Annotated in this window: 58 protein-coding genes (2 of these 58 cut by a window edge); 22 read left to right on the plus strand and 36 right to left on the minus strand. The window is 68.1% G+C overall.

The genetic code is table 11. From position 1 onward, the window contains the following. From EV651_RS16015 to EV651_RS16045, 7 genes are all read right to left on the minus strand, one after another. Positions 1-1,122, minus strand: partial view of a glycosyltransferase family 39 protein gene (locus tag EV651_RS16015; protein WP_133785975.1) — the 5' portion only. The gene continues 882 nt to the left of window position 1, outside the view; 1,122 of the gene's 2,004 nt are visible here — the first part of the coding sequence; the start codon lies at positions 1,120-1,122; the stop codon falls past the left edge of the window. A 1-nt stretch (position 1,123) separates the two neighbouring features. Next, positions 1,124-2,344, minus strand: a complete 1,221-nt coding sequence (locus EV651_RS16020; protein ID WP_133785976.1) for a bifunctional glycosyltransferase family 2/GtrA family protein — start codon at positions 2,342-2,344, stop codon at positions 1,124-1,126. 63 nt (positions 2,345-2,407) lie between these two features. After that, positions 2,408-2,800, minus strand: coding sequence for a hypothetical protein (locus EV651_RS16025; RefSeq protein ID WP_133785977.1), 393 nt, complete (start codon positions 2,798-2,800; stop codon positions 2,408-2,410). Between the two features lies 1 nt (position 2,801). Continuing rightward, a complete protein-coding gene (locus tag EV651_RS16030; RefSeq protein WP_133785978.1) occupies positions 2,802-3,158 on the minus strand; it encodes a hypothetical protein in 357 nt (118 codons plus the stop codon). 3 nt (positions 3,159-3,161) lie between these two features. Then, the gene (gene purB / locus EV651_RS16035; RefSeq protein ID WP_370352755.1) at positions 3,162-4,589 is read right to left on the minus strand and encodes an adenylosuccinate lyase; all 1,428 of its coding nucleotides are present in this window, start codon (positions 4,587-4,589) and stop codon (positions 3,162-3,164) included. A gap of 186 nt (positions 4,590-4,775) precedes the next feature. Continuing rightward, positions 4,776-5,405 carry a hypothetical protein gene (locus tag EV651_RS16040; protein ID WP_133785980.1) on the minus strand — a complete coding sequence of 210 codons (630 nt, stop codon included), beginning with the start codon at positions 5,403-5,405 and terminating at the stop codon, positions 4,776-4,778. Further along, positions 5,398-5,886 carry a SigE family RNA polymerase sigma factor gene (locus tag EV651_RS16045; RefSeq protein ID WP_133785981.1) on the minus strand — a complete coding sequence of 163 codons (489 nt, stop codon included), beginning with the start codon at positions 5,884-5,886 and terminating at the stop codon, positions 5,398-5,400. The genes EV651_RS16040 and EV651_RS16045 overlap by 8 nt, the downstream gene beginning before the upstream one ends. 72 nt (positions 5,887-5,958) lie before the next feature. Here EV651_RS16045 and EV651_RS16050 point away from each other — a divergent pair, with 72 nt between their 5' ends. Together EV651_RS16050 and EV651_RS16055 are read left to right on the plus strand one after the other, a co-directional pair. Further along, positions 5,959-6,468, plus strand: coding sequence for a hypothetical protein (locus EV651_RS16050; RefSeq protein ID WP_133785982.1), 510 nt, complete (start codon positions 5,959-5,961; stop codon positions 6,466-6,468). A 159-nt stretch (positions 6,469-6,627) separates the two neighbouring features. Further along, the gene (locus EV651_RS16055; RefSeq protein WP_133785983.1) at positions 6,628-7,212 is read left to right on the plus strand and encodes a hypothetical protein; all 585 of its coding nucleotides are present in this window, start codon (positions 6,628-6,630) and stop codon (positions 7,210-7,212) included. 73 nt (positions 7,213-7,285) lie between these two features. Here EV651_RS16055 and purD read toward each other — a convergent pair whose 3' ends face one another. After that, a complete protein-coding gene (purD, locus tag EV651_RS16060) occupies positions 7,286-8,563 on the minus strand; it encodes a phosphoribosylamine--glycine ligase (RefSeq protein WP_133785984.1) in 1,278 nt (425 codons plus the stop codon). 76 nt (positions 8,564-8,639) lie between these two features. Here purD and EV651_RS16065 point away from each other — a divergent pair, with 76 nt between their 5' ends. Genes EV651_RS16065 through EV651_RS16075 form a run of 3 tightly spaced genes read left to right on the plus strand, consistent with a single transcriptional unit; the run spans position 8,640 to position 11,814 of the window. Beyond that, on the plus strand, positions 8,640-9,557 hold the full coding sequence (locus EV651_RS16065; protein ID WP_238156916.1) for a carbohydrate ABC transporter permease: 918 nt from the start codon (positions 8,640-8,642) through the stop codon (positions 9,555-9,557). Further along, positions 9,554-10,396, plus strand: coding sequence for a carbohydrate ABC transporter permease (locus EV651_RS16070; RefSeq protein ID WP_133785985.1), 843 nt, complete (start codon positions 9,554-9,556; stop codon positions 10,394-10,396). Before EV651_RS16065 ends, EV651_RS16070 begins: the two co-directional genes overlap by 4 nt. 14 nt (positions 10,397-10,410) lie before the next feature. After that, positions 10,411-11,814, plus strand: coding sequence for an ABC transporter substrate-binding protein (locus EV651_RS16075; RefSeq protein ID WP_133785986.1), 1,404 nt, complete (start codon positions 10,411-10,413; stop codon positions 11,812-11,814). Positions 11,815-11,919: 105 nt separating this feature from the next. Here the strand turns inward: EV651_RS16075 and EV651_RS16080 are convergent, their stop codons facing one another. From EV651_RS16080 to EV651_RS16095, 4 genes are all read right to left on the minus strand, one after another. Next, positions 11,920-12,393 (minus strand): type II toxin-antitoxin system HicB family antitoxin, encoded by a 474-nt coding sequence (locus tag EV651_RS16080; protein ID WP_133785987.1) that lies wholly within the window; start codon positions 12,391-12,393, stop codon positions 11,920-11,922. Then, positions 12,326-12,646 carry a type II toxin-antitoxin system HicA family toxin gene (locus EV651_RS43265; protein WP_202870344.1) on the minus strand — a complete coding sequence of 107 codons (321 nt, stop codon included), beginning with the start codon at positions 12,644-12,646 and terminating at the stop codon, positions 12,326-12,328. The genes EV651_RS16080 and EV651_RS43265 overlap by 68 nt, the downstream gene beginning before the upstream one ends. Positions 12,647-12,749: 103 nt before the next feature. Then, positions 12,750-13,412: a hypothetical protein gene (locus EV651_RS16090; protein ID WP_370352759.1), complete on the minus strand. Its 663-nt coding sequence runs from the start codon at positions 13,410-13,412 to the stop codon at positions 12,750-12,752. A gap of 32 nt (positions 13,413-13,444) precedes the next feature. Next, on the minus strand, positions 13,445-14,305 hold the full coding sequence (locus EV651_RS16095) for an alpha/beta fold hydrolase (protein WP_133785988.1): 861 nt from the start codon (positions 14,303-14,305) through the stop codon (positions 13,445-13,447). 245 nt (positions 14,306-14,550) lie between these two features. Here EV651_RS16095 and EV651_RS16105 point away from each other — a divergent pair, with 245 nt between their 5' ends. From EV651_RS16105 to EV651_RS16115, 3 genes are all read left to right on the plus strand, one after another. Next, entirely contained in the window at positions 14,551-14,922 is a 372-nt protein-coding gene (locus tag EV651_RS16105; protein ID WP_133785989.1) for an FKBP-type peptidyl-prolyl cis-trans isomerase, read from the plus strand. A gap of 126 nt (positions 14,923-15,048) precedes the next feature. Beyond that, positions 15,049-15,627: a hypothetical protein gene (locus EV651_RS16110; protein ID WP_133785990.1), complete on the plus strand. Its 579-nt coding sequence runs from the start codon at positions 15,049-15,051 to the stop codon at positions 15,625-15,627. Positions 15,628-15,805: 178 nt separating this feature from the next. Then, entirely contained in the window at positions 15,806-16,969 is a 1,164-nt protein-coding gene (locus EV651_RS16115; RefSeq protein ID WP_238156918.1) for a glycosyltransferase, read from the plus strand. On the opposite strand, the gene EV651_RS16120 is transcribed toward EV651_RS16115, so the two are convergent. Together EV651_RS16120 and EV651_RS16125 are read right to left on the minus strand one after the other, a co-directional pair. Continuing rightward, positions 16,951-21,966, minus strand: a complete 5,016-nt coding sequence (locus EV651_RS16120) for an AAA domain-containing protein (RefSeq protein ID WP_133785992.1) — start codon at positions 21,964-21,966, stop codon at positions 16,951-16,953. The two genes, EV651_RS16115 and EV651_RS16120, sit on opposite strands and share 19 nt — an antisense overlap. Further along, on the minus strand, positions 21,963-23,129 hold the full coding sequence (locus EV651_RS16125; RefSeq protein WP_166658622.1) for a M48 family metalloprotease: 1,167 nt from the start codon (positions 23,127-23,129) through the stop codon (positions 21,963-21,965). The genes EV651_RS16120 and EV651_RS16125 overlap by 4 nt, the downstream gene beginning before the upstream one ends. A 63-nt stretch (positions 23,130-23,192) precedes the next feature. On the opposite strand from EV651_RS16125, the gene EV651_RS16130 reads away from it, so the two are divergent. Next, positions 23,193-23,903 (plus strand): MBL fold metallo-hydrolase, encoded by a 711-nt coding sequence (locus EV651_RS16130; protein ID WP_133785994.1) that lies wholly within the window; start codon positions 23,193-23,195, stop codon positions 23,901-23,903. On the opposite strand, the gene EV651_RS16135 is transcribed toward EV651_RS16130, so the two are convergent. The 3 genes from EV651_RS16135 to EV651_RS16145 all read right to left on the minus strand — a co-directional run bounded on the left by EV651_RS16135 (position 23,900) and on the right by EV651_RS16145 (position 27,030). Next, the gene (locus tag EV651_RS16135; RefSeq protein WP_133785995.1) at positions 23,900-24,805 is read right to left on the minus strand and encodes an ABC transporter ATP-binding protein; all 906 of its coding nucleotides are present in this window, start codon (positions 24,803-24,805) and stop codon (positions 23,900-23,902) included. The genes EV651_RS16130 and EV651_RS16135 overlap by 4 nt on opposite strands. Before the next feature lie 4 nt (positions 24,806-24,809). Beyond that, positions 24,810-25,847, minus strand: a complete 1,038-nt coding sequence (locus EV651_RS16140) for an iron chelate uptake ABC transporter family permease subunit (RefSeq protein WP_133785996.1) — start codon at positions 25,845-25,847, stop codon at positions 24,810-24,812. Positions 25,848-25,962: 115 nt separating this feature from the next. Next, positions 25,963-27,030: an iron ABC transporter permease gene (locus EV651_RS16145; protein WP_133785997.1), complete on the minus strand. Its 1,068-nt coding sequence runs from the start codon at positions 27,028-27,030 to the stop codon at positions 25,963-25,965. A 114-nt stretch (positions 27,031-27,144) separates the two neighbouring features. Here EV651_RS16145 and EV651_RS16150 point away from each other — a divergent pair, with 114 nt between their 5' ends. Continuing rightward, on the plus strand, positions 27,145-27,951 hold the full coding sequence (locus EV651_RS16150; RefSeq protein WP_133785998.1) for a siderophore-interacting protein: 807 nt from the start codon (positions 27,145-27,147) through the stop codon (positions 27,949-27,951). A gap of 46 nt (positions 27,952-27,997) precedes the next feature. Here EV651_RS16150 and EV651_RS16155 read toward each other — a convergent pair whose 3' ends face one another. The 3 genes from EV651_RS16155 to EV651_RS16165 all read right to left on the minus strand — a co-directional run bounded on the left by EV651_RS16155 (position 27,998) and on the right by EV651_RS16165 (position 30,341). Next, complete coding sequence (locus EV651_RS16155) at positions 27,998-29,185, minus strand: alginate lyase family protein (protein WP_133785999.1); 1,188 nt, start codon at positions 29,183-29,185, stop codon at positions 27,998-28,000. A gap of 159 nt (positions 29,186-29,344) precedes the next feature. Further along, positions 29,345-29,740, minus strand: coding sequence for a PPOX class F420-dependent oxidoreductase (locus tag EV651_RS16160; RefSeq protein ID WP_166658623.1), 396 nt, complete (start codon positions 29,738-29,740; stop codon positions 29,345-29,347). A 16-nt stretch (positions 29,741-29,756) separates the two neighbouring features. Next, positions 29,757-30,341 carry a TetR/AcrR family transcriptional regulator gene (locus tag EV651_RS16165; protein WP_133786001.1) on the minus strand — a complete coding sequence of 195 codons (585 nt, stop codon included), beginning with the start codon at positions 30,339-30,341 and terminating at the stop codon, positions 29,757-29,759. Between the two features lie 87 nt (positions 30,342-30,428). Here EV651_RS16165 and EV651_RS16170 point away from each other — a divergent pair, with 87 nt between their 5' ends. After that, entirely contained in the window at positions 30,429-31,130 is a 702-nt protein-coding gene (locus tag EV651_RS16170; RefSeq protein ID WP_133786002.1) for an SDR family oxidoreductase, read from the plus strand. Here EV651_RS16170 and EV651_RS16175 read toward each other — a convergent pair. Next, a complete protein-coding gene (locus EV651_RS16175; protein WP_133786003.1) occupies positions 31,119-31,715 on the minus strand; it encodes a DJ-1/PfpI family protein in 597 nt (198 codons plus the stop codon). The genes EV651_RS16170 and EV651_RS16175 overlap by 12 nt on opposite strands. 176 nt (positions 31,716-31,891) lie before the next feature. On the opposite strand from EV651_RS16175, the gene EV651_RS16180 reads away from it, so the two are divergent. Continuing rightward, a complete protein-coding gene (locus EV651_RS16180) occupies positions 31,892-33,889 on the plus strand; it encodes a sialate O-acetylesterase (protein ID WP_133786004.1) in 1,998 nt (665 codons plus the stop codon). Positions 33,890-33,954: 65 nt separating this feature from the next. After that, complete coding sequence (locus EV651_RS16185) at positions 33,955-35,790, plus strand: serine/threonine-protein kinase (protein WP_133786005.1); 1,836 nt, start codon at positions 33,955-33,957, stop codon at positions 35,788-35,790. A 17-nt stretch (positions 35,791-35,807) separates the two neighbouring features. Here the strand turns inward: EV651_RS16185 and EV651_RS16190 are convergent, their stop codons facing one another. The 4 genes from EV651_RS16190 to EV651_RS16205 form a co-directional block, all read right to left on the minus strand. After that, positions 35,808-36,215: a PIN domain-containing protein gene (locus tag EV651_RS16190; protein WP_133786006.1), complete on the minus strand. Its 408-nt coding sequence runs from the start codon at positions 36,213-36,215 to the stop codon at positions 35,808-35,810. Further along, positions 36,212-36,502, minus strand: coding sequence for a hypothetical protein (locus EV651_RS16195; protein ID WP_133786007.1), 291 nt, complete (start codon positions 36,500-36,502; stop codon positions 36,212-36,214). The genes EV651_RS16190 and EV651_RS16195 overlap by 4 nt, the downstream gene beginning before the upstream one ends. 77 nt (positions 36,503-36,579) lie before the next feature. Next, a complete protein-coding gene (locus tag EV651_RS16200) occupies positions 36,580-37,860 on the minus strand; it encodes an adenylosuccinate synthase (protein ID WP_133786008.1) in 1,281 nt (426 codons plus the stop codon). 270 nt (positions 37,861-38,130) lie between these two features. Further along, positions 38,131-38,616: a VOC family protein gene (locus tag EV651_RS16205; RefSeq protein WP_133786009.1), complete on the minus strand. Its 486-nt coding sequence runs from the start codon at positions 38,614-38,616 to the stop codon at positions 38,131-38,133. Positions 38,617-38,673: 57 nt separating this feature from the next. Here EV651_RS16205 and EV651_RS16210 point away from each other — a divergent pair, with 57 nt between their 5' ends. After that, positions 38,674-39,492 carry a helix-turn-helix transcriptional regulator gene (locus EV651_RS16210; RefSeq protein ID WP_133786010.1) on the plus strand — a complete coding sequence of 273 codons (819 nt, stop codon included), beginning with the start codon at positions 38,674-38,676 and terminating at the stop codon, positions 39,490-39,492. 24 nt (positions 39,493-39,516) lie between these two features. Here the strand turns inward: EV651_RS16210 and EV651_RS16215 are convergent, their stop codons facing one another. The 5 genes from EV651_RS16215 to EV651_RS16235 all read right to left on the minus strand — a co-directional run bounded on the left by EV651_RS16215 (position 39,517) and on the right by EV651_RS16235 (position 43,205). Beyond that, on the minus strand, positions 39,517-39,912 hold the full coding sequence (locus EV651_RS16215) for a hypothetical protein (RefSeq protein WP_133786011.1): 396 nt from the start codon (positions 39,910-39,912) through the stop codon (positions 39,517-39,519). Further along, complete coding sequence (locus tag EV651_RS16220) at positions 39,890-40,528, minus strand: DUF433 domain-containing protein (protein WP_202870346.1); 639 nt, start codon at positions 40,526-40,528, stop codon at positions 39,890-39,892. The genes EV651_RS16215 and EV651_RS16220 overlap by 23 nt, the downstream gene beginning before the upstream one ends. A 108-nt stretch (positions 40,529-40,636) precedes the next feature. Further along, positions 40,637-41,842 carry an MFS transporter gene (locus EV651_RS16225; RefSeq protein WP_133786012.1) on the minus strand — a complete coding sequence of 402 codons (1,206 nt, stop codon included), beginning with the start codon at positions 41,840-41,842 and terminating at the stop codon, positions 40,637-40,639. A gap of 154 nt (positions 41,843-41,996) precedes the next feature. After that, entirely contained in the window at positions 41,997-42,755 is a 759-nt protein-coding gene (locus EV651_RS16230) for a 2-phosphosulfolactate phosphatase (protein WP_202870347.1), read from the minus strand. 42 nt (positions 42,756-42,797) lie between these two features. Further along, positions 42,798-43,205: a DUF3151 domain-containing protein gene (locus EV651_RS16235; protein ID WP_133786014.1), complete on the minus strand. Its 408-nt coding sequence runs from the start codon at positions 43,203-43,205 to the stop codon at positions 42,798-42,800. 143 nt (positions 43,206-43,348) lie between these two features. Here EV651_RS16235 and EV651_RS16240 point away from each other — a divergent pair, with 143 nt between their 5' ends. Genes EV651_RS16240 through EV651_RS16250 form a run of 3 tightly spaced genes read left to right on the plus strand, consistent with a single transcriptional unit; the run spans position 43,349 to position 45,595 of the window. Next, positions 43,349-43,798, plus strand: coding sequence for an HNH endonuclease (locus EV651_RS16240; protein ID WP_131335989.1), 450 nt, complete (start codon positions 43,349-43,351; stop codon positions 43,796-43,798). A 12-nt stretch (positions 43,799-43,810) separates the two neighbouring features. Next, positions 43,811-44,575 carry a GNAT family N-acetyltransferase gene (locus tag EV651_RS16245; RefSeq protein WP_133786015.1) on the plus strand — a complete coding sequence of 255 codons (765 nt, stop codon included), beginning with the start codon at positions 43,811-43,813 and terminating at the stop codon, positions 44,573-44,575. Positions 44,576-44,620: 45 nt separating this feature from the next. After that, positions 44,621-45,595, plus strand: a complete 975-nt coding sequence (locus EV651_RS16250) for a type IV toxin-antitoxin system AbiEi family antitoxin domain-containing protein (protein WP_238156919.1) — start codon at positions 44,621-44,623, stop codon at positions 45,593-45,595. 227 nt (positions 45,596-45,822) lie between these two features. Here the strand turns inward: EV651_RS16250 and fbaA are convergent, their stop codons facing one another. After that, positions 45,823-46,848 (minus strand): class II fructose-bisphosphate aldolase, encoded by a 1,026-nt coding sequence (fbaA, locus tag EV651_RS16255; RefSeq protein WP_133786016.1) that lies wholly within the window; start codon positions 46,846-46,848, stop codon positions 45,823-45,825. A 192-nt stretch (positions 46,849-47,040) separates the two neighbouring features. Beyond that, positions 47,041-47,760, minus strand: a complete 720-nt coding sequence (locus tag EV651_RS16260) for a GntR family transcriptional regulator (RefSeq protein WP_130388014.1) — start codon at positions 47,758-47,760, stop codon at positions 47,041-47,043. Between the two features lie 139 nt (positions 47,761-47,899). Between EV651_RS16260 and EV651_RS16265 the strand changes: the two genes are divergently transcribed. Both EV651_RS16265 and EV651_RS16275 read left to right on the plus strand, forming a co-directional pair. Continuing rightward, positions 47,900-48,919, plus strand: coding sequence for an SIS domain-containing protein (locus tag EV651_RS16265; RefSeq protein WP_133786017.1), 1,020 nt, complete (start codon positions 47,900-47,902; stop codon positions 48,917-48,919). 247 nt (positions 48,920-49,166) lie between these two features. Next, a complete protein-coding gene (locus EV651_RS16275) occupies positions 49,167-49,586 on the plus strand; it encodes a VOC family protein (protein WP_133786018.1) in 420 nt (139 codons plus the stop codon). A gap of 6 nt (positions 49,587-49,592) precedes the next feature. Here the strand turns inward: EV651_RS16275 and EV651_RS16280 are convergent, their stop codons facing one another. After that, a complete protein-coding gene (locus tag EV651_RS16280; protein WP_202870348.1) occupies positions 49,593-50,528 on the minus strand; it encodes a DUF1905 domain-containing protein in 936 nt (311 codons plus the stop codon). A 64-nt stretch (positions 50,529-50,592) separates the two neighbouring features. Further along, entirely contained in the window at positions 50,593-51,375 is a 783-nt protein-coding gene (locus EV651_RS16290) for an IclR family transcriptional regulator C-terminal domain-containing protein (RefSeq protein WP_133786019.1), read from the minus strand. A 64-nt stretch (positions 51,376-51,439) separates the two neighbouring features. On the opposite strand from EV651_RS16290, the gene EV651_RS16295 reads away from it, so the two are divergent. From EV651_RS16295 to EV651_RS16305, 3 genes are read left to right on the plus strand one after another with little or no spacing between them, the layout of a single operon-like run. Further along, entirely contained in the window at positions 51,440-52,561 is a 1,122-nt protein-coding gene (locus EV651_RS16295) for a maleylacetate reductase (protein WP_133786020.1), read from the plus strand. 16 nt (positions 52,562-52,577) lie between these two features. Further along, positions 52,578-53,450, plus strand: a complete 873-nt coding sequence (locus EV651_RS16300) for an intradiol ring-cleavage dioxygenase (protein WP_133786021.1) — start codon at positions 52,578-52,580, stop codon at positions 53,448-53,450. Then, on the plus strand, positions 53,447-55,180 hold the full coding sequence (locus tag EV651_RS16305) for an FAD-dependent monooxygenase (RefSeq protein WP_133786022.1): 1,734 nt from the start codon (positions 53,447-53,449) through the stop codon (positions 55,178-55,180). Before EV651_RS16300 ends, EV651_RS16305 begins: the two co-directional genes overlap by 4 nt. Here the strand turns inward: EV651_RS16305 and EV651_RS16310 are convergent. Continuing rightward, positions 55,177-55,362, minus strand: a complete 186-nt coding sequence (locus tag EV651_RS16310; RefSeq protein WP_133786023.1) for a hypothetical protein — start codon at positions 55,360-55,362, stop codon at positions 55,177-55,179. The two genes, EV651_RS16305 and EV651_RS16310, sit on opposite strands and share 4 nt — an antisense overlap. Before the next feature lie 93 nt (positions 55,363-55,455). Beyond that, on the minus strand, positions 55,456-56,030 hold the 3' portion of the coding sequence (locus tag EV651_RS16315) for an alpha-amylase family protein (RefSeq protein ID WP_133786024.1). Its footprint extends 595 nt past the window's final position; the window shows 575 of its 1,170 coding nt (coding positions 596-1,170); its start codon lies off the right edge, out of view; it ends in the stop codon at positions 55,456-55,458.

Raw genomic sequence — 56,030 nt, forward strand, 5'->3', positions numbered from 1 at the left:
AGCCAGCGCGATCATGTAGTAGCTGTGGATGATGCCCTGCATGTAGCTGAACACCAACCCGGTGACGACCAGCCAGCCACCCCACAGCAACGCGAACGCCCGCTTCCGATCGGTCCGCGGCGCCTTGCCCGAGGCAACGACCAGCACGATCGTCGCGAGCAGAGCCGCCGGCAGTAGCCAAGCGATCTGCGAGGCGAACTCACCGTTGAACAGGCGCTGTACGCCGGCCGCACCACCCCAACCGGGATTGCCAGCCCCGCCACCGACCGAACCGGTTTCGTTGCCGTTCAATCGACCGAGGCCGTTGTAGCCGAGGGTCAACTCGAGAATGCTGTTCGTCGACGACCCGCCGATGTACGGTCGCGCCGAGGCCGGAATCAGCTCGACGATCGCGACCCACCAGCCGGCACTCACGATCAGCGAAACCGTCGCCAGCACCAGGTGCAGGAGACGCTTCCCCACCGCCGGCTTCCCCGCGACCAGGTACGCGATCCCGAACGCGGGCAGGATCAGGAACGCCTGCAGCATCTTCGTCAGGAACCCGAACCCGACCAGCGCACCGGCCAGGATCATCCATCGCGCCGAGTGCTTCACAGAGTCGATCGCCCGCGTCACCGCCCACGCACCGGCGCAGAGCAGCAGGATCAGCAGCGCGTCCGGGTTGTTGAACCGGAACATCAGGACGGCGACCGGCGTCATCGCGAGGATCGCTCCGGCCAGCAGGCCGGCGTTCGCGGAGAACCAGCGCCGTACGGCGACGTACACGAAGCCGACGCTCGCGACGCCCATCAGGGCCTCGGGTACCAGCATGCTCCAGGTGTTGAAGCCGAAGATCCGCCCCGACAGCCCCATCACCCACAGCGAGGCCGGCGTCTTGTCGACGGTGATGAAGCTGGAGGAGTCGAGCGACCCGAAGAACCAGGCCTTCCAGCTCGTCGACCCGGCCTGCACCGCGGCGGCGTAGTACTCGTTCGCGTAGCCGTTCTTGGACAGGCCCCACAGGTACGCGATCGCGGTCAACGCCAGCAGGCCGCCGTACAGGACCTTGTCCTTGCCCAGCGTGTACTGCGTTGTGATCGCGCGAGGTCTGGTCGCCTCGACGGGATCGGTGAGGGTTGCCATGTCAGTTGCTCCGGGTCTGGTCGAGAACCGCTGGGGGTTCGAAAGCGGGCAAAGTGGGGGCGTCGTCGTCGAAGACCCAGGCCTGGAAGAGGCTGAACCGGACGACGGTGGCGGCCAGGTTCGCGATGGTCAGGACCGTGATTTCGACCGCCTGGTGAGGCGCGGACACCGCGGTATGCAAGAGCCAGAGCGACGCTGCGGTCAGGCTCCAGCCGATCCCGAAGGTGACCAGGCCGCGCAGGTGATGCCGCCAGCGGCCTTCGATCCCGCGCACCCCGAACGTGATCCGTCGGTTGAGCGCGGTGTTGCCGACCGCGGTGATCAGCAGCGCCAGGAGGTTCGCGACCTGGGCCGGCAGGCCCTGGCGCAGCACGAGATACAGCAGCGCGTACGCCGCCGTACTCAGCACCCCGACCGCGCAGAACCGCAGGACCCGCGCGGCCAACGCCGTACGAGGATCGAGAATGCGCGGCCGGCCGTACTTCTGCCGGATGGCCTCCAGGTCGACGCGGTTGCGCATCAGCCGGGCGATCCCCCGCAGGTCCTCGCCCACCGTCTTCGCGATCGCGACCCGGGAGTCCAGGTCGTCGACCCAGTCCACCGGGACTTCGTGGATCCGCAGCCCGGCCTGCTCGGCGAGCACCAGCAGCTCGGTGTCGAAGAACCAACTGGTGTCCTCCACCAGCGGCAGCAGCTCGCGCGCCACGTCGGCGCGGATCGCCTTGAACCCGCACTGCGCGTCGGAGAAATGCGCATTCAAGGTTGCCCGTAGCAACAGGTTGTACGAGCGCGAGATGAACTCCCGCTTCGGCCGCCGGACCACCCGGGAGCTCTTCGCCAACCGGGTGCCGATGGCAACGTCACTGTGCCCGGCGAGCAGCGGCGCGACCAGCGGCAGCAACGCGTTCAGGTTGGTGGACAGGTCGACGTCCATGTAGGCGAGCACCTCGGCGGTGCTCGCGGACCAGACCTGCTTCAGCGCGCGGCCGCGCCCGGACTGCTCGAGCCGGACCACCCGGACCCCGGGCAGCTCGGCGGCGAGCAGCGTACCGATCTCATAGGTCGCGTCCGTACTTCCGTTGTCCGCGATGCAGACCTCGGCCGGAAACGGGAAGGCGGTGTCGAGAAACTCCCGCAACCGTCTGATGTTCGGTCCGAGGTCGTGTTCCTCGTTCTTGACGGGTACGACGATCTCGACCCGAGGATGACCTGGAATCTGCATGTCACCGATGCTGTCCGGTGAACCTGAGTCAGCCCCTGTGCGTGGCTGGCAGTTTCCTGGGACCTACCGGGTGCGACGGAGCCAGAGCAGACCAAGGACTGGCAGCACCAGCGGCACGAAGCCGTACCCCTGCCCGAAGTGCGACCACACGGTCGCGTCCGGGAAGTCGTCGGGTACGGCGTAGCTGAAGGCGCCGATCGCGATCACGCCGGCCAGCTCGACCGCGATCGCGGCCGTGGCGACCTTGCGCGACACCACGGTCGCCTTCGCCAGCGCGAACGTCGCGGCGCAATAGATGACCGCGGCAACGGCCGACAACAGGTACGCGATCGGGGCGTCGCCGAACTTGGTCGCGATCTGTACGCCGGCCCGCGCGGTCGCGGCCAGCGCGAACACGCCGTACACCGCGATCAGGATCCGTCCGGGCCCGTGCTTCGTGGCCCCTGGATCGGTCATGTCAGACCGCCCACAGGTCGTGCAGCCGCAGCTCGAGGATCGGAATCACCAGACACGCGATGGCCAGCGCGCCGGCTCCCCACCGGCTGCTCTCGGCCAGTGCCCAGAACGCCCCGATCGGCAGGATGATCAGCGACCCGATCAGGTACCCGATGAAGAACGGTCCGGACACGTCCCGGTCGGTCCCGGCGTACTGCACGATCCCGACGACCAGCTGCGCGACCAGCCCGACCTCGATAACCCCGACCGCGCCGAGCACGGTCCAGTCGATCCGCTTGTCCCGCGCCGCCAGCACAACGGCGTACACCATCGCAAGCAGCGCCAACGCGACAAGGAACCAGGTGAGCGGTGCGAACACGAGTTAGAGGATGTCACCCGGGGTGTAGGCGGCCGCTTCCGGGTAGCGCTTGGCGAGTTCGTCGATCTTGGCGACGACCGCGGCGACCTGGGCGACGGCCGCGCCGGTGAAGGACAGCGGCTCGCCGACGATGCCGACGATCTGCTCCTCGGTGAGGCCGAGGCGGCCGTCGGCGCCGAGGCGATGGAACAGGTCGTTCGCCGCGAGACCCTTGCGCAGGTCGAGCGCGGTGGCGACCGCGTGCTCCTTGATCACCTCGTGTGCGGTCTCCCGGCCGACGCCGTTCTTCACCGCGGCCATGAGCACCTTGGTCGTAGTCAGGAACGGCAGGTACCGCTCCAGCTCGCGGGCGACGACCGCCGGATACACCCCGAACTCGTCCAGCACGGTCAGGAACGTCTCGAACAACCCGTCCAGCGCGAAGAACGCGTCCGGCAACGCAACCCGCCGTACGACGGAACAGAAGACGTCGCCCTCGTTCCACTGGTTGCCGGCCAGCTCGCCCGCCATCGACGCGTACCCGCGGAGGATCACCGCGAGGCCGTTGACCCGCTCGCAGGACCGGGTGTTCATCTTGTGCGGCATCGCCGAGGAGCCGACCTGGCCCTCCTTGAAGCCTTCGGTGACCAGCTCGTGCCCGGCCATCAGCCGGATCGTGGTCGCCAGGCTCGACGGCCCCGCGGCCAATTGCACCAGAGCGGACACGACCTCGTAGTCGAGAGATCGCGGGTACACCTGGCCGACGCTCGTCAGTGTGTGGCTGAACCCGAGGTGCTGGGCGATGTCCTGCTCCAGCTCCTCCAGCTTGGCCGGGTCACCGCCGAACAGGTCCAGCATGTCCTGCGACGTACCCACCGGGCCCTTGATCCCGCGCAGCGGGTACCGCTCGATCAGCTCCTCGATCCGGGCGATCGCGACCAGCAGCTCGTCGGCGGCCGATGCGAACCGCTTGCCCAGCGTGGTCGCCTGCGCGGCCACGTTGTGGGAGCGCCCGGTCAGCACCAGCGCCGCGTGGTCGGCCGCCAGTTGGCCCAGCCGTACGGCGATCGCCACCGCACGGTCCCGGACCAGTTCCAGGCCGGCGCGGATCTGGAGCTGCTCCACGTTCTCGGTCAGGTCACGACTCGTCATCCCCTTGTGGATGTGTTCGTGCCCGGCGAGCGCGCTGAACTCCTCGATCCGCGCCTTCACGTCATGCCGCGTGACCCGCTCGCGGTCCGCGATCGACGCCAGGTCGACCTGGTCGATCACCCGCTCGTAGTCCTCGACGACCCCGTCCGGAACCTCGACCCCGAGCCGGCTCTGGGCCTTCAGTACGGCGACCCAGAGCTTCCGCTCGAGCACGATCTTGTGCTCCGGTGACCACAGCTCCGCCATCGACAGACTGGCGTAGCGCGCGGCGAGAACGTTGGGGATGCGGGGTTTGGTCACGAACCCCATTCTCCCAGACGGCTCAGAGGTCGCGCGGAGCGGTGGTGCCGTCGCGAGCGTCGTCCCGCGGAGTGCTGGGCAAGGCGGAGGAGGGAGGCAGGACGGAGTCCTGTCGACCGACGACAACGCCGCCCAGTGCCCGCGGGGCGGCGCGCAGCAGGCACCACCGCTCCGCGCGACCTCTTACTAGTCGACGGTGACCAGACCACACAGCAGCGGGCCGGACAGCGTGCACACTCGGTACGAGCCCGACGGCAGACCCTTCGGCATCGCCAGCGTGTACGGGCCGGTGCCCTGGTACGACGGGATGCTCATCCCCATCTCACCCGTCATCCGGATCGCGTACGGCGTGGTCGCGTCGCCCGGGACCTTCGCGACCAGCGTGTACAGCGCGACGTCCGGCTTGGACGCCGACGACAACGAGAACGTCACCGCGCGGACCTGCTTGTCCGGGAACGAGGCGACGAACTGGCCGCCTGCGCTCTTGGTCAGCGCGGTCACCGACTTCAGGCCCAGCGGGCCGGCCTTCTGGATCGCCGGCGCGGACGGCACCGACTCGACCGACGGCGGAACCACGGCGTTCGTGGGCACCGGGCTGTCGGCCACGGGCGTGTTCGAGGCCGGGCGGAGCGTCGGGACGATCGCGACAGCGCCGACCACAGCGGCCGCAGCGATCACGGTCAGACCGGCGGTCCGGCGGCGCTTGCGGGTCTTGGCCGTGGTCAGAACGGAGTCGAAGTCTCCTCCCGCCTCGGCGGCGCGGCGGTCGGCCAGCGCCTGCAGGTCCTCCCGCAGATCAGGCACCAGATCAGGCATGGTCGTCACTCCTCAACAGCAATGATTCGGACAGGGCGTCCCGGGCGCGGGACAGGCGCGACTTGACCGTGCCTTCCGCGATACCGAGCGTGTCCGCGACCTGAGCCACGCTCAGGTCACAGACGTAATGGAGGACGACGACCTGCCGGGTCGGCATCGGCAGGCCGGCGAGAGCCTGCTCGAGATCACCGGTGTACCGGTCGGCGGGGTCCGGGACGTGTTCGGCCGGCAGCCGGTGGAACAGCTGCGTGAACCGATTGCCGTCCCGGTGCCTGTTCGCGGCCAGCCGCACGGCCACCAGGCGGACCCAGGCCTCCGGCGCGTCGTACCGCGACACCTTCTCCCAGCGGGGCACGAGCCGGACGAACGCCTCCTGGACGATGTCCTCGGCCTCGGCACGTGACCCGGTCAGCAGCGAGATCACCCCCACCAGCCGCGGCTGGTGGGCGCTGTAGAACTCTCGCAGCCCCTCCGTCTCCATACCCACCAACACCCCCGACCCGGCGATCCGGTTCCCTGTTTTCGTGACCCTATCCAAAGTCACTCTGTGTACATGAACAAGTTGACCACGTATGAGGCCGCCTGGCTCCTCGGCGGCGCCGAACGAGCTGCACTGGTGATCTTCGTGGCGCTTGCCACCGATGGCCGACTGGAGGTCGCGGACAAGCGGCAGCGGGTCAAGCTCGTCCGCTCCGACGCGACCTACCCGGTGGAGGCGGCCGCGCTCGCGCTGGTCCCGGAGAGCGGTCTCGGCGTGGCGGACTTCCTCACGCAGATCGCGGCCACCGAGGCGGTCAAGGACCTCGAGGCGGCCGTCCGCGCGAAGGGACAGCTCCGGATGCTCCGCTGGTTCAGTCCGACGTACCGCGACCTGCTCCAGCACCCCGGCACCGGCGTACGGCGGGTTGCGGTGCTCGGCGTACCGGGAATCGAGGACGAGCGGCTCCGGGACATGCTGGAGCACCCGTTGCCGGCGATGCCGAGGATCGATCCGTTCAAGCCGGTGCGGGACAACACGATCGACGGCACGCTCGGCCCGACGACCGGCAGCGGCTACATCTGAGGTTCAGACGGGCGAAGAGACCCGCCGAATTCGGGTCCATGGGCCCCCGGCTACGGGCCCTTCGGTGCATGGCGGCGGCGCGGGCCGGTGGCGAACACTCGAAGTACAGAAGATCCACCTACCGCGGCGTCACAGTCCGCGGCCCGAAAGGAACCCGCCATGCGCCGCAAGACATTCGACGCGCTGCTCACCTCAGCCGGACTCGTGCTCGCGATCGTCCTGGTCGCCGCCGGCGGTCTGTTGCTGTGGGCACACTCCTTCGTCAACACGCAGGTCCACGACCAGCTCGCCGCCCAGCAGGTCTACTTCCCGAAGGCCGGCAGCGAGTCCCTGGAGGACCCGGCCGTCAAGCCGTACCTGTCCCAGTACGCCGGCCAGCAGCTGGTGAACGGCGCCCAGGCCGAGGCCTACGCCAACCACTACATCAAGGTCCACATCAACGAGCTGGCCGGCGGCAAGACCTACGCCCAGCTGTCCGAGGAGTCGCGGGCCAACCCGAACGACACCAAGCTCGCGGGCCAGGTGCAGACCGCCTTCCGCGGTGAGACCCTGCGGGGCCTGCTGCTCAACGCGTACGCCTTCTGGAAGATGGGGCAGATCGCCCTCATCGCCGGGATCGCCGCCTTCGCCGCGGCCGGGCTGCTGCTGATCCTCTCGATCCTCGGCTACGCCCACCTGCGGACGGCGCCCGCCAACGCCGAGGTGCTGCCGAAGCTGGCGGGTCCGACGCCACACACCGTCTGACCCCCACGACAGACAGAACCGCCGGCCACGCCTGGGCCGGCGGTTCTGTCGTGTCGAGGGGTCTCGCCGAAGCTCAGACGGTGATCTCGCCGCGCTCGGCCTTGAGGGCGATGTCGGTGCGGTGCTGGGAGCCCTTGATCCGGATCTGACCGACGGCGGCGTACGCGCGCTGGCGGGCCTCGGCGAGGTCCTTGCCGACGGCGCTCACCGCGAGGACGCGGCCGCCTGCCGTGACCAGTTCCTCGCCGTCGAGCGCCGTACCGGCGTGGAAGACGCGGACGTCGTCGTTCTCGGCCTGCTCGACACCCGTGATCGCGTCGCCCTTGCGCGGGCTGGCCGGGTACTTCTTCGCGGCGACCACCACGGTCACCGCCGAAGCGTTCCGCCAGCTCAGGGCACCGTGGTCGGCAAGCTTTCCGGTGGCGGCGGCGTACAGCAGGCCGCCCAGCGGGGTCTTCAGCATCGGCAGCAGCGCCTGCGTCTCGGGGTCGCCGAAGCGGCAGTTGAACTCGATCACGCGGACACCGCGCGACGTCAGCGCGAGACCGGCGTACAGCAGGCCGCTGAACGGCGTACCGCGGTGGCGGAGCTCGTCGATCGTCGGCTGCAGGACGTGCTCGGTGATGTCGGCGACGAGGTCGTCCGGCGCCCACGGCAGCGGTGTGTAGGCACCCATCCCGCCGGTGTTCGGGCCTTCGTCGTTGTCGCCGAGGCGCTTGAAGTCCTGCGCCGGCTGCATCGGCAGCACTGTCGTCCCGTCGGTGATCGCGAACAGCGACACCTCGGGGCCGTCCAAGAACTCCTCGATCAGCACCTGGTCGCACTCGGCCGCGTGGGCGAGCGCTGCCTCACGGTCCGAGGTGACGACCACACCCTTACCCGCGGCGAGCCCGTCGTCCTTCACGACGTACGGCGGCCCGAACGCGTCGATCGCCGTCGCGGCCTCCTCGGGCGTGGTACATACGTACGCCCGGCCGGTCGGCACGCTCGCGGCGGCCATCACGTCCTTGGCGAACGCCTTCGAGCCCTCGATCTGCGCGGCTTCCCGGGACGGTCCGAAGACCGCGAACCCGGCGTCCCGCAGCGGGTCGGCCAGGCCGGCCACCAGCGGCGCCTCGGGTCCGACGACCGCCAGGTCGACGTCCAGCTCCCGGGCCAGCGCGACGACCGCGTCGTGGTCCGAGATGTCCACCGGACGGCAAACGATCGTTTGCCCGTCGTACGCCGGACGCAACACGGCAATGCCAGGGTTGCCCGGGGCCGCGACGACCTGCTCGACCTCCGAATCCTGGGCCAGCGCCCAGGCCAGAGCATGCTCGCGGCCACCGGAGCCGATCACCAAGACCTTCACGGGCGCTCAGCCTAGCGTGCCCCGGGTACAGAGGCCTCAAGCGGTGCAAGACTGCGCTTTTACTGGAGGTGAGCGATTGACTACCAACTCAGTACCGGCGCGTGCCGGCCGCCGCCCGACACCGGTCTCGCTGGTGTCCTGGCTGATGCTCGTCCCCTGCCTGGTGGTGTTCGCGCTGTTCATCATCTGGCCGCTGGGCAAGTCCGTCTCGCTGTCTTTGCACGGCTCGGACCTGTTCGGCCGGCCGGACGCGTACGTCGGACTGCAGCACTACAAGGACATGCTCGGCTCGGCCGAGTTCCGGCACATCCTCTGGGTGACGTTCGCGTTCGTGCTGCTGACCGTGATCCCCGGCGTGCTCGGCGCGCTGGTCGTCGTACTGCTGCTCGAGCAGCACATCAAGGGCATCCGGATCTTCCGGACCGCCTTCGCGCTGCCGTTCGCGTTCTCGGTCGCCAGCGCCTCGGTCATCTTCGCCACCATCTACAACCCGGCGATCGGGCTCGCGAACGGCCTGCTCGGCCGATTCGGCGTCGACCGGATCGGGTGGCTGACCGATCCGTCCTGGGCGCTGATCAGCGTCGCCATCACCACGGTCTGGATGAGCATCGGCTACAACGTGCTGGTCCTGTCCGCGGGCATCGGCGCGATCCCGACCGAGATCAACGAGGCCGCCACGCTGGACGGCGCCGGCGGGTTCCGCGCGTCGCGGTACATCACGATCCCGCTGCTCGGCCCGCAGCTGTTCTTCCTGGTCGTGATCTCCACGATCCAGTCCCTGCAAGGCTTCGGGCAGATCAAGATCCTGACGCCGGAGGGCGGCCCGGAGCAGTCGACCAAGACGCTCGTCTACTCGATCTACCACACCGCCTTCGCGAACAACGCCAGCGACTTCGGCGCCGCGTCGGCCCAGGCGATCGTGCTGCTGCTGATCCTGCTCGCCTGTACGGCGATCCAGTTCGGCGTCCTGGAGAGGCGGGTGCACTACAAGTGAGAACAGGTCGTGTCGCCACCTACGTGGTGCTGATCGGGGCCGCGCTGCTGGTGATCTTCCCGGTGTACTACGTCATCGCCGGGTCGGTCATGTCCCCCGGCCAGATCTCGTCGTACCCGCCGGATCTCTTCCCGCACGGGCTCTTCACCGGCAACTACAAGGGCGCGACGTCGTCGGGTACGCCGATCGGGCAGCAGTACCTGAACTCGATCCTGCAGACGTCGATCATCACGCTGTCGCAGCTGCTCACCAGCGTGCTGGCGGCGTACGCGTTCGTCTTCATGAAGATGTGGGGACGCACCGTGCTGTTCGGGCTCTTCCTGGCCACGCTGATGGTGCCCTGGGAGTCGATCGTGCTGCCGAACTACCTGACGATCACGAGTTGGGAGTTCAACGGGCACGGACTGACCAAGACGTACGCCGGAACGATGATCGCGCTGGTGCTGCCGTTCCTGGCGAACGCGTTCGGGGTGTTCCTGCTCCGGCAGTCGTTCCTGCAGTTCCCGGTCGAACTGCGCGACGCGGCAACGATCGACGGCGCCGGGCACTGGCGGTTCCTCAGCCGGATCCTGCTGCCGCTGAACAAGCCCGCGCTGACGGCGGTCGGGCTGTACGTGTTCCTGTCCGCGTGGAACCAGTTCTTCTGGCCGTTGCTGATCGGCGACACGGCGTCCCGCCGTACCTTGCAGATCGGCATCAGCCAGCTCAACGACGCGGAGGCCGCCGACCCGGGACTCATCCTGGCCGGCGTCACGCTGTCGATCCTGCCCACGCTGGCCATCGTGATCTTCGGCCAGCGCTTCATCGTCCGCGGGCTGACCGCGGGTGCGATTCGCTAGAAAGGTTGGTTCCCATGAGATCCCTCCGACGTACGGCGGGTGCCGCCTCACTGCTGGCGGTGCTGGCTCTGGTCGCCGCCGGCTGTGGTGGCTCCTCGGATTCCAAGGACTCCGGCAGCGGCGGGCAGGACGTGCCCGACGCCAGCGCGCTCGACAAGGCCAGCGGGGTCACGAAGGTCACGTTCTGGCACGGCATGAAGGGCGCGAACGGCGCGGCCGTCGACAAGCTGGTGAAGGCGTTCAACACCGCGAACTCCGGCAAAATCGAGGTCACCGCGGTCTACCAGGGTGACTACGACGACACGATCACGAAGTACAAGACCTCGGTGCAGCAGGGCAACACGCCTTCGGTCGTACAGATCTACGACATCGGGTCGCGGTTCATGATCGACTCCAAGCAGACCGTGCCGGTGCAGAAGTTCGCCGACAAGGACGGCTACACGCTGGACTCGATCGAGCCGAACATCGCGAACTACTACTCGATCGACGGCGCACTGAACTCGATGCCGTTCAACTCGTCGATGCCGTTGCTGTACATCAACAAGGAAGCCTTCGTGAAGGCCGGCCTCGATCCGAACAAGCCGCCGACGAACCTCGACGAGATCATGGCGGCGGCGAAGAAGCTGACCGTCAAGCAGGGCGGGAAGACCGTCCAGTACGGCTTCAACGCGGCGATCTACGGGTGGTTCGTGGAGCAGCTGATCGCCCAGTCCGGTACGACGTACTGCGACAACGACAACGGCCGCAAGGACCTGGCGACGAAGGTGAACTTCGACGGCGAGCAGGGCGTGAAGATCGCGACCTGGTACCAGGAAATGGTCAAGCAGGGTCTGATGCCGAACACGGGCAAGAAGACCGACGACGCGCAGGCCGTCTTCAAGTCCGGTACGTCGGCGATGCACCTGGAGTCGACCGGTGCACTGCGGGGCTACATCGACGCCGCGAAGGGCAAGTTCACGGTCATGACCGCGCCGTTCCCGCACCTTTCGTCGTCTGACACCGGCGGTCCGATCATCGGCGGCGCGTCGCTGTGGATCGACGGCCCCGGCCACTCCGACGCCGAGAAGCGCGCCTCGTGGGAGTTCGTGAAGTTCGCCTCCTCCCCCGCCCAGCAAGCAGCCTGGCACACCGGAACGGGCTACTTCCCCATCAACAAGAAGGCGCTGGACGAGCCCGCCGACAAGGCGTGGGTGGCGCAGTACCCGCAGTTCACCACCGCGATCACCCAACTCCACAACACCAAACCGACCAACGCCTCCTCCGGCTGCATCCTCGGCGTCATGCCCCAAGCCCGCAAAGCCGCCGAAGACGGCCTGGAAAAAGCAGTCCTGGGCACCGACCCAGCCACCGCCATGAAAGCCGCCGCAGACTCCATCAAGCCCCAAATCGACCAGTACAACAAAACAGTCAAGAAGTAACTTCTGCGTCCGGCGGCCGCCCGAAGACAGAAGGTTTCTTCGGGCGGCCCCAGCACACCCACACGTGCTCCGCGGCCAGCGACTGGCCCATTCAACCAAGGAGAGCTACACGGCCTCAGGGCGGCGGGCAGCCAACTTCGAGGCCTTGGACCGCGAGTTCTTGGCGGGCACCGCGGACCTGCCGGACTGGTCTTTAGGCCTGAGCTGCGATACACGCTGGTGACTGATGCCGAGCAGCGGACCAGTATCTCGCATGCTGAGGCCAAGCTCGTGGGTCAGCTTCGCGGCGAGTTCACGCGTCGCCTGCTCCAACTGCGTCTCCTTGGCAGCCAACTCCGCCCGTTCGGCGCGGAGGGCGTTGGCCTGCTGGACGAGCTCATCGCCGACGTCGTACGACCACTCCAGGGAAAGTTCCGCCATTGCGGAGGAAGGAAAGTCAGCTGCGAGAACGATGATCTCGCGTACGTATCGGTCCAGGGCAGTGAGGTTCGAGGCGTAGGTCTGCGTGCCCTCAAGCTCCGGCACGTTGGCCAACCACTGATCGCCCTCCCGAGTGACATGCACCTCGTACGTCGTCATCCCCTGAGCCACCCCTTCCCGAGAGCTGGTTCCAGCGCCTTCTCGATCGACGCGAGAGTTCAGCATCCGGTCTACTTCGCCGGCGCTCGTCGATCGGTATGTCACCGCCATGGTCAGGAACCGTCGTGAACACCGTTCCTGGCGAACCGTCCGGCCTCGTGTAGTCCACGCGGAACCGTCTGTGCGATCCGACTTGCCGGGTTTGGGTGCCACCCGCCCTCTGGATCGCTCGGATCACCTCGCGCGCCTTCACAAGAGTAAGTCTAGTGACTAGACAACACAAGCGGCAAATCGCTAGACAGTCCGCTTGAGCGACCGCACTGACGCACGCCGACCTGGGCGGCGGGGCCGCGCGTTCAGTAGTGCCAGTAGTAGCGGGCGTCGGCGTTCCAGGTCAGCGGGTATGTGGTGTGGTTGGTGAAGGACGTGCCTAGGCCTCGGGCTAGTTCTACTGTGCGGGTTAGCTGGAGCGCGTAGGGGTGTTGGTTGTCGTCCCACCACTGTTCGTACTGGGTGATGCAGGTCTGGTTTGAGTAGTACGGGTTGCTGCACGGGTGGGGTGGGAGCCACTTCTGGAGGTGGCGGAAGTGGACCGTCGTCGAGCCGTTGGGAGCCTTGATGGTGCCGGTGGCGTCCAGGCAGTAGCCGGCGGCGGGGATGGTCCATTTGACGTAGTGCTGGCGGCCGGCGTTGGGCGGGATGGGTTGCTGGTTGGTGCAGTTCGCGTCGCCGATGGTTTCGGTGGTGACGCGCTGGATCTGCGTGAGCGGGCGGCCCGCGCCGTCGTTGTAGCCGTCGAGGAGGACCCAGTCACCGTCGTGAATGAAGTGTTCCGCGGACTGCGGCGGCCAGGCCTTCGGGTCACCCCAGGAGATGTCGGACTCCGTCGTACTCAACGGAGTCCACGCCCACTGCCCGGCCGCCGTCCCGCCGGCGAAGTACTGCCCGGCGGACTTCTCGAACATCAAGGAGTACTGCGCATACGTTTCCGGGGCAGGCGCAGTCAGCAAGCTGACCACTAAAACGAGCGCTTTGATCACAGAGCGCTACTCTAGCCGAGCACCTCGCGCAGCTTCGCGGCGAACTCGACCGGCTTGCCCGGCTGACCGTATTCGTTGCCGAGGAAGCCACCGTGCCCGCTCGGGAACACGACCGGCGTCAGCCCGAGCCTCTCGGCGACTGCCTTGCCGCCTCGACCCGCGAGCGCGTTGCCCGACTCCTCGCCGATCCCGATGACGATCCGGTCGGTCGCCTTGCCCAGGGCGTCGAAGTCCGGCTGGTACGACGTACAGCCACGAAGGTTCTGCCCCAGCAGAGCATCCGTCCGTGTCCCGTCGTCCTCCGACGGCAGGCCGAACATCGCCGGATCCGGCGCGGGCTGCTGCGTGTAGTCGGCCGGGATCTCGCCGTCGTACGACACGAGCGTGATGAACTTCGCCATCCCGGGCCCCATGCCGTCACGCTGGTAGGTCTCGTACATGTCCGCGACCGCGGCCAATGCGGCCTCGCTGTCCGGGAGGATCCCGGCGAGCGGCGGCTCGTGCGCGACCAGCGTGTTGATCAGGTCAGGGCGACGCACCGTCAGCGCCAGCGCGTTCACAGCACCGCCACTGCTGGCGAAGATGTCCACGGGCCCCGCGTCCAGGTGCTCGATGAGCGCGGCCAGGTCACCGGCGTGGTCGTCAGGAGAGAGCTCACCCAGCTCACCGCTGCGGGCACTGCGCTCCACACCCCGCGGGTCGTACGTCACCACGGTGCGGTCCTCGAAATGCGAGGCCAGCGTCGGGAATCCGCTGGCGCCCATCGGCGAGCCGATCATCAACAACACCGGCCGTTGCGCCAGGTCACCGCGAACGTCGTACGTCAGCGTCGCCCCCGGTACGTCGAGCGTCTGCGTCACAGGCTCCGGCATCACAGCACCTCCAGGTCCGGCCCACCCCCACTGGTCGGCCTCATGATCGAGAGCCTAGGGGATATCTCCCGACCTCGCGCCGTCGCGAGCAGGTGCTCGGTGCGGTGCATCGGCGTGCGGGGGCGAAGGTCTCGATGCGGAGCATCGTGGCCTTCGCACCCGTGCGGCGAGGTGCCGTGCCGAGTGCCGCGCAGTAGGCGTGGGGTCGGGAGATATCCCCTAGGGCAATCTGGTTAGCTGGTGGCATGACTGAGAAGCCAGAGATCGACTTTCCGGACGGGCCGCCGCCGGCGGATCTCGAGATCACCGACATCACCGTGGGCGAGGGCGACGAGGCCAAGGCCGGTTCGCGGGTGAACGTGCACTACGTGGGCGTTGCCCACTCCACCGGCGAGGAGTTCGACGCGTCGTACAACCGCGGCGCCCCGCTGGCGTTCCAGCTCGGCGTGGGCCAGGTCATCCAGGGCTGGGACACCGGCGTCCAGGGCATGAAGGTCGGCGGCCGGCGCAAGCTCGTCATCCCGCCGCACCTCGGGTACGGCGACCGCGGCGCCGGCGGCGCGATCAAGCCCGGCGAGACCCTGATCTTCGTCGTCGACCTGATCAGCGTCAGCTGACGACCCACGCAGCACACCGGAAACAGCAGCCGGCGGCGACCAGGAACTCCTGATCACCGCCGGCTGATTCATTTCTCGGGTAGATGTACTCATCCGCCGTACGCGGCTGACCGGTTGACTGGTGCTATGAGATTGACACGGTACGGCGCTCTGCTTGCGAAGGTGCTGCTGGTCGGGTTGTTGCTGTCGGCACTGATCTGGCCGGACCTCAGCGGGATCAAGGGGAAGGCGTCGACCGCTCGCCTGATCGTGTACCCGCTCGGCGGGATGATCCTGCCGCTGTGGTGGTGGGCCTACGGACGAACGCGGAGCAAACTGCACCGCACGTTCCCGTGGGCGGCGGATCTGCTGATGACACTGCCCTGGTTGATCGACCTGGTCGGCAACCGGCTCGACCTGTTCGACACGGTCAACTGGTGGGACGACGCGATGCACTTCGTCCTGTGGGCGTTCCTCACCGCCGGCGTCCTGCTGGCGTTCGCGCCCCGCGATCTATCGAGCGCCGTCACCACGTTCGTCGCCCTTGGTTTCGGAACGACCGCCGCTGTCATATGGGAGGTCGGTGAATACGTCACCTTCGTCCGCACATCGCCCGAACTGCAGACCGCCTACACCGACACCTTGGGCGACCTGGCCCTCGGCACACTCGGCGCGCTGCTCGCCGGCCTGATTGTGAGCCGGGCACGTCGAACACCGGCTGCGTGAAACCCCCTCTAGTTCCAACGTATAGCGGGTGGGGGGACTTGCCGCAAGCCCCGGTTCGTGCCGAAGAATGGCGGGTTCGTCGGCTCAGCAGAGCCCGGGGAACGGAGAATGTTCAGTGCGTTTTGTGTTGGCAAGCTGGGGATCGCGCGGAGATGTCGAGCCGTTGGCGGGCCTTGCAGTGGCATTACAGGAACTCGGCGCCGAGGCAACGGTCTGCGCGCCGCCTGACGAGGATTTCGAGGCCCTGCTGGAGCGCGCCGGTGTGCCGATGGTGCCGCTCGGCCCATCGGTGCGGTCGGTGGTGACGGCGCCGAAACCCGCAACGGGTCATCCTGCGTTCGCGCTGGCACCACGGCTCGTCGCCGCACGATTCGAGACGCTCTCTGCGGTTGCGCCAGGATGTGAAGCGATCGTGGCGACCGGTCTGATGCCGGCTGGTGCACGGGACGTCGCCGACAAGCTCGGCATCGGCTACGTGCTCGCGGCCTTTCACCTGGGCGGAATTCCGTCGCAGCACTTCTCGCCCGGGGCACGACCGGGTACGCCGTCGCCGGTCGACGAGACCGATCGGCGCGTGCTGTGGCAGCACGATGCCCAGCGGGTGAACGAGTTGTACGGGTCGGCGCTGAACAGCCGGCGGGCCGCGATCGGACTGCCGCCGGTCGAGAACGTCCGCGACTACGTGTTCACCGATCACCCCTGGCTCGCGGCGGATCCGACGCTGTGCCCGTCGAAGGGCATGACGGATCTCGACGTCGTACAGACCGGCGCGTGGATCCTGCCTGACGACCGTCCGCTCCCGGACGAACTGCAGGCGTTCCTCGAGGCCGGCGAGCCGCCGGTGTACGTCGGGTTCGGCAGTATGGCCGCCCATGCGCCGAAGGACATCGCCCAGACGGCCACCGAGGCGTGCCGCGCACACGGGCGCCGCGTACTGCTCAGCCGCGGCTGGGGCGACCTCGCCGGCGACGGCGAGGACTGCTTCACTGTCGGCGAGGTCAACCAGCAGGCGCTGTTCCCGAGGGTCGCGGCCGTCGTGCACCACGGCGGCGCAGGTACGACGACCACGGCCGCGCGAGCCGGGGCGCCACAGCTCGTCGTACCGCTGATCGCGGACCAGCCGTACTGGGCGTCCCGGGTCACCGCGTTGGGCATCGGCGCCGCACACGAGGGCTCGGTGCCGACCGTCGGCTCACTGTCCGCCGCGCTCGCTACAGCCCTGGCTCCACAGACGCGGGACCAAGCCGCGAAGGTGCGCGACGCGGTCAAGGTCGACGGCGCGACGGTGGCCGCCAAACTCCTGCTCGACGGCGCGGCACGAGGTCAGTCGACCGGGCGGTGAAGGGCGTCGACAAGCTGTGAAACGACGGTCTCCGGCGAGCGGGTCCAGTCCGTGGTCAGGACGTGGTGGACCCGCCAGCCTGTGGTGCTCAAGGCGGTGGGATGGGTGGTCAGCCGTTCCAGGAGGGTGTCGGCCGCGACTCGGTCGGGCGTGTCCACCAGGACCGCGAGGCGATACCCGGTGTCCCCGGGGACCTTCAACGCGAGGTCACATCGGAACACCGACTCGCCGACCGCGAGATCGACTTCGACGCCGCGAGCCTCCAAAGCGGCGGCGAGTTGTTCGACGACCGGAGTAGGGCGCGTGCCGGCCGCGCGCGTGGTCCTCAGGTTGTACGACGCGAGCGCGGACTTGGCGGCAACCTGATCTCCTCGGGACACGGCAGCGGCGTACCCGAGGAATCGGCGCAGCGTGTTCGCGCCGTCGTTGTAGCTGTTGGTGATCGCGTCGGGCTCGATGCTGCTCACGATGACCATGTGTTCGCGCGCTCGGCTGAAAATCACGTTCAGCCGCTTCTCGCCGCCCGACGTGTTGATCGGCCCGAAGTTCATCAGCATCCGGCCGTCGGGTCCGGCGGCGTAGCAGACGCTCATCAGGATGATGTCGCGCTCGTCGCCCTGCACGTTCTCAAGGTTCTTCACGAACAACCCAGCGTCCTGTTCGCCGTGCGTCCGCACCTGCTCCGCCTCGTACAGCGCGGCGAACGACGGATCACGCTCGGCGAGCTCGTCCAGCGCCCGCTCGATCTCGCCCTGCTGCGCCTCGGAGAACGCGACGATCCCGAGACTCTTACCAGTCCCCCGCGTCAGCAACTCCTGCACCAGCGAAGCAATCCACCGCGCCTCGGCCGGATTGGTACGCCGGACGTACACCCCGTCGACGAGCCGGACCGCTGTGATGCTCCCGGCCAGCACGCTGTCGCACACCTCGGACACCGGTGAGTCGGCCCGCAGTGTCCACGGGGGCGCGGTGTTCGGCGGCAACCGATCGGGAACCGTGGCCAGCTTGCCCTGGTAGAACGCCGCATTGCTGAACGAGATCAACGCCTCCGAGCGACTCCGGTAATGCCAGGTCAGCATTGTCGACGCGAGCCGCAACGCACTGATCGACAGGAAGCTGTCCTCGGTCAACGCGATCCCGACCTGTTCGGCGGCCTCGTCGTCCGCCTGGAGATCATCGGTTTCGCTCCGCACCCGGAAGTACGTCGTCGGTGGCAGCTGCATCTGATCGCCGACGACGATCAACTGCGGCGCACGGTGCAGTGCCGGGATCGCCTCCTCGACAGGGATCTGACTCGCCTCGTCGTACACCACGACGTCGAACGAAGTGGTCAACGGCAACGTGTCGGACACCGAGGACGGACTCATCAACCACACCGGCCGCAGAACGGACACCACCGCGCCGGGGGCACCGGACGCGACGTCGCGGATCGACCGGTACCGCATCACCTTGCCGAACTCGTGTTCCAGCTCGCGCCGCCCGGTCGCGAACGTCTTCTTGCGTTCGCGGTCCTCCGGCGACATGCCGGTCACGCTGCGCTCGGAGTGATCGACCTCGGCGAGGAACCGGCGCCGGACCTGGGCGACGACGACCTCTGCGTTGAGCGCGGTGAGGTCGTCGTACACCATGCTCAGCTCGCCGACGATCGCGTCGACGCGGTCCGAGGACAGCTGCAACGGGGCAGCCGAGCGGGCGCGATCCCACTCCGCGGCACACACGGCGTACTCGAGCTGGTCGGGCGTCGCATCCAGCCGGCGGAGAGCGGTGAGCGCCGAAGGCGGCAGCTCCCGAAGGTTGGGGCCGACAGCACGTACGACGGGGCCCTGGGACGCCAGCCGGTCGGCGAGGTCGCTGAGACCGTCGACTGTCAACGTGTCCCAGTGATCGGCCAAAAGGTCGCTGGTGACTTCCGACGCGTCGTCGAGAGCATCCGCCAAGCGCGCGAGCTCGGCCGGGGCGCCGTCGTCGAGGACGAAACGCCAGTCGGGGATGCTCTTGCGGGCGGCGGCGAGTTGGTCGATCAGCTCGCGCGGGTCGTCGGCCGCCCAGTCGTGGCGGGTCTGCTCGGTGTGTTCCGCGACGGCGGCCGAGGCTGATTGGGCGGCGACCAGGTCGGTGAGGATCTCGGTGACGGACGGTTGCACGGAGCGCGCCGTACTGTCGAAGCGGCTGCGGACAAGGTTCTTCACGCGGCGCCAGTCGCCGCTGAGGAACGAGAACACGCCACCTTCCTTGCTCTGGGCAACCTTCAACGCGGATCGTGCGTCGGCCGGTGCGAGCGGCTCCTGCCAGCCCGCGGCCTCCTTCCACGCGGCCCGCTGGGCGGCGACGAGCTGCTTGCGCTCCGCGCCGGCTGCCGACAGCTCGCGAGCCGTCGCCGACCGCGGAACGATCGCCTCCACCTGGTCCAGCGCGGCCAACGGCTCGACCAACCGCCCCAACCGAGCCAGTGCCCGAACGTCCCGCACGGTCGCATGCTCGACCGCGGTCTCCGGCCTCGTGGACTCGCCTAGCGGCACGTCCACCAGAGCGGCTGCGACCGCATCCCACTTCGCACGGAGCTCCCTGGCCGCCTCAGTCACGTCGGAGTCCCACCGCGCAAGGAAGGCGAGCGGACTCCGCGCCAACACCCCACCGGTCGAAGGGTCGGCCGCCGCCAGCGTTTGAGCGACCTCCCGCACAGCTCCCTCGGCCGCAAACCACTCTTCCACAGCAGGCAGCTCGGATCCCTCGGGCGGGTTCCACGCGTGATCCTGCAGCGCGGCGAGGCGGTTGACGAGGTCACGAAGGCGTGGACTGCCGGTCGCCAACTGTTTCTCGAAGGCATCCACAGTGGCCAGCAGGCGATCGACGCGCGCGACCAGCTCAGCACGCCGCTCAGTCAACGCGTCCAGGTCGTCCTCACCGGACAGCCAGGATTCGTAGGTCTCCCGCAGACCGTGGATGAACGCCTTCTTGTCGCCCTGCGAGTCGTGGATCAGCGCACACAGCCCGTCCAGGCGCCGACTCGCCAACCGCGCATGGACGACGTCCAGCGCCGCCCGCTTCTGGCAGACGAACAGCACCCGTTTCCCGCGTGCGACGAAGTCCGCGATCAGGTTGGTGATCGTCTGCGACTTCCCCGTCCCCGGCGGCCCCTGGATCACGAAGCTCTCGCCCCGTCGCGCCCGCGCGATCGCCGCCACCTGCGAGCCATCGGCAGGTACGACGAGATGCCGGTCGGCAGGAGGCAGCTCCGGCAGCGCGCTCCCCACTGGTCGGGGCCGATCCGAGAACAGCTGGTCGAACGACGCTGCGGACTCCCCGGTCGTCAGCAGCTCGTCGTAGTCGCGAACCAGCCCCAGCGTCCGGTAGTTGAAGTTCGCCAGCGACACCGCGCAGAGATCGACATCCCACGAGTACGGCCCGCCCTCCGTGTCGAGCGAGTACACGTCGGTCTCGAGCGCCCCCGGCCGCCGCGGCTCCGCGCCGAGCGCGATCCCGAGCGGCAGCGACTGCTGCGCGATCTGGGCCCGGAAGATCTGCACCCCGAGCGGCTGATAGTCCGTACGCCGGTAGGAGTACGGGTACTGCTTCCCGCCGAACCCGGTCGCCACGTTCCCGTGCCGCCGCCGGTTGTACGTCCGCAACCGCGTCATCGCCCGCTGCCGCACCAGATCGATCCGCGGCTTCTCGCGCAGATGCAGCTGCAGCCCGGGCTCGGTCGCCTGGATCTCCTTCGCCAGCCGCTCGTGCAACTCCCGCAGCGCACCGGGAGCCGACAAGTCGACATTCTCCGGCAGTGAGATCCCGTACAGCTGCCGCAGACTGTGCCGCAGCGTCGGATTCACCTCGGCGATCGGATCAGTAACTCGCAACGTATAGGAGTCGCGCACACCACGCTTACGAGTCAGCTCAACCTTCGCCAGCACCAACGGCGACGCCAGCCGCGTGTCCCTGTCGTTCTTCAGGTCGTGCCAACGCAAGAACGCCGGCACCAGCCGCAGCTGGTCCTGCCCGTAGTCGGCGCGGTCCCGGCGCGCCGTGGAGATCAGCTTGTCCAGCGTGTTCGCGGCGTACGGCGCCTCGTCGTACCGGATCCACTTGCCGAGCGGCTGGGCCTTCTTCAGCAGGTGTTCCGCGATGTCGTCGCGCCAGGTGAACAGCTGCTCCGAACGAATCGTCCGTACGTCGAGCATCAGCGGCACCGAGACCTCGGTGAGGTTCAGCGTCTGCGCGGTGGGGCGGAAGTTGATCAGCCGGTTCCGCCGGGAGAGGTCGAAGAGCCGGTCGCGGAGCGCGCCGAGCACCGCCGTACGCCGGTCCGCGGCGCCTTGGACGATCGCCTCGACGTCGAAGTCGAGCGGCTGGTCGCGGTAGTTCTCCAGTTGTTCGATCAGCGAATGCAGGTCCTGCGCGCGCCGGTGCCGGTCGGGCTCGACCATCTGCGCGGCAACCGAGACGATCACCGGGTGCAGCTCCGGATCCAGCCGGTACAAGTTGCCTCGGGCATCTATCAGGGACGCGACATCCGAGGTCCTGGACAGGTCGAGACCGCAGCCGAGCGCGAGCAGCAACTGCCCCAGACTGAAGATGTCGGTGAGCTGATCGTGGTGCCCGACCACGTGCTCCCAGCTCTGCCAGCCGGCCACCAGCGTCGGTGCCGTGATCGCATCCGGAACCGGCTCGGGTACGACGGTGGTCTCCTGGCCGCCGCTCTCCCCCAGATCGAGGTCGGCCTGCCGATGTGCCACAACCTCAAGAGCAGAAGGACGTTTCCCCTGCCGGGTATCGATCTCTCGAGTGGCCAGAGTCGGCCGGCCCGCGTCCTCCGGCGCGAATCCCAGCCGGTTCTGCTCGTCGACGACGATCCGGTCCAGACCGCGCAACGGCGCGACCAGCCCACGCTCGTGCACCGCCGCCGTCTCGTGGAACAGCGGGAGCACCGCCGCCAGCAACGCGTCGTTGCCCAGACCGCCCTGCGAGACAGCCAACGCGACGAGATCCTCAGCGCTCATCCGACCACCTCCGCGGCGGCCTGCACGAAGCGTGCGCGTTCTTTGTCGCTCCACCCCAGCTCGTCGTCCGCGACGTCGACGTACCCCGGCAATCCGCACCGTCGCGCAACAGCCAGTGACGCGATCAACCCGGCATCGCCGACCTCGGGATCAGCCGTGGCGAGATCGAGCAGCAGGTAACACAGATAGCGTTTCGTGGCCGCCGTCAACGGGCGTGGTCGCGGCAGTGGCGCCCCGTCAACCGGTCGCACCGCCAATGGCTCGTCGAAGCGCACCGCTCCACCAGGCACCCCGAGAGGTCCAGGCGGATCCGCGAAGCCAGCGGCCGCTGTGGCGATCGCATCGGTCCGCAGGCCATCCGTATGCGCGATCGCCGCGGCGAAGTCCCGACTCAACTCGCGCAACAACACGGCGTCGAGCAGGTCCGGCGCGTCGACGTCGAGCGGACCGGTCACCAGGACCTCGACGTCCTCGCCGTCGAGCCAGTTCTTCAACGCCCACGCTCGTCCGACGGCCTCCGGGTGCGACGTCCCTCGGCTGCCGGAGCGGAGATCCAGCGACTCCGCCTGCCGCAGGTACGCCGCGGGATCCGCCGTACTCAGGCCCGTCTCCAGCTTCAGCAACGCGCGGATCGCCGTACTCAGATCGCCGCACGCCGTCAGCGCTCCCCGGTCCGCGAACAGCTCCGTCGCCAGCGACCAGCGCCGATGCGTCTCGAGGTACTGCGACGGCGTCCGAGCGTCACCTGCCGCCGCGTCGAGCAGCCGATCGACAGCGAGGTACCCACCGTCCTCGGCCTGCCACAACAGCCGATGTGCCAACTCGTGCCCGATGACCGCCGTCAACTCGTCCTCGTCCAGCCGGTCGAGCAACGCCCCTTGAAAGACGATCGCCGCCCTGCCGGCCTGGTGCAGGTACGCCGCATTCGGCTCGCCGTTCACCTGGTAGAAGTCGACGCCCTCGTCCAGTCCCAACGCCCGAGCCGCGCGCTCTCCGGCCCGGAAGACATCCGGATGTGCGTCGGCCTCCAAGCGGTACGCATTCCGCAGCAAAAGCTCGTCGAGGGATCCTTCGGGCCCACCGTGCAACGCCGCCCAGGCACGCTCGTCCACCTGGCGGACGACCGCCAGGACGGACCGGTGATACCCGAGCGCTGACAACATGCCCGCAACCATAACCACCCCCACCGACGAAAACAGACCCCCAATCTCTGAGACTGTGGACAAGTGGACGTGACAGTCGTCGGCAGTGGGGACGCGTTCGGATCGGGCGGGCGTTTCCAGACCTGTATCGCGGTCGGTACCCAGACGCTCGTCGACTGCGGCGCGACCAGCCTGACCGCGCTCCGTCAGCAGTCCCTGGATCCGAACGAGATCCGCACGATCGTGATCACCCACCTGCACGGCGATCACTTCGGCGGCCTGCCGTTCCTGATCCTCGATGGCCAGTTCCGCCGCCGAACCGAGGACCTGACCGTCGTCGGCCCACCCGGCACCCAGGCCCGTCTGACCGCCGCCATGGACACGCTCTACCCGGGCTCGTCCGACGTACGCCGCCGCTTCGACGTCCACGTTCTCGAACACACCGATCGTCGACCACAACAGCTCGGTGACCTGACTGTCACGCCGTACGAGGTAAGACACGCGTCGGGCGCTCCGGCGTACGCCGTGCGGCTCCAGACGCCGGACCGCTCGATCGCCTACTCAGGTGACACCGAGTGGACCGACGCGCTCCTGGAAGCGGCGGACGACGTCGACCTCTTCCTTTGCGAGGGCTACAGCCCCACACCGATCCGCTGGCACCTCGACCTGACCACACTTAGTCAGCAACGCGACAGATTCACCAGTCGGCAACTGGTGCTGACCCACCTGTCACCAACTGCGCTGGCAGCAGACCTGGATGACTGGGCCGTCGCGTACGACGGCCTGCGGCTCTAGCGGTCTGATGGACGGCAGACCCCGTTGGCCGCCGCACTGGCGGCCAGAGCTGCAGCCACGGGGCTGGTCGTGGTCGGCGTGTCCTGCGCCGGCGTGTGGCGGCCGATCGGGACCACCATCGGCGTGCCGGCGACCGGGTCGGGGACGACCTTGACCGCGAGGCCGAAGACGTCCTGGACCACGTCCTCGGTGATCACCTGCGACGGGTTGCCCTCGGCAACGATCGCACCGTCCTTCATCGCGATCAGGTGGTCGCCGAACCGGCAGGCCTGGTTGAGGTCGTGCAGCACCAGCACGATCGTCCGGTCCTCCGACCTGTTCAGGTCGACCAGCAGGTCGAGCACCTCGAACTGGTGCGTCAGGTCGAGGAACGTCGTCGGCTCGTCCAGCAGCAGGATGTCGGTCTCCTGCGCCAGCGCCATCGCGATCCACACCCGCTGCCGCTGACCGCCGGACAGCTCGTCGATCGGCCGGTCCGCGATCGACAGCACATCGGTCGACGTCATCGCCTCCGCGACCGTCTCGTCATCGGAACGCGACCACTGCCGGATCCACCGCGTCCGCGGGTACCGTCCGCGCCCGACGAGGTCCGCGACCGTGATCCCTTCCGGCGCGGTCGGCGACTGCGGCAGCAGGCCGAGCTTGGTCGCCACCTCCCGCGTCGGGATCTGCTGGATGCTCTTCCCGTCCAGCAGCACCGTGCCGCGCGACGGCTTCAGCAACCGTGCCAGCGCCTTCAGCAGTGTCGACTTGCCGCAGGCGTTGGCGCCGACGATGACAGTGATCTTCCCGGTCGGGATCCGCACCGACAGGTCGTGGATGATCTCCCGCTGGTCGTACCCGACCGCGAGACCGTCGGCTGCCAAGCTGTGCTGTGTCACGGGCTCCACAGGGATCTCCATCTTTTCAGCCACCACTCCCGACACGATTGGCCCGCGCCAGCAGGAACATCAGGTACGGCGCTCCGACCACGCCGGTCACCACTCCGACCGGCAACTGCGTCTCTCCGAAGGCGTGCTGCGCCATCAGGTCCGACAGCCCGACCACGAGCGCCCCGAGCAGGCCGGACGTGATCATCGCCGGCCCCGGCGACCGGGTCAGCCGGCGCGCGATCGGCGGCGCGACGAACGCCACGAACCCGATCGGCCCGGCCGCCGCCGTCGCCACCGCGGCCAGCAGTACGGCGACCACGATCAGCCCGAGCCGCGCCACCTCGACCCGCAACCCCAGCCCGTACGCCGTCTCGTCGCCGAGCTGCAGGATCCGCAACTGCCGCACCAGGAACGCCATCACCGGCAGCAGGACGACGAACGTGATCGCCAGCGACCGTACGTTGGACCAGTCCCGTCCGTTCAGACTCCCGGTCAGCCAGATCAGCGCCTGCTGCGCGATCTCCACCCGAGCCTTCGTCAGCAGGTACGACGTGATGCTGGTGGCGATCGCGCCGATGCCGATCCCGATCAGGATCAGCCGGTAACTCGACACCCCGTGCCGCCATGCCAGCACGTACATGATGAATGCGGTCAGCACCGCTCCGGCGATCGCGAACGCCGACACCGTGACCCCGGTCAGCCCGAGGGTGACGATCGCGAACACGGCGAACGCGCTCGCGCCGTACGTCACGCCGATGATGTCCGGGCTCGCCAACGGATTGCGGGCGATGCTCTGGAAGATCGCCCCCGACAAGCCCAGCGCCGTACCGACGAGCAGGCCGGTCAGTGCCCTGGGCAACCGCAGCCGGTTGACGATGAACTCGGTCGCCCGATCGCCGCCGCCGAACAGGGTCTTCACCACGTCGACCACCGGGATCTTGAAGTCCCCCAGCGACAACGACACGCAGAAGATCGCGAACACCACGACCGTGAGCACGACGATGACGATCAGCGAACGAGTCTGCCGCGCCGCGCGTGCCCGCGCGATGACGTGGACTGCTTCAGCGGTCATGGGGCCTCCCGTCCTGGACTGAGGAGCGGAGGGAGCGAAGCGACCGGAGCGACGAGGGAAGGACGGGAGTTAAAGCCCCATGACCCGCCGCGACGGAGTCGCGGCATCAGTACCGTCACAGGTCGGCCAGCTTCCGCCGACGTACCAGGACTATGAAGAATGGAGCGCCCAGGATCGCGGTCACGATGCCGACCTGCAGTTCGCCGGGCAACGCGACGATGCGGCCGATCACGTCGGAGCCGAGCAGGAGGATCGGCGCGAGCAGCATCGAGTACGGCAGGATCCACCGATAGTCCGGTCCGGTCACCAACCGCGCCACGTGCGGGATGGTCAACCCGATGAACCCGATCGGCCCGGCTGCCGCGGTCGCCGCACCACAGAGCAGTACGACGACCACCGCGACGAAGGCGCGGGCGAGCCCCACCCGCTGACCGAGTGACTTGGCCACGTCATCCCCCAGCGACAACGCATTCAGCACCCGCCCGCAGAACAGGGCCAGCACGATCCCGACCAGGATGAACGGCGCCACCTGTTTCGCGATGTCGGGGCCGCGGCCGGCGAACGATCCCACCGACCAGAACCGGAACTGGTCGAAGGTGTCGACGTCCCCGATCAGCAACGCGGTCGTCAGCGACCCGAGCATCGCGGTCAACGCCGCACCGGCGAGCGCGAGCTTCACCGGCGTCGCACCCTCGCGTCCCATCGAACCGAGCAGGTAGACCGCGACCGACGCCGCCGCCGCGCCGAGAAAGGCCAGCCAGACGTACGACGTCAACGACGACAACCCGAACCAGTAGATGCCCCCGACAACGAACAACGCGGCGCCGCCGTTCACCCCGAGGATGCCCGGATCGGCCAGCGGGTTCCGGGTCACGCCCTGCATCAAGGCCCCGGACAGCCCGAGCGCGGCGCCGACCATCAGACCGATCAGCGTCCGCGGCACGCGCAGCGACCGGACGATCACGTGATCGGTGTCGGACTCGTTGTAGTGGCGCAGGGCATCGATCACCGTGGACAACGGGATCTGCTTGGACCCGATCGCGATGCTGAGCAGCGACACGAGGACCAGGAGGGCGACGCACCCGACCAGCCCGAGGATCAGCGTGGTCCGCCGGGCCCGGCGTGGACGCGAGGGCGCGACGATGTCCGGGCCGGCGTCGGCCGTGGCGGTGGGCGGGGGCATTGGACTTTCGGGATCCTCTTAGGTAAGGCTAACCTCTAGACACCTCAGAATAACCCGGCCGTCCTCGGGTCCGCACCCGAGCCTCCCCTGCCAGAGTTTACGGAGAACCACAGGATGACGACTGTGCTCGAGCGACCGATCGTGTTCGACTCGCTCCTGGCCACCGTGGCGGCCGTCGAGGACCTGAGCCCGCACCTGCGCCGCGTGACGTTCGTCGCACCGCGGATCGCGGAAGCGGTGACCGCCGGCCCGGACCAGCGCATCAAGGTCCTGCTCACTCCACCCAACGGCAGTGCGATCAAGCTGCCCTCCGGACCCGAGTGGTACACCGAGTGGTGCGCCCAGCCGGAAGAAGAGCGCTTCATCATGCGGACCTACACCGTGCGAGCGCTCCGGCCTGAGGTGGCCGAGCTGGACGTCGAGTTCGTCCTGCACGGAGTAAACGGACCTGCGTCGGCCTGGGTGAGCGAAGCCCAGCTGGGCGACCAGGTGGGCCTGCTGCTGCCGTTCGCGGTCGACACCACCAGCACCAAGGGCCTGCTGCATTCTGGCGTCGACTACGTCCCGCCGGCGACCAGCGTGCGCCGGATCCTCGTAGCGGACGAGACGGCGTTGCCTGCGTTGGCCGGGATCCTGGAGGAGCTGCCGGCCGCAGTACAGGCCGCGGTGTTCATCGCCGTACCGGATGCTGCTGACGTGCGGCCGCTGGCCGGCTCGGCTGACGTCACGTGGGTGACGGACGGCTCGTTGGTGGACGCGGTGAAGTCAGGGGCGCTGCCGTTCGACCCTGACTACGCGTGGGTCGCGGGCGAGTCGTCGATGATCAAAGAGGTACGTCGCCACCTCGTGAACGCCGTCGGGATGCCGAAGTCGGCGATCTCGTTCCAGGGCTACTGGAAGCGCGGCGAGGCGCACTGCTGATCCGGGAGAGCCGGAGGGCAGAGTTCCGGCCCTCCCGGAAGCTCTCCTAGGACGGGTTCTCCGCGTGGGTCAGTGTCTCCCACGCGACGAACAGGTTGTTGGAGCCCGCCGGCCGGCGTGACTCGGTCAGCGCCTGGGTGTTCGTCATCGCGATCCCGAGGCGGGTGTGGAGCGCGTTGTAGCCGACCTCGGTGATCGGTCCGAGCCCGCGGTTGAGCGTGCCCTTGCAGAGCCACGAGGGCACCGGCTCCAGGTTGCGCTCCCACTTCGACTGGAAGCCGAGCGCCTGACGGAGCCGCTCACCGAACTCGGGGTACATGTCGATGCCCTGGATCCGTGCCGTCTCCAGCACGTGTGAGATCGACGAGATGCCGTAGCCGGTGTGGGTGAAGTCGCGGCAGGTCTCCTGAGTCAAGCCTGTCACGAACGTCCCCTGGCCCTGCCAGTAGCTGACGATCTTGTCGCGGGTGTTGAGGTTCTGGCTCGGCACGGTCTTCGGCAGTGCGCCATCGGACTCCAGATACACGTACGCCGGTACGCGCAGTCGGTAGAGGGCGATCGCCTTGTCGTAGATGGCCTTGTCCTCGAGGAACACCCCGATGCCCTGCAGCGCCTCGATCATGCTCAACTCCCAGTTCCCGTTGGAGTTCGAGCCGTTGATGATCTCGGGGACGTAGACGTTGCGGAGCATGGTGGCGAAGCGGCCGGAGTTCGGCCAGTTGCCGTACACGTGCTTGATGATCTCCGCGGCCTTCGGCCACGAGGACGCGGACCACGCGGTCTGCAGAGGCGCGTTGCTGTTCGTGTGGTCCTGGACGGTCGCGGACCACGCATCCATCAGCTGGATCGACTTCTGCGCATACCGGTCGTCGCGGGTGAGGTACCAGAGCAGTGCGTCGGTGTACGCCGCGATGGCGTCCTCACGTTCGTCGGTGCAGCCGTAGTTCGGGTTCGAGTACGGACCGCACCCCACGACCGCGCGTGGTTTCGGCGTACGGGACAAGGACGCGTACGCACTGTTCTTGGCCTGATTGAAGGCGTCGGTCCACGGCTGTGCGCCGGCCTGCACCTTGGCCCGGACGAAGTCGAGCTGAGCCTGACTCGACCCGACTCCGGGATGGGTGAACGTCGCGGGCGCGTCGACGGATTGCGGCGAGGCGGCCGCCGGACCGCTGAGGGTCCCGGCGACCAGCGCGGCGCAGGCGGCGGCCAGGACGAAGGGCATCTTTCGCATGGGCGGTGTCCTGTCTTCGGGGGCGGTAGGACAGCGGTTTCCACCGCAGTTTCACGACGCCCGAGGACCATGGTCAAGACCTCGCCGGTACCGGAACTTCCCTGGAACACAACGCTCTTCTGTCCCATTTCCCATGGAACAAAAGGCGTTCCCGTCCCACTAGTGACCGAGTTGGCTGGTGATGCGGTCGACGATCACGCTGGTCGCGAACCGCGTCGTACCCGGCGGCTCGACGTCCGACCAGCTGCCGGTGTACTTCCGCGCGATCGCCTGCTCCAGCGCGAGCTCCGGATCGGCGATCAGCTCGTCGATCCGTCCGCGCAGTTCGATGTAGTACGTCGGCCGTACCGGATCGACGACCACCAGCGAGATCGCCGGATTCCGCCGCAGGTTGCGCAGCTTCTGCCGTCCGTCCACCAGGCTGATGCGGACCCGCTCGCCGTCCCACAGGAACCACAGCGGCGTCACCTGCGGCTCGCCGCGCTTGCCGATCGTCCCCACCAGCGCGATCGCCGTCGAGGCCAGCAGGTCATGAAACTCGCCAGGAATCTCCACGACGGCGAGAATAGGCTCAGCTGAGGGCGAACTCACCCGCCTGGACGCCGGCCGCGTCGAGCAGGGCGGCCGCGGTGGTCGCACCGATGCCGCCGAGCGGCTGCGCCCGGACGACCGCACGGGCGGCCGCGCCGTCGAAGATCATCGTGAGCTGGACGGCCAGCGTGGACGGGTCCTCCGCGCCGGCCTTCACCAGCTCGCGGTGGAAGAAGTCGGTGAGCTGCTGCTTGAAGTGCCGCGCCACCACGGATCCCGGGTGCTCGGGGTTCTTCAGCTCCACCGCCGTACTCACATAGGGGCAGCCAAGGTAGTTGCCCGCCGCAACCATGGCGTCCTGCCGGTCGAACACGGTGAGGATCCGCTCCCGCGGCGAGCGGTCGTCCTCGGCCCCCGGGTGCAGGATCGTCTGGTACGCCGGACCGCGGCTGGCCAGGCTCTCCGCGATCAGCTCGTCCTTGGACCGGAACAGCTGGTACATGGACTTCTTCGACACCCCCGCCGCCTTGCAGAGCGCGTCCACGCCGATGTTGACGCCGTCGCGGTAGAAGAGTTCGCCAGCGGCGTCCAGCAGCCGCTCACGGGGTGTTGCGGAAGTGCTCATGTCATCGAGGGTACCGGCTGGATTTGAAATCAGAAACCGATCGGTTTACGGTGTTGGAAACAGATCGGTTTCCACAAGGAGTTCCAGATGACCACACTCGAAGGCGCCGTTGTCCTCGTCACCGGCGGGCAGCGCGGGATCGGCAAGGCGATCGTCGACGACCTGCTCACCCGCGGCGCGGCCAAGGTCTACGCGACCGCCCGTGATCCCCGCCCGAGCACCGACCCACGCGTCGTACCGCTGCCGCTCGAGGTCACCGACCAGGCCTCGATCGACGCGCTGGCCGCAGCCGCGCCGGACGTCACGGTGCTGATCAACAACGCCGGCGCGAGCTCTCCGGACACTTACCTCGACGCCTCGATCGAGGACGTCCGGGCGGTCTTCGAGGCGAACTTCTTCGGCCCGCTCCAGCTCACCCGGGCGTTCGTCCCGATCATCGAGCGCAACGGCGGCGGCCACGTGCTGAACGCCCACTCGGCCCTGTCCTGGGTCGCCCGGCACGGCGCCTACTCGGCAACGAAGGCCGCGTTCTGGCTGCAGACCAACGCGATCCGGCTCGAGCTGCTGAACCGCGGCATCGGCGTCACCGGCCTGCACATGGGGTACGTCGACACCGACATGGTGACCGCCGTGACCGCACCGAAGTCCCGCCCCGAGGACATCGCCAAGCAAGCCCTCGACGGCATCGAGTCCGGCGCGTACGAGGTCCTCGCCGACGACACCGCCCGCGGCGCCAAGGCCGCCACGGCCCTCGACCTGACCGCCGTCTATCCCGAGCTAGCCGGCTGACACGTGGACGTCGCGGCCGCGGGTGTACTCCATGGCACCCGCGATCCCGTCGGCCACGTCGGCGCGTAGTTCGCGCTCGACAACGTACAGCGCCAGATCGATCCCTGCGGTGATGCCGCCCGCGGTGACCAGCGTGCCGTCGTCGACGACGCGGTTGGTCTTCAGCTCGGCACCGAACGTCTTCAGCTCGGCCCACGCGCCACGGTTCGTCGTCGCCGCTCGACCCTTCACCAGGCCGGCCTCCGCGAGCAGCATCGAGCCGGTGCAGACCGAACCGATCCACTGCAGCGACGGCGCCAGCTCGGCGATCCGCGCCGGCATCACGCCCCGACGCGCCTCGGCCCACGCGCCCTTCTCGGCGCGATTCATCCAGCCGCCGCCCGGAACGAACAGCGCGTCCGGCTGCCCGAGACCCTCAGGTGCCTTGAACTGCAGCCCGTGCAGCCCGGTCACCTCGACCGGCCCGTCCAGCCCGACCAGCGCCATCTCGAACCCTGGCCGCCGCGACGCGTGACTCCACACCTCGAACGGGCCCATCACGTCCATCTCGTCCACACCGTCGAACACCAGAATCTCGATCCGCATACCCCAACCCAACCGGAGGGCGCGGAGCGGAGCCAGTGGCCACGAGGCCGGTGTTCGCAAGGTTCTGGCCAACCTCTCGGCGCACGGTTGGCACCGCTGAGCGCTTGCCGCTCGCACTCGGGGTGATCGGACCGCTACATGTGGAGAAGACACCCCCGCCGCCCCGGAGGTCCACAGTGAGACGTCCTGCCGCTGTTGTCCTGACTCTTCTCGCCGCATCCCTTGTCGTCGTTCCGACACCCGCTAGCGCAGCCACCGCGTGTGATGCCGCAGCTGCCGGCTTCACACCCGTCCTGCAACTGGATCTGCCCGAACAAGCCAACTACCTGAACACCACCCCGCCCTACAGCCTCGATCGGACCGCGGAGATCGGGTCCAACTTCGACCGAGTCGGCTACTGCCTGGAACTCGACGGGCAGTGGGTGTGGACCGCGATGGAACCGTTCAGCACCGACGCCCGGCGGATCGGTCTGCCGACCCGACCGGGCGAGATCGTGCGCCAACGCGTCGGCGACCTCGACGTGCGGTCCAACGTGCCCGGCGTGACCGAAGGCACGGGTCAGTCCGGCTACCTGGAGATGTGGCCGAACCAGTACGCCAAGACGGCGAGTGCCCAAGTGGCGAACGCGTCGGCGACTACGTACGACGCCGACGACAGCCCGACCACGCCCCTCGGCTACGGCTCGTTCCAGGTCTCGCAGGTCGGGGCGACGCGGCCGTCGACCGTGCCCGCGAAGCCGGTGCTCGCGATCAACACCTTCACCCAGTCGGACACCAGCCTGCTGTCGCTCGGCATCGGCGCGAGGCCAACAGCCGATCCGGACTGGACGTTCGCCGGCAACGCAGCGCAGTACACCCAGCGTCGGCTGACGGCGTACGTGCGCACTTCGATCGTCACACTGACCGAGTCGCCTCAAGACCGTCAGTTGGTGCCCCGCGACAGCAAGGGTGGCGCGACTGTGCCCGTCGCCGGCCGCATGACGGATCCACGGGTCAAGAGCGTGCAGCTGGCGGTGACCAGCAACGGCAAGACGGATCTCTATACCTCGGCGTCGAGGCAGTTCCGGTTCACGCCGCGGATCCGTGCGGGGTTGCACGAGTACACGTTCGAGGTGCGGGCGCTCGGCCGGGTAGTGGCTCGCCGCGAGGGCATCGTGTCCGGTGATGCGTACGTCGTCCAAGGGCAGTCCAACGCCGAAGCGTCGATGTACAACGGCGCCGCGAGCGGGGAGGAATCGCCGTACCTGCGCAGTTTCGGCAGTCCGGTCTCCGATCCGGCGATCTCCGCCGCGGACCGCGTGTGGGGCTACGCGACCGGCGACGTGTCCCGGCAGACCGGCTCGGTCGGGCAGTGGGCGATCAGGATGGGCAGGCAGCTCGTCGACAAGTACAAGGTCCCGATCGCACTCATCAACGGCGCGCACGGCGGCCAGCCGATCAGCTTCTTCCAGCGCAACGACGCGAACCCTGACGACATCGCCACCAACTACGGCCGGCTTCGGCAGCGCCTGACGGCCGCGGGCGTCATCGGCCAGCTCCGCGGCGTTCTCTGGTACCAGGGCGAGTCCGACAACGACAACGCGGCCGTGCACGTCAGCGGCTTCACGTCACTCCTGCAGGACTGGCGCTCCGACTTCGGCACGACACCGAAGTACTACGTCTACCAAGTCCGTACGTCGCCCTGCGGGAACTCGACCAGCACGAGTCTCCGCGAGGCACAGCGTGAGATGGGTGACACGCTCGGCGTCACCGTGCTGTCCACCACAGGGCTGTCTGGCCACGACGGCTGCCACTACGCGTACGCCGGTGGGTACCGCGACATGGGTGACCACACGTACGCCGTACTGGCCCGCGACCTGTACGGCGGGCCGTCCGCCGGCGTCGCTCCGCCGAACCCGCGCAGTGTCACGGCCAGTGGCTCACAGCTCACCGTCCAGCTGCGATCAACCGATCCGCTCACCGTGGAGGAAGGTGTTGCTGCTGACTTCCGAGTGGATGGCGCTGCGGTCACAGTGACATCTGTCGCGTACCAGCCGGGCAAGCTGGTCCTGCAGCTGTCCGCTCCGCCAACCGGAGCGACTGCCCTCACCTATCAGGCTCATCTGGGTGCGGGTCCGTGGATCACGAACGCCGTCGGAACGGGCCTGCTGACCTTCACCCTGCCGATCAGCTGACCTCAGCGAAAGGGCGGCCGGTCCACCGGCCGTCCTTGGTCTGGTGTCGACGTACCGTAGAAGGCATGTCAGTGACAGGGGGGACGCCTTCCACCCACGAAGAGGAGGTGGAAGAGCGGGTCGGGCCGTACCGGCTGATCCGGCGGCTCGGACAGGGGGGCATGGGTGTCGTTTACCTGGCCGAGGGACCCGAACACCAAGAGGTGGCGCTGAAGGTACTGCGCTCGCACGTGGCGCACGACCCGATCGCACGGGCCCGGTTGCAGCGCGAAGCGACCACACTGCAGAAGGTGAACCACCCTGGCGTGGCAGGCATCCTCGACCACGACCTGGAGGGTGAGCGGCCGTACCTGGTGACCCGCTTCGTTCCCGGTCGCCCGCTGGACGAACAGGTGGACGAGCGCGGACCGCTGACCCCGCGCAAGTGGCTCCCACTGGCCGGCTGCCTCGCCGAGTCGCTCCAGGCGATCCACGCGGCCGGAGTGATCCACCGCGACCTCAAGCCCGGCAACGTGATGATGTGCAACGGCAAGCCGGTGATGATCGACTTCGGCATCGCCCAGGCCGCCGACGATCTGCGGCTCACCCAGACCGGTCTGGTGATCGGTACGCCGGGCTACCTGGCACCTGAGCTCATCGAGGGCGAGATGGTGTCGCAGTCCGCGGACTGGTGGGGCTGGGCGGCCACTGCCGCGTTCGCCGCGACCGGACGCCGGCCGTTCGGCAAGGGGCCGTTCGAGGCGGTGCTGGCCCGGGTGCACTCGGGACAGGCCGACCTGGAAGGGCTGGACCCACGGCTGAAGTCACTGCTCGCCGCAGCGCTCTCACCGAACAAGGCCGACCGGCCGACGCAGGAAGAGATCATGACCGGCCTCAGCCGGTACGCCGAGGGTCGCGACGCGCTCCCGCCACGTGAAGCTCAGACCGTGGCCGCCGTACCGCCGACCAAGCTGGTGACGCGGCTCATGCCGACAGAGGAGCCCGCGGTCGAGGAGCCGACGGGCCCGACACCGACCGAGGTGGCGCAGCTGGTTCCGCCGGTCATTCCGCCGCTGTCCGCGTTCACTCCGATCCGGGACAAGATCCGGGACGCTGCCGCGAAGAAGCCCGTGGCTGAGGCACCTCCGGTGCAGCCTTACGATCCGTATGCGCCCTATCAGAGTGCGCCGCCGTACCAGAGTGGTCCGCCGGTGCCCTACCAGCAGCCTGCTCAGCCAGTGCCTGTCCAGCCGGCCCAACCGGCTAAAGCTCCACCGACTGGTCGGCGTACTGCGATCATCGTCGGCTGCATGCTCGCGCTCACCGGCTTGGTCGCTCTGACTCCGGGCTTCGGCACAGTCGTGGCCATCCTGCTGCTGGTGCTCGCCCGGACGGTCGATCGCTCGAGTACGGCGCTCATGCGGCGCCGTCAGCTCCGTGGCCGGTCCGGGAAGTCGGACGGCGTTGTCGCGCTGGCCGCCAGCCCGGTACAGCTCGCCACGGCAGCCCTGATCACGCTGCCGTGCCTGATCCTGCCGCTGCTCACGGCGGTTGTTGTCGGCGGCATCGTCACCGGCGTCGCCGCCTCGACGTACGGGCTGGAGTGGGAGCCGCTGTCGGCCGTCGGCTTCGGTACGGCGGCACTGACCGCCCTGTTCTGTTGCTGGTGGGGTCCTGGCGGCAGCTCACTGCGTCGCGGTGCGCACATCGCGGCACGCAACACCTTCCGGGCACACTGGTTCTCCGGCCTGATGGCCGTCGTACTGCTGGCGATCGGCGGCCTGACGTTCTACCTCGCCACGCAGGGCGAGGGCGCCGCCTGGGCACGGAGCCCGATCCAGACACCGAACATCAACCGCCCGACGCTCGGCGACCTACGCAACGCGCCCTTCATCCGAGACCTCCCCATCATCGGCAACTGATCCGGCGGAGGGCCGGATCAGAGCGAGATGATCGGGACCTTCCATCGGGTGTTGCCTCGCCAGGCTCCCGTGCGCGCTGCTTCTGCCAGATGAGCGATATCCCCGTGGTCAGAGGTGACGCAGGTCGCCGCTGATTCGAAACAACAGGCCACGACCTGCGCATCCACGACATCGGCCCGATCCGCGACAGCCAGCAACTCGCCGACCCTGGTCGCCAGATCCTGTGTGAGCGGAACGACCTCACACCCATCGACGAGACGCCGCAGGTCCCGCTGCTTGTGTCCCCGCCAGACCTGGGCCAGCACCGCGGCGGGAACGCTCGGCTCGACACCGCGCATGAGGGCGCGCAGGTGAATCGCCCACAACCGCGGGTCGTTGCGTTCTGCCGCGATCAACGCCCCGGCGTCGTAGACCAGCTGTGTCACGCGCGCGGACCCCGGTCGTTGTCCTCGGCGCTCGGCCTCGTGTCGGCGACCGACTCATCCTGTGCGTCGGCCAGTGCGCGATCCGCCCAGTCGAGTTGCTCCGCAGTCAGCGCGCCGTGCTCGGACTCCCAGTCCGAAACAGCCTCCAGGCCGCGATACAGCCGCTCACTCTTGGCCACCAGCTCGTTGACGTACGCCGAAGGCGTCGTGTGGGCCGCGCGAGCCCTGCGCTCGACCGCTGACCAGAGCTCCTCGTCAAACGACAAGGTCTTCTTCTTCACCGCCATGGCGCAATGGTATGACCGCGGTATGACGATCACCAATCCCCGGTCGACCCTGGGTGGCCGACCGGGGTGGCTCACGATTACAGCTGGACGATCTGGCTGCGCTCGGGGCCTACGCCGATGGCGGAGATGCGGGCGCCGCTGAGCGACTCGACCGCGCGGACGTAGGTCTGCGCCTCCTTCGGGAGGTCGTCGAACGCGCGGCAGCCGGTGATGTCGTCGGACCAGCCGTCGAACTCCTCGTAGACCGGGACCGCGTGGTGGAAGTCGGTCTGGGTCATCGGCATCTCGTCGTGCCGGACGCCGTTCACGTCGTACGCGACGCAGACCGGGATCCGCTCGCGACCGGTGAGGGTGTCGAGCTTGGTGAGGACGAAGTCGGAGACGCCGTTCACGCGGGCGGCGTACCGGGCGATGACCGAGTCGTACCAGCCGCAGCGCCGCGGACGGCCCGTGGTGACGCCGAACTCGGCGCCCTGGGTCCGCAGCCATTCGCCGTCGGCGTCGAGCAGCTCGGTCGGGAACGGGCCTTCGCCGACGCGGGTGGTGTACGCCTTCACGACGGCCATCACACGGTCGATCCGGGTCGGCGGGATGCCGGTGCCGGTGCACGCGCCCGCGGAGATCGCGTTCGAGCTGGTGACGAACGGGTAGGTGCCGTGGTCGACGTCGAGCAGCGTGGCCTGACCGGCCTCCATCAGCACGGTCTTGCCGTCGTCGAGCGCTTTGTTCAGCAGCAGGCTGGTGTCGGCGACCATCGGCCGCAGGCGGTCGGCGTACGCGAGCAGCTCGTCGAGGACCTCGCGGATCTCGACAGCACGCCGGTTGTACACCTTCACCAGCAGCTGGTTCTTCTGCTCCAGCGCACCGGTGACCTTCTGCTCGAGGATCTTCTCGTCGTACAGGTCCTGGATCCGGATCCCGATCCGGTTCATCTTGTCGGCGTACGTCGGACCGATGCCACGGCCCGTCGTACCGATCCGGCGGCTTCCGAGGAACCGCTCGGTGACCCTGTCGAGCGTCCGGTTGTACGGCGGGATCACGTGCGCGCTCGCGCTGACCACCAGCCGGGATGTGTCCACTCCGCGCGCCTGCAGCGCGTCGAGCTCCTCGAACAGCACGCTGAGGTCGACCACGACCCCGTTGCCGATCACCGGGGTGACACCCGGTGTGAGGATGCCGCTCGGGAGCAGGTGCAGCGCGTACTTCTCGGACCCGATCACGACCGTGTGGCCGGCGTTGTTACCGCCGTTGAACTTCACCACGTAGTCGATGACCTCGCCCGTGTTGCCGAGCAGATCGGTCGCCTTGCCTTTGCCCTCATCGCCCCATTGGGCGCCGACGAGCACGATTGCGGGCATCTCAGCCCTCCTGTGCTTTGAAACGGTGAAGCCCGGAGACGTTCACCGGACATTCATCCGGCAACGCATCCAGGCTCTTGCGACCAAAGCCTACCGGACCGAAGCTCACTCGTTACGGGCCTGTCCACAACCCTCCAGCGACCGTTTCAAGTCACTGTTTCAGCAGGTGACGGGTTGCCATTTTCCGTGAGCGCATGCACACTCTTAGTCAGCGGCCCGCCGAAACTGCCGCAGGGGACGGTTCCGGCGGGCCGCTTCCTCTTTTCCGGGCTAGTCCAAGCCCTCGGGGCTGGAGGCCAGCCACTCCTTCACCCGCCGGTCGGCTTCCTCCGGCGAGACGTCCTCGACCTTCGTCAGGATCGCCCACCGGTGGCCGAACGGGTCGATGACCGTGCCGAACCGGTCGCCGGTCATGAACGTCTGTACCTCTTCGACCGGCTTCGCCCCGGCTGCGACGGCCTTCGCGTACGTCGCGTCCACGTCCGGGACGTAGTGCACCAGGGAGGAGTGCACCCACTCGCCGTTCGGTGCCCGCAGCCCGATCTGCGGCATCTGGTCGCTCAGCTGCAGCATCGAGTTCCCGATCTTGAGCTCCGCCTGACCGACCCGCCCGTCCGGCATGTCCTGCCGGCTGATCACCTCGGCCCCGAAGACCGACTGGTAGAACTCGATCGCCTTCGGCCCGTCCGCGACGGCGAGGTACGGGGTCAGCGAGTGATAACCGTCGGGGATGGGGTTTACCGTGTTCGTCGTCATGACACCCAGTCAATCCGCTGACCGCCGGACGGTCTTGTAAGAAAGCGACAGCCCCCGTTGACCCAGCCAGCCGACAGCGAGAAGGGCATCCTGCATCCGCGCGAGCAGGCCCGTCATCGTTCGCTGAACCGGCTCGCGCCGGGACCGGAGGCGGGGCGGTTCGTGGAGTGGTACTGGATCGTCGAGTGGGATCTCGACGAGCCGTACACGGCCGAGGTGCTGCCGTTCCCGGCGGTGAACGTGACGTTCGAGCAGCCGGGCGGCGCGTTCGTGAACGGCGTCTGCACGCGCAAGTTCGAGCGGGAGCTGCGCGGGCGCGGGCGTGCGTTCGGGGTGAAGTTCTGGTCCGGCGGCTTCGGCGCGATCACCGGTCTCGACGTCGGGTCGTTCCGCGACGAGGTGCTGCCGCTGACCGCGGTGTTCCCGGACGGCGATCGGCTCGCGGACCTGATGTTCGAGGCCGAGTCCGACGTACGGCGGCGCGCGGTGTTCGAGGCGTTCCTCCGCGATCACCTGGCGCCGCCCGATCCGTCGTACGAGCTTGTCCGGGAGATCGTGTCGACGATGGCGGCCGACCGCTCGGTGGCCCGCGTCGACGAGATCACCGAGCGTTTCGGCGTACCGATCCGCACACTGCAGCGGCTCTTTCGGCGGTACGTCGGCGTGGGTCCGAAGTGGGTGCTGCGACGCTATCGGCTGCACGACGGCGCGGAGCTGCTCGCCCGGGGCGAAGTCGCCGAGCTCGCGGAACTGTCCGCCTCCCTCGGCTACTTCGACCAGGCCCACTTCTCCAAGGAGTTCAAGCAGCAGATCGGACTGACCCCCGCCGAATACGCAGCACGCGCCGCAGCCGAACGCCAAATCACCTACCACTGAGCCCACGCTCTGAAGGACGAACAGTCAGGGCCACATCTTTGCGATCCGGCCTGCGGCATGTACGTGCCAGAAGCCAACCGATACTCGGCGACTCGCGGCAAGCATCGCGCGTTCGGCATCGATGAAGCGCCTGGCCATCTCGTCCAGACTCAAGTTCCCCGAGGCAAGGCAGAAGAGGTGGCCGGCATCCAAAGCACTCAGCTCGTGCTCTCGGTAGCGGATACGTTTGTCCTTGGTGAGCAGGAGCCAGCCACGTGAGCAGCCCTCCGCGATCCACTCCTCGTCTGGGATCCGCGTCGCGTCGTTGTGATAGAAATCCGCGATCAGGTGAATGGTCCAGCCGTGCTCGCGAAGCCGCGCTGCGGACGCTTTCCCAAGTCTACGGTCGAAGAAATACTCAGGCAGCTTGGCGGAGCACATCTTCGACTACGTCCGCAGGCAAGTCGTACTCGTCGGCAACGACGCTGATCGGTTCTCCAGTTCGCCACAAGGAGACCAACGCATCGACTGGGACCTTGCTCTTCGCAAGCACCGGCGCACCCCAACCGAAGCTCGGGTCGATCACCACCTCAGCCCGGGCCGGATACTGTGGCAGACGCAGACGCGCCGGGTTTCCCTCCGCATCCCAGCTGATGTACGTCAGATATTCGGCGATGACCTCAGGGATGGCAAGCTGGTCGTCCCGGGCATGGATGAAGGACTGGTCCGCGATCCGGACGAAGAGCCCAACGCCATCGGTCGCGATCCGCTCACGTGCCAAGGCATACGGATCCTGGAACTCGGAACGCACCAGATCGGCAGCCCGCCGGATGTCGGGCATCGAGAAGCCCAGCTCACGAAGAGTTCGCAAGACGAATGCTTCGACAACACCCACGAACGGCACACGAGGCCATCCGCGTCGCTCAGGATGGACGGCATGTACGAGCGAGGGTCGCGACCCGTCGGCGAGCCAGGCATCCAGGGTCGATTCGGGCATCTTGAGGGTCCTTGCCGCCTCGCGCGCAGTGAGGAGTGGCGTCGAGTAGATATCCGTCATTGACTTTCTCCTCTCCATCACGCAGCCGAGATTGCGCTGCAGAACGCTGTGTGACGAAGTCTCTCAGACCTCGCCGACAAAACCGCCCCGGCTCGGCGCACAATCAGATCACCTACCGCTGAGCCTCACCGTCATCGCCATCATCGTTGCCATCAGGGCTGCTCCGAGTGCGACGGTGAAGCCGTACTGCGGGCTGTGGCCGTCGACGACCCAGCCGGCGAACGCTGAGCCGAGCGCCATGCCGGCGGCACCGCCTGAGTTGACCCAGGTGAAGGCCTCGGTCAGGACCGCGGAGTCGACAGCCGACTCGGTCAGCACCGCCGACAGAGTCTGGAACGGCGCTATCGCCAGGCCGGGAAGCGTCAACGCGAGAGCTGCGGTCAGTGGGGTGTGCACCGCAATCAAGGGCAGACAGCTCACAGTCAGCCAGACGAAGGCGATCACGAACTGCGTCTCCGGAGCGATCCGCCAGCGCCTCGCGCCGTACAGGAGACCCGCGAACAGACTCACCAGGCTGGTGATGCTGTAGAGCGGCCCGGCGAGACCCGGCGTACCTCGTGCGACTGCGAAGGCTGTGACGGAGACCTGCATGCTGCCGAAGAACAGGCCGATGCCGACGTTCGTGCCGACCAGGCCGACGAATCGCTTGTGCAGCAAGCGTTTGGGACTCTGGTGGCGACCTGACGCGCTCGGCGGCGGCGCAGTACCTCGCTGCACTGCCAGCAAGCAGCCGCCGGACAGCAGGAGACTCGTCGCGAGGACCGAACCTATGGCCGGGCTGCTGGACGAGCTCACGATGCCGACCAGTCCAGGGCCGACCATGAAAGCGACGCCGACGCTGAACGCCTCCAAGGCGAACGCTGTGGACAGGAGCGGCGTGTCCCGGAGTGCGTGCGACCAACGCGCCCCAGTCTGCGCACTCAGCTGCGGTAGCGATCCACCGGCGAGGACGCCGGCCACGACGAGTGACCACAGGGAGGCGTGCGAGACCGTGAGGCCGATGAGCAACGCCATCGTCGTGGCGTGCGCCAGCAGTGTCACGGGCAACATCCGGGTCTGACCGAAACGGTCGATCAGCCGGGCGACCTGCGGTCCGGCGACCGCTTCGGCGACGGCGAAGCCGCCGGTGACGCTACCTGCTGCGGCGTACGAGCCAGTCGATCCGTGGACCAGCCAGACGATGCCGAGGCCGGTCATGGCGATCCCGATCCGCGCCGGGGCCGCTGCTAGGTAGAACTTCCACGCGCCGGGAGTACGCAGTACCGCTGCGTAGGTGTTGGTGGGCGTGTCGATCCGTCCGGTGAGAGCCGGCACGGTGAGACCTTCCGCTGCCCTGTTGGGGCGGGGACCCGACCGTGGGCGTCCAGCTTCGCCGGTCTGTCCGTCCGCCAAGAACCGTCCATGTTCGACAAGCAGCGGGGACGCTCACCGCCTGCCGGCACTGTCAACGGGCAGAAACCTCGATAGTTCAGGTTGACCGGAACATCATACCGTCCCGGAGCACGGGCACGCTGCGACTTTCATCCACCTCGGCCGCGATCGCGACGTCCTGCGGATAGCCGTACTGCGTGAGTTCGCGACCGCCGGCGCACTCGTGCAGGAGCGCAGGCAGCTCGTCCGCGACCGCGTCGTACGCCGCAACCGCCGCCCGTGCTTCCGGGGAGAGGTTGGCACCCTGGAGCGCACTCAGGAACCCGCCGGCACCCCACAGGTCCTCGACCGCGGGCCTGAGCGACCCGTCCTTCCATCGCTCGCCCGCGGCAATCGCCACGACCTTCACCGTCGGCCGCTCCGTCAACTGCTTGGCCAACTGCTTCGTCACCCACTCGGCAGCCGCGGCTCGGTTACGCAGCGACACCGCGACCACCACGGCGCCGCTGTCACTCAACTGCTTCGCGATGGTCGATCCGTTGGGCGAGGGCAGCACCAACCTGGTGATTCCGGTCACTCGCCTGATCGACACCGGCGAGAGGCTTACGTCGTCAGGACCGGCCGCGGACCGCCCGACCGCGAGCGTGGCGCCGTGCCGCTCGGCGTACGCGACCGCCGTCTCGTCGCGCCACCGGTACGGATAGACGTCGATCCCGAGGTCGGCCGCGACGGTCACCGCTGTGGTGAACGACAGCACGTCGACGACCGCGACGATGTCGCCGGCAACGACCCCGGCGCCGACCGGCCCCCACTCGAACCCGATGCCGAATCCGGCTTGCGCGTAAGGGCTGGTCACCCGGCAGATCATTCCGCCGGGCGCCCAACCCCACAAGCAGGTTCAGCTCAGAGCGTCGGCAGCAGCCGGCGACGAGTCGCGCAGGAACGTGGCGCAGCGCTCGGCCTCGTCCTTCTCGTCGATGAGCGCCGCGGCCTTGCCCAGCGCCGCCAGCGCGCGCAGGAATCCACGGTTCGGCTCGTGCTCCCACGGCACCGGCCCGTGGCCCTTCCAGCCGTTCCGGCGGAGCAGGTCGAGGGCCCGGTGGTAGCCGGTGCGCGCGTACGCGTACCCCTCGATCGTGCGCCCGTCCGCGAGCGCCCCCTCGGCGAGCACCGCCCAGGCCAGCGACGACGTCGGGTACTTGGCCGCGACGTCGGCCGGAGCGGCCCCGTCGGCGAGTTCCGCCGCGGCCGGGTCGACCGGTAGTAGTGTCTCGGGTGGACCTGAGAGCAGATTGTTCAATTCCATAAGCACATCTTCGCCGATCACGCAGCCGTACCGGCACGTGACCGTCTGGCGAAATCCGTTGACCGTTCACCCGGCGGCCACGGATGCTTGAGACCCTGCATCAACCGCCGTGGTTCCCAGCTACGGCCGGAAGGAGGCACCGGATGAGCGTCATAGTCCTGAACGCGTCGTACGAACCGCTGCACACCGTCTCGATCCAGCACGCCATCCGGATGCTGGTGCGGGAGGTCGCAGTGGTCGAAGAGTCGCACGGAGAGCGAACTATCGGCCCGTTTCCGGTTCCTCGAGTCCTCCGCCTGGTCCGGTACGTCGTGACCCACTGGCGCTACGCGGCGGGCCGGATGAAGTACAGCAAGCACGGTGTACTGCGGCGGGACAAGTTCCGGTGCGCGTACTGCGGTCTCGAGAACGCCGACACCATGGACCACGTCCAACCCAGGTCCAGAGGCGGCCGCACCGAGTGGCTGAACGCTGTCGCCGCCCATGCCTCGTGCAACGAGCGGAAAGGCAACCGCACCCCGTCCGAGGCCGGCATGCCCCTCCTCTGGCAACCCTGGGTACCAACCCGCGCAGAGCTCGTCATAGACACATGACGGGCATTTTTTATGCCCGTTTCCAGGCATCGGCTTCCCTCGGGGCGCATCCTCGAGATCAGCACTGTCGCTGACCGCCCGGACCTCGCCCACGCCGACATCGACGTGGGCGACTGGCCGGCCTTCATGCGCCACAACCGCGTCTCCGAGGCCTACTTCGCCCAGACGGTCGAGACGTTCGCCGACACCTGTCTGATCGCCACCTCGGACGGCAAACCCGTCGGCGACGCCCACGCTGTCCAACTCTCCGACGGCAACTTTCCCGCCGGAGGCTGGGAACAGTCAGTCGTCCGGGCATTCGCCGACATCCGCCGCGGCGTACCACCTGACACCGCCTGCGCCCTGAACATCAGCGTCGCCCGTAACTTCCAGGGCGAGGGCGTCGCCTCCCTCCTCCTCACCGCGCTCCGCGAGGCAGCCGCCGGGCTCGGCCTCAACGCTCTCGACGCGCCAGTACGCCCGACGCACAAGCATCTCGAGCCGTCGGTCGAGATGGACGACTACGCCTTCCGCACTCGCCCCGACGGTCTCCCCCTCGACCCGTGGCTGCGCACCCACGTTCGCACCGGCGGCCGAATCGCCGGCGTCGCGCCGGCATCCTGGGTGATCTCGGGATCCCTGGCGGAATGGCGCTCCTGGACCGGGCTTCCGTTCGACCGCAGCGGTCCTGTCGAGGTCCCAGGCGCGCTGGTTCCGGTGGAGTGCGACGTCGTCGCTGATCGCGCGGTGTACGTCGAGCCGAACGTCTGGGTGCGGCACGAGTTCTCCACAGATTGAAAATCGTGGGTCCGGGCGGGGTCGGATCGCGGCACGTTCTTGGGCATGAATCCTCAACTTGCCGTGATGGCGTCGATCCGGGGTGGTGTGTTCACCCGGGCCGACGCACGTGCCTCGGGTTACCACGACGCTGATATCGATTCCCTGCTGCAGTCCGGCTCCTGGCGACGGATCCGGCGCGGGAGCTATGCCGCTCACCGTTCACTCATGCTCGTCACCGACGAGGTCCTCTACCTGCGCCGGATCTACCAGGTCCTGCGCGCCAGCGGGTCTGGCGTCTTCGCCAGCCATCAGTCGGCCGCGGCCCTGCACGCCTTGCCTGTCTGGGGTCTCGACCTGACCCGCGTCCACGTCACCGCCGCGGACGGACGCTCCGGCCGTCTACGCGGCGTCCACCGCCACATCCGCGACCCAGTGGGCCCGGGCGTCCAACTCTGGAACAGGCTGCGGATGGCCTCGCCCGCCCGCGCGATCGCCGAGGTGGCCGCGACCGCACCACCCGCGCCCGCGATTGTGCTCGCCGACGCCGCGATGTACGCCGGACTCGTCAACCGGCGCACGTTGAACCGCGCGGTCGCGACGCTCGACCACGGCGCCAGGCGGGCCTCCAGAGTCCTCGACCAGCTCACCGGATCGGCCTCGATCGCCGAGTCCCGCCTGCGCGTCATCCTCGCCGACGCGGGTCTCCCCGCACCCAGCCCGTCACCACCACCCGATTCCGAAGCAGCTGATCCCGACGGATCCGCTGCCGAAGGCCTGTGGTTTCCCGACGAGCGCACCGTCGTGGAGTTCGAACCGCGTTTTCCGTTCTGGTGCGAGGAATTCGAGCCTTCCACCGAGGAGCCGGTGCCCGAGCCGGCCGCCGCCGAACCCGACGGACCGCAACCCGTCGAGCACTGCTGGATCTCCTGGGCCGACCTCGCCGACCCACCGACCGTGGCCGACCGCATCCGTACCACGTTCACCCGAGCCGCCCGCCGCACCGGAATCCGCCACTTCGACCTCGGTTCTGTCTGGTGATCCAGCGCCGTCGCGAGGAGGTGCTCGGTGCGGTGCATCGGCGTGCGGGGCGAAGGTCTCGATGCGGAGCATCGTGGCCTTTGCACCCGTGCGGCGAGGTGCCGTGCCGAGTGCCCCGCAGTAGGCGATGGATCACCAGACAGAACCTTGCCCGAATGTGACAGAAGGGCCCACCGCCCGATGGCGGTGAGCCCTTCACAGACCCCCTACAGGAGGACCAGATGATGTCAGGCGTTCAGCGACGTGCCCGTCGAGCGAAGGTCCTCGCACGCCTCGGCGACGCGCTTCGCCATACCTTCCTCGGCCGCCTTGCCCCACGAGCGCGGGTCGTAGGCCTTCTTGTTGCCGACCTCGCCGTCGACCTTCAGTACACCGTCGTAGTTGGCGAACATGTGCCCCGCCGCCGGCCGGGTGAACGCGTACTGCGTGTCGGTGTCGACATTCATCTTGATGACGCCGTTGTCGACCGCCGCCCGGATCTCCTCGAGCGTCGAGCCGGACCCGCCGTGGAACACCAGGTCGAACGGGCGCTCCTTGCCGACCTTGGCGCCGACCGCGTCCTGGATCTCCGCGAGGATCTCCGGCCGCAGCTTGACCGCGCCCGGCTTGTAGACGCCGTGCACGTTGCCGAAGGTCAGCGCGGTCAGGTAGCGGCCGTGGTCACCGGTGCCGAGCGCCTCGACCGTGGCCAGGCCGTCCTCGACGGTGGTGTACAGCTTCTCGTTGATCTCGTTGGCGACGCCGTCCTCCTCGCCGCCGACGACGCCGACCTCGATCTCCAGGACGATCTTCGCCGCGGCCGTCTGGGCCAGCAGTTCCTTGGCGATCTCCAGGTTCTCGGTCAGCGGCACCGCCGAGCCGTCCCACATGTGCGACTGGAACAGCGGGTTCTCGCCCCGGGCGACGCGCTCGGCGGAGATCGCCAGCAGCGGCCGGACGAAGCCGTCGAGCTTGTCCTTCGGGCAGTGGTCGGTGTGCAGCGCGATGTTCACCGGGTAGTTCTTGGCGACCTCGTGCGCGTAGGCGGCCAGGGCGACCGAGCCGGTCACCATGTTCTTAACGGTGGAACCGGACAGGTAGTCGGCACCGCCGGTGGAGACCTGGACGATGCCGTCCGAGCCCGCCTCGGCGAAACCGCGGATCGCGGCGATCAGCGTCTGCGAGGAGCTGACATTGATGGCCGGGTAGGCGAAGCGGTTCTGCTTGGCCTTGTCCAGCATCTCGGCGTAGACCTCAGGGGTTGCAATAGGCATGTCTCGCGGTACTCCTCACAACACAGTTCTCGGGGGTTCGGCTCCAGTATTGCCGCCGGGTGCTTCGTCGGATCCGGCGGCCCACCTGCCGAGCCGGCCCGGTGGCCGGGGAGCGATCGGCAGGGATGCAGACCAGTTGATGAACAGGACAGGTCCAGTTCGTTGCGGCCCGATGACGGCCGCGCGTCGGACTCAGGCCGACCCGGTGCGCGGGCCGCGGGGGGTCAGGGCCATGTGCAGCCGGTAGCGATCGGCGCGGTAGGCCGACCAGGACAGTTCGACGACCTTGCGGCCGGCGAAGGTGGTGCGCTCGAGGACCAGCAGGGGTGCCCGCCGGGCCACGCCGAGCACCCGGGCGACATGACCGTCGGCGTTGTCCGCCCGGACGGTCTGCTCACCGGAGGTGACGACGACGTCGTACTCACTGGCAAAGACGTCGTAGAGAGTGCCGAGCTCGCGGCCGAGCAGGCCGGGGAAGAGCGCGGACGGGTAGTAGCCGACCTCGTAGGCCATCGGCGACGCGTCGGCCGTGCGGAGCCGTTCGACCCGGATCACCTTGGTGCCCTTCGCGACCCGCAGGCCCTTCGCGGTCTCGTCGGAGGCCTCGATCTCGCTGGCCGACAGCACTACGGTCCCGGGCTCGAGCCCACGGGCCCGCATCTCCCGGGAGAACGAGGTCAGGTGCAGCTGCGAGTCGACCTGCGGACCGGTGACGAAGGTCCCCTTGCCGTGCACCCGTTCCAGGGCGCCGGACTCGACCAGGTCGCTGATCGCCTGCCGGACGGTCACCCGGGAGACGTTCAGTTTGTCCACCAGGGCCCGTTCGGAGGGGATCGGGTCCCCCGGATGCAGCTCGACGTCGATCAGCCGTTCCAGCACCGATCGGACCTGGGCCCGCTTCGTCGCCACCATGGAATTTCGATCCTCCAGACCTGGGCGGGTCTCGGGGGTGCCCCGGGACGCCGCTCACTGCTATCGTGCGCAGCATACCTGTTAAGACCAGATAGGACCAGTGATCGTAGTGGTGTCTGTCCCCGCCCAAGAGACCCGGATGGCGGCCGAGATCGCCGAGCAGCCGGCCGCGCTCGCCGCGACCTTCGAGCATGTCCTGCCGCTGCGGCACGACATCACCCGGCTGGCCGCCGGGCGCCGGAACGTGATCTTCGTGGCGCGCGGATCGTCCGACAACGCGGGGGTCTACGGCCGCTACCTGACCGAGATCCACGCCGGCCGGCAGGCGTCACTGGCCGCCCCTTCGGTGGCCACGCTGTACGGCGCGAACCTCGACCTCTCGAACTCGCTGGTGGTCGCGGTCAGCCAGTCGGGCGCGACCCAGGAGATCGTCGACACCGCCGAGTGGGCGAAGCGGAACGGCGCGGCGATCGTCGGCATCACGAACGACGGCAACAGCCCGCTGGCCTCGACGGCGGACGTCGCCCTCATCACGCAGGCCGGCCAGGAGCTCGCCGTACCGGCCACGAAGACGTACACGACGCAGCTGGCCGCGATCACGGTCGCCGTGGACGCGCTCGCGCCGCGGCCGGGGACGCTCGACGCCGACATCGCCCGAGTCCCGGACGCCGCGACCAAGATGCTGTCCGGGTCGGTCGAGGCGGCGGCGGACCTGTTGGCGGCGGCGCACGACGTGCTCGCGAGCGGTCGCGGACTGACCTTCGGCACGACGCTCGAGGTCGCGCTGAAGCTCGAGGAGACCTGCCTGCAGCCGGTCCGCGGACTGTCGTACGCCGACCTGAAGCACGGCCCGATCGCGGTCGTCGACTCCGACCTGGTGACGATCCTGGTCGCGGCGGGCGAGGGCCCCGCACTGGCCGGTATGACCGAGCTGGCCGGCATCGTCCGCGAGAAGGGCAGCAAGATCCTCGGCATCGGCGGCGACCCGACCTTCGCCTCCCGCTGCGACGTGAACCTGGCCGGCCCCGACCTCCCTGAAACCCTGGCCCCGCTCGCCCTGGTCATCCCGGCCCAACGCGCCATCGAGCTCCTGGCCCGCAAACTCGGCCTCGACCCCGACGCCCCTCGCGGCCTCCGCAAGGTCACCCAAACCGACTAGGTCCGGTCTGGTGATCCAGCGCCGTCGCGAGGAGGTGCTCGGTGCGGTGCATCGGCGTGCGGGGGCGAAGGTCTCGATGCGGAGCATCGTGGCCTTTGCACCCGTGCGGCGAGGTGCCGTGCCGAGTGCCCCGCAGTAGGCGATGGATCACCAGACCGGACCTCGACAAAGTGCTCACTCGGTGAGCACTTTGGGTGGAATCGTGGTGGTCATCAACCGGGGCAACACCTGAGAGAGGACCACCACGATGTTGCGAGGGCTTGCGACTGTCAGCTTCTACGCGGGCGATGTGAAGGCGGCGCGGCGCTGGTACGAGGAGTTGCTGGGGATCGAGGCGTACTACGCCGTGCCGACCGCGGAGGAGCCGGCGTACGTCGAGTTCCGGTTCGGGGACTTGCAGTGCGAGCTGGGAATCATCGACGCCAAGTACGCGACGCACCAGGTCGGGCCGGTGGCGGCCGGGGCGATCGTCAACTGGCACGTCGACGACCTGGAGGGCACGCTCGCGCGGCTGCTGGAGCTCGGGGCGACGCTCAACGAGGGAATCGTTGAGCGAGGCAACAACACGGGCTTCCGCACCGCGTCGGTCGTCGACCCGTTCGGCAACCTCATCGGCATCATGAACAACCCGCACTACCTGCAGATTCTCGAAGAACTGAAGGCCTGAGGCTGTTCAGAAGTCGATCCGCATGACCGCGCGGCGTTTGCCCGGCCGGCTCACCTCGGCGAAGCCGGCGTCGGCGAACGTGCCGAGGGTGCCGACCGATCCGCCGTCGACGAAGTCCGGGTAGCCCTCCACGGCGCGGGCGCCGCGTTCACGGGCGAAGTCGGCGGCGGCTCGGGCGAGCGCACGGCTGATGCCGCGGCGCCGATAGCCCACGCGGGTGACGAAGCAGGTCACGGCCCAAACAGTCGTGTCGGCCTTGTCCTCATTGCGGCCCAGCCAAGGGACGCGGTTGTCGCGGCGCAGCCTCGGATGGTCGGCGCGCGACGCGACGGCGCACCAGCCGACGGGCTCGCCATCGAGATACGCGACCAGGCCGCTCGTGGTCTTGGCCTTGGGGTTTCCGCAGGCGGTCTGGTCGCGCAGCCGGGCGGCGAGCTCTTCGGGTCCCTCCGAGGCCCAGGACTCCTTGGGCAGCATCCGGAACCGCTGGCACGAGCAGCGCGCGGTGTCCCCGCTGGTACCGAAGATCGCCTTGAGCTCCTCGGCGGTCGCCTGGTTCGCGGGGACGATCGTGAGTTGTTCCGCGGCGATCGGTTCTCGGGAGCCCGATGGGCGGGGCATCCGTGGAGGTGCGGGGCGTTTCTCCCTCTCGGGCAGCGCGTCCAGCATGAGCCGGACATCCACGGTGTCGCCCGCGTCCAGTCCGTGCGGCTTGCGTACTGCGTCCTTCAGCGGGAGCAGGTAGCTGCCGTCCTTCGGGTACAGGGACGTCTTCCACTCGGTGCTGCCGATCCGGGCGCGAATCGGCAGCATCCCCCAGCCGTAGCTGGCAGCTGAGGCGACGGCCCGCAGCGCGTCGCCTTCCTCCTCCGGCACGGGGACGAAGAAGTACGGCGCTGGGCCGCGCCACTCGATGACCTCGCCGCTGAACGACTGATCCATGGGTCAGATGCTAGATCCGGTTCCGGACGGCCTGCTTCCGGATTCGGCACCGATTTCCGGTCGATCAGAAGTTGCCGCGGTGGGTCAGGGCAGTAGTGATCTGGGTGGCGGCTTGCTGAAGGTGCGGGAGGAATTCTTCGCAGAGGGACGTCGAGGTCGATCGGGAGGCGTGCGCGGAGACGTTGAGTGCGGCGATGACGCGGCCGCGGGAGTCGTGGATGGGGGCAGCGATGGAGCGGAGGCCGAGTTCGAGTTCCTGGTCGACAAGCGCGTAACCGTCGGCGCGGGCCTGGGTGATGCTGGCGCGCAGGTCGTCCGGGGCCGTGATCGTGCGATCGGTGAGCGGCTCGGCCTGCAGGGTTTCGAGGTACGCCATGAGGTCTTCGTCGGGCAGGGCGGAGAGGAGGACCCGGCCCATCGAGGTCGGGTACGCCGGCAGCCGGGCGCCGACTCCGAGCGCCACCGTCATGATCCGGCTGGTCGGCACGCGGGCGACGTACACGATGTCCGGGAGGTCGAGGGTTGCGATCGAGCAGGACTCGCGGGTCTTGGCGCTCAGTTCCTCCATGAACGGGCCTGCGAGCTCGCCGAGATCCAGGGAGGAGAGGTACGCCCAGCCGAGGGCGAGGACGCGCGGGGTGAGGGAGAAGCGGCGGTTGTCGCTGCGTACATAGCCGAGTTCCTCCAGCGTGAGCAGGATCCGGCGCGCTGTCGCGGGTGTGATGCCTACTGCGCGCGCCACCTCACTGAGGGTCAACGACGGCGCGTCGGCGGAGAACGCGCGGATCACCGCGAGGCCTCGCTCCAGACCCTGCAGAAACGTGCCTGTAGACGCGTCACCCGGCATCGGCTAGCCTACTTTTCGTTGAAAGAAGAACTATTCGCTGAGCGAAATCCTAGCGGAGCTGCCGATGCCACGTCCAGTCGACCCTGAGGCGGCGCCCTCCAGCGCGGGGTTCGTGCACACGTTCCTGCCCGGGCGCGTGGTGTTCGGGGCAGGCTCGCTCGACCGGGTCGCGACCGAGGTCGAAGCGCTCGGGGTACGGCGGGTGCTCGTGATCGCGACGAACTCCGCGCAGTCAGCGGCCGACGGGGTCGAGGCGCAACTGGGTGACTTGTTCGCCGGCCGGATCGACGGCGTGGCGCAGCACGTCCCCACCGAGGTGGCCGAGAACGCGCGGGCGAAGGCACGCGAGGCCGGAGCTGACGCGGTCGTCGCCATCGGTGGCGGTTCTGCAATCGGTCTCGCCAAAGCAATCGCCCTCACCACCGCCGCCCCACCCACAAGCGAGGCGGCCGGCGGGCGCGCGGTGGTGGTTGTTGCTGTGCCCACGACCTATGCAGGGTCTGAGATGACGCCGGTGTGGGGCGAGACGACAGCTGGTCGTAAGAGCACCGGGGCTGATGTGCGGGTATTGCCTCGGGTGGTGATTTACGACCCGGTGTTGAGCCGGGAATTGCCGTTGAAGGTGACGGCGGCGAGTGTCGCGAATGCGATCGCGCATTGTGTGGAGGCGGTCTGGACACCGAAGGCCGATCCGATCACGGAGCTGATCGCAGTGGAAGGGCTGCGGGCGTTGAGCAACGGAATGCGGGAAGTGTTGCGAGCCCCTGACGACTTAGATGCTCGAAGCAACCTTCTGTACGGCGCCTGCTTGGCGGGCTCGGCATTGGCGACAGCTGGGACCGGCCTGCATCACAAGCTGTGCCATCTGCTGGGCGGCACCTACAACCTGCCGCACGCGGAGACGCATGCGGCCGTCCTTCCTCAGGTTGCCCGCGTAAACGCTTCCTCAGTTCCACAAGCGAAAACGCGACTGGAAGCGGCCCTGGGCGCAACCGACCTGGCCGGCGGATTGTTCGACCTGTTCCAGGCAGCGGGAGTGCCAACGAGTTTGCGGGAGCTGGGCTTGACCGAGGCGCAGGTCGCGGACGCAACCGCGGCGTTCAAGCCCACGGACAACCCGATCCCGGTGACGGAGGACCTGGTGCGGGGAATCCTGACCCGCGCCTGGTCCGGTACGCGACCTTGATGAGCGAGGAGACCGGATGGACCTGCAAGGCGATGATCTGACCGCGGCCGTGGTGGCCAGCTTCGGGGACAGCCCGAGCGACCGCTACCGGGAGGTGATGAGCGCCCTCGTGCGCCACCTGCACGCGTTCGCACGCGAGGTCGACCTCACCGAGGACGAGTACTTCACCGCGATCGACTTCCTGACCCGGACCGGTCAGATCTCGACCGGCACGCGACAGGAGTTCGTGCTGCTGGCCGACGTACTCGGGCTGTCGATGCTCACCGTCGGCCTGGGCAACCGGAAACCGCCCGAGGCCACGCAGTCCACGGTGTTCGGGCCGTTCTTCGTCGAGGGATCTCCCGAAGTACAGCTCGGCGGCGACATCGCGAACGGTGCCCCTGGACAGCCGTGCCTGGTGAGCGGGCGGGTCCTCAACCTCAAGAGCGAGCCGATCCCGGGCGCACTCGTCGAGACGTGGCAGGCCGACGAGGACGGGTTCTACGACGTACAGAAGGAACTCGAGGGCCCGCAGAACCGCGCCCACCTGACGACCGACGCCGACGGCAACTATCGGTTCTGGGCGGTCAAGCCGGTCGCCTATCCGATCCCGGACGACGGGCCGGTCGGCGAACTGCTCCGCGCCGGCGGTCGCGGGCCGATGCGCCCCGCACACATCCACTTCATGGTCACGGCCCCTGGGTACAGCCGCCTGATCACGCACGTCTTCGCGGCAGGCGACGAATACCTCGACACGGACGCGGTGTTCGGCGTCAAGCAGTCGCTCATCGCCGACTTCACCGAGCACCCGGTCGGCACCGAGGCCCCCGACGGCAGTACGCCGGACCAGCCCTTCTACACCGTCGACTACGACCTGGTGCTCGCCACCACCGAGGAGACCCAGCAGTGATCACCACAGACGTCCTGATCGTCGGTAGTGGCCCGGCCGGTGGCGCCGCGTCTCTCTTCCTGTCCACGTACGGCGTCGACAACATCGTCCTCACCCGGTACGGCTGGACCGCCAACACGCCCCGCGCCCACATCACCAACCAGCGCACGATCGAGCTGATGCGCGATGTAGGCATCGAGGACCAGGTCACCGACAAGGGCACCCCGCACGACCTGATGGGTCAGACCGCGTTCTGCACCAGCCTCGCCGGCGAGGAGATCGGCCGGATTCGCACCTGGGGCACACATCCACGCCGTCTGGCCGACTACACAGAGGCGAGTCCCTGTCTGCCCATGGATCTCCCCCAGACGCTGTTCGAGCCGATCCTGGTCAGTACGGCGGCCAGTCGCGGCGCGCGGCTCCGCTTCGACACGGAGTACGTGAGCTTGGAGCAGGACGACGACGGCGTCACCGCCACGGTGCGGGACCGGCTGAGCGACACGACGTATCAGATCCGCGCCAAGTACCTGATCGGCGCCGACGGCGGGCGGAGCAAGGTTGCCCAGGACCTCGAGTTGCCGATGGCCGGTGCAATGGACATCGAGGGCTCGATGAACATCGTCTTCGAGGCCGACCTGAGCCGGTACGTCGCCCATCGCCCGAGCGTTCTGTACTGGGTCCTCCAGCCCGGTGCGCAGATCGGCGGGATCGGAGCGGGCCTCGTCCGGATGGTCCGCCCGTGGAACGAATGGCTCGTCGTCTGGGGCTACGACATCAACCAGCCCGCCCCGGTGGTCGACGAGGCGATGGCGACCGAGATCGTGCACAACCTGGTCGGCGACGACACGATCGACGTGAAGCTGAAGAGTACGTCGGTCTGGAGCGTCAACCACATGTACGCCGAGAAGATCTCCAAGGGCCGCGTGTTCTGTATGGGCGACGCGATCCACCGGCACCCGCCGAGCAACGGGCTCGGGTCGAACACCTCGATCCAGGACGCGTACAACCTGGCTTGGAAACTCGCTCTGGTCCTCAAGGGCCAGGCCGCTCCCGAGCTGCTGCAGAGCTACGACGCCGAGCGTGCCCCGATCGCGCGGCAGATCGTTGAGCGCGCCAACAAGAGCCGCAATCAGTTCGGCCAGATCTTCCGGGCGCTCGGCATGACGCCGGACGCGCCGGCCGGGCGGACGATCGAGTCGCGCAAGGACGACACCCCGGAGGGCGCCGCGCAGCGCGAGGAGCTGCGGAAGGCGATCGAGCTGAAGGACTACGAGTTCAACGCGCACGGTGTCGAGCTCGGGCAGCGCTACCGCTCGTCTGCCGTGGTCGACGACGGTACGCCGGAGCCGCCGTACGAGCGGGATCACGAGCTGTACTACCACCCGACGACCTGGCCGGGCGCCCGGATCCCGCACTGCTGGCTGACGCGCGGATCGGACACCGTGAGCACGCTGGACGTGGTCGGGAAGGGCCGGTTCACCCTCCTCACCGGCATCGGCGGCGACGCGTGGGTGAAGGCGGCACAGTCCGTCTCCGAGCAGCTCGGCATACCGATCGAGCCGTTCGTGATCGGTCCGGGTCGTGAGCTGGACGACCTGTACGGCGACTGGGCGCGGGTGCGCGAGATCCCGGACGAGGGCTGCCTGCTCGTCCGGCCCGACGCGCACATCGCGTACCGCGCGTTCGACCAGCCCGACGACGCGACCGAAACGCTGAAGCAGGCGATCAGCAGGTTGCTAGGCAGGGCCTAGGCGGCTGACGAGACTTCTGAGCGGAGGATGCGGTCGAGGATCGCCGAGATCTCCGCGGTCTCGGCGTCCAGCAAGGTGAGCAGCGCGACCCGCGAGGTCTCCGACCGCGCCTCCAGAGCTGCGGCGCTCAACGCGCGCACGGTGCCCAGCTCGTGTATCAGTTCGTCCCACAGAGTGTTCATCAGCAAACCCCCATGTGTCCCGTCACCAGAACCGGCGCGACGAGAAGCCTCACTTCTGTCTCACCGAGTACAACGGGCGCAAGCGGAGGAAGGTTACGGACCTGTCAACAATTCCCAGCTGTGGGCCGGGACGGGTGGGGTGTCCGCGAGCGGGAACCGCTGCTCCTGATCGGAGATGTTCAGCAGCAGGAGGACCGACTCCTCACCGTGCGTGCTTCGCAACGCGAGTGACTCGTTGGTGAGATGCTCGACGGTCGTCCGGGCCCGGGTCAGCCACGGATGCCGCCGTCGTACGCCGATGAGTTCCTGGTGCAGGCGGTACGTCGGCCGTCCGTACGGCGCGAGCTCGCCGGGCGACTCGGGGAACGCCGGCCGGATCGCGTCGTCCCCGCCGGCGCGATCCTCCTTGAGACCACGGAACCCTTGCTCGTCGCCCGAATAGACGCTCGGTACGCCGCCGACCGTGAACAGGATCGCCAACGCATGGCCGAGATGGCGTTCGTCCTCGAGCCGGGTCGCTAGCCGTGTCACGTCGTGATTGCCGACGAACGTCTGCGGGACGAACGTGTCGAGCAGCGCGTTGTGCCGGCCGAGCGCGTACGAGAGCTCGTAGAAGTTGCGATCGTTGAGCGAACTCCAGATCGCCTTCCAGAGCTCGTACTGCGTGA

It is taken from the genome of Kribbella sp. VKM Ac-2571 (assembly GCF_004362255.1).
GTDB lineage: Bacteria > Actinomycetota > Actinomycetes > Propionibacteriales > Kribbellaceae > Kribbella > Kribbella pratensis.

Coding starts and splice junctions, on each gene's coding strand:
- EV651_RS16020 (WP_133785976.1), bottom strand. CDS start 2,344: ATGCAGATTCCAGGTCATCCTCGGGTCGAGATCGTCGTACCCGTCAAG.
- EV651_RS16025 (WP_133785977.1), bottom strand. CDS start 2,800: ATGACCGATCCAGGGGCCACGAAGCACGGGCCCGGACGGATCCTGATC.
- EV651_RS16040 (WP_133785980.1), bottom strand. CDS start 5,405: ATGCCTGATCTGGTGCCTGATCTGCGGGAGGACCTGCAGGCGCTGGCC.
- EV651_RS16045 (WP_133785981.1), bottom strand. CDS start 5,886: ATGGAGACGGAGGGGCTGCGAGAGTTCTACAGCGCCCACCAGCCGCGG.
- EV651_RS16050 (WP_133785982.1), top strand. CDS start 5,959: ATGAACAAGTTGACCACGTATGAGGCCGCCTGGCTCCTCGGCGGCGCC.
- EV651_RS16055 (WP_133785983.1), top strand. CDS start 6,628: ATGCGCCGCAAGACATTCGACGCGCTGCTCACCTCAGCCGGACTCGTG.
- EV651_RS16075 (WP_133785986.1), top strand. CDS start 10,411: ATGAGATCCCTCCGACGTACGGCGGGTGCCGCCTCACTGCTGGCGGTG.
- EV651_RS16080 (WP_133785987.1), bottom strand. CDS start 12,393: ATGACGACGTACGAGGTGCATGTCACTCGGGAGGGCGATCAGTGGTTG.
- EV651_RS16095 (WP_133785988.1), bottom strand. CDS start 14,305: ATGCCGGAGCCTGTGACGCAGACGCTCGACGTACCGGGGGCGACGCTG.
- EV651_RS16105 (WP_133785989.1), top strand. CDS start 14,551: ATGACTGAGAAGCCAGAGATCGACTTTCCGGACGGGCCGCCGCCGGCG.
- EV651_RS16110 (WP_133785990.1), top strand. CDS start 15,049: ATGAGATTGACACGGTACGGCGCTCTGCTTGCGAAGGTGCTGCTGGTC.
- EV651_RS16120 (WP_133785992.1), bottom strand. CDS start 21,966: ATGAGCGCTGAGGATCTCGTCGCGTTGGCTGTCTCGCAGGGCGGTCTG.
- EV651_RS16125 (WP_166658622.1), bottom strand. CDS start 23,129: ATGTTGTCAGCGCTCGGGTATCACCGGTCCGTCCTGGCGGTCGTCCGC.
- EV651_RS16135 (WP_133785995.1), bottom strand. CDS start 24,805: ATGGAGATCCCTGTGGAGCCCGTGACACAGCACAGCTTGGCAGCCGAC.
- EV651_RS16140 (WP_133785996.1), bottom strand. CDS start 25,847: ATGACCGCTGAAGCAGTCCACGTCATCGCGCGGGCACGCGCGGCGCGG.
- EV651_RS16145 (WP_133785997.1), bottom strand. CDS start 27,030: ATGCCCCCGCCCACCGCCACGGCCGACGCCGGCCCGGACATCGTCGCG.
- EV651_RS16150 (WP_133785998.1), top strand. CDS start 27,145: ATGACGACTGTGCTCGAGCGACCGATCGTGTTCGACTCGCTCCTGGCC.
- EV651_RS16155 (WP_133785999.1), bottom strand. CDS start 29,185: ATGCGAAAGATGCCCTTCGTCCTGGCCGCCGCCTGCGCCGCGCTGGTC.
- EV651_RS16165 (WP_133786001.1), bottom strand. CDS start 30,341: ATGAGCACTTCCGCAACACCCCGTGAGCGGCTGCTGGACGCCGCTGGC.
- EV651_RS16170 (WP_133786002.1), top strand. CDS start 30,429: ATGACCACACTCGAAGGCGCCGTTGTCCTCGTCACCGGCGGGCAGCGC.
- EV651_RS16175 (WP_133786003.1), bottom strand. CDS start 31,715: ATGCGGATCGAGATTCTGGTGTTCGACGGTGTGGACGAGATGGACGTG.
- EV651_RS16185 (WP_133786005.1), top strand. CDS start 33,955: ATGTCAGTGACAGGGGGGACGCCTTCCACCCACGAAGAGGAGGTGGAA.
- EV651_RS16195 (WP_133786007.1), bottom strand. CDS start 36,502: ATGGCGGTGAAGAAGAAGACCTTGTCGTTTGACGAGGAGCTCTGGTCA.
- EV651_RS16200 (WP_133786008.1), bottom strand. CDS start 37,860: ATGCCCGCAATCGTGCTCGTCGGCGCCCAATGGGGCGATGAGGGCAAA.
- EV651_RS16205 (WP_133786009.1), bottom strand. CDS start 38,616: ATGACGACGAACACGGTAAACCCCATCCCCGACGGTTATCACTCGCTG.
- EV651_RS16215 (WP_133786011.1), bottom strand. CDS start 39,912: ATGTGCTCCGCCAAGCTGCCTGAGTATTTCTTCGACCGTAGACTTGGG.
- EV651_RS16220 (WP_202870346.1), bottom strand. CDS start 40,528: ATGACGGATATCTACTCGACGCCACTCCTCACTGCGCGCGAGGCGGCA.
- EV651_RS16235 (WP_133786014.1), bottom strand. CDS start 43,205: ATGGAATTGAACAATCTGCTCTCAGGTCCACCCGAGACACTACTACCG.
- EV651_RS16240 (WP_131335989.1), top strand. CDS start 43,349: ATGAGCGTCATAGTCCTGAACGCGTCGTACGAACCGCTGCACACCGTC.
- EV651_RS16245 (WP_133786015.1), top strand. CDS start 43,811: ATGCCCGTTTCCAGGCATCGGCTTCCCTCGGGGCGCATCCTCGAGATC.
- EV651_RS16250 (WP_238156919.1), top strand. CDS start 44,621: ATGAATCCTCAACTTGCCGTGATGGCGTCGATCCGGGGTGGTGTGTTC.
- fbaA (WP_133786016.1), bottom strand. CDS start 46,848: ATGCCTATTGCAACCCCTGAGGTCTACGCCGAGATGCTGGACAAGGCC.
- EV651_RS16260 (WP_130388014.1), bottom strand. CDS start 47,760: ATGGTGGCGACGAAGCGGGCCCAGGTCCGATCGGTGCTGGAACGGCTG.
- EV651_RS16265 (WP_133786017.1), top strand. CDS start 47,900: ATGGCGGCCGAGATCGCCGAGCAGCCGGCCGCGCTCGCCGCGACCTTC.
- EV651_RS16275 (WP_133786018.1), top strand. CDS start 49,167: ATGTTGCGAGGGCTTGCGACTGTCAGCTTCTACGCGGGCGATGTGAAG.
- EV651_RS16280 (WP_202870348.1), bottom strand. CDS start 50,528: ATGGATCAGTCGTTCAGCGGCGAGGTCATCGAGTGGCGCGGCCCAGCG.
- EV651_RS16290 (WP_133786019.1), bottom strand. CDS start 51,375: ATGCCGGGTGACGCGTCTACAGGCACGTTTCTGCAGGGTCTGGAGCGA.
- EV651_RS16295 (WP_133786020.1), top strand. CDS start 51,440: ATGCCACGTCCAGTCGACCCTGAGGCGGCGCCCTCCAGCGCGGGGTTC.
- EV651_RS16300 (WP_133786021.1), top strand. CDS start 52,578: ATGGACCTGCAAGGCGATGATCTGACCGCGGCCGTGGTGGCCAGCTTC.
- EV651_RS16310 (WP_133786023.1), bottom strand. CDS start 55,362: ATGAACACTCTGTGGGACGAACTGATACACGAGCTGGGCACCGTGCGC.